Genomic DNA, 57,092 nt, shown 5'->3' with positions numbered 1-57,092 from the left:
CATCGAAGCGGCGATGCGCCTGCTGCACGGCGACGACAGCATCGCCAGCATCGGCCAACTGTGCGGCTTCGCCGACCAGAGCGCCTTCGCCCGCCAGTTCAAGGCCACCGTCGGCATGACCCCACGCGACTACCGATCGATGAAGGGCAAGCTGTGAGGGGCCGGGAGTGGGGATTCGGGATTAGGGATTCGTTTTTTGCTGAATGCGCGCGTTGAGATCGCGACGCTGCGGATGCAAAGCCCCTCTCCCTCCGGGGCGAAAGGGCACGGTTTGCGCGCCACTGGCGCGCGTGTCCTTGAGCGCCCGCGCCGCAAGCGCGGGCCGGGGCGCGGAGCGGGGGTTGGGGTGAGGGTCCGACGCAGCCATTGCGTCGAAACACCATGACAAATCCGCGCTTACCCTTGAGAGGGCGGCTTCACCGGGAGCGCTCGATCGCGGCTGAAGAAACGCGCCTACCTACGCACACGCGTTCACGACCCACAAATCCTATCCCGCCAACCATCCCAGCCAGCCCCCGCTGCACCGGCCGCTCAGGTCGCAAGTGGTAGCATTCTTCGTTTCCGGTCCACGCGTCATCCATGGTCAGCCTATTCCGCCGTAACAAGCCCCAGGACAACGCCGGCGAGAGCCGCACGCAGCGCTACAGCATCGAGGAACTGGCAGCCGCCTTCCCCAAGCCGGCGAGCGCCGAACCCGCTGCGCCTGCGCCGTCGACGCCGCCTGCCGCTGAGGCAGCGCCCGTTGCTCCCGCGCCCGCCACCACCCCGGAACCGACGCCCGCGCCGGTGGCCGAACGCAACGTGCAGGCGCCCGCCCCGGTCGCGGTCCCGCAGCCGCACCCGGCGCCGCTGCCGCCGGCAGCGCCCACGCCTCCGCCGCAGGCCTATGTGCCGGCGCCGGCCGCCGCACCGGCGCCGAGTGTGCCGCAGCCGACGCCGGCCCCCGTTCAGCCGCCCGCAGCGGTACCGCCGACGACTGTTGCCGCATCCGCCGCCGACGCCGACCTGGTGCGCAGCGACGCGCTGCCCGCCGCTCCGGCCGGCAAGCCCGGCTGGCGCGAGCGACTGCGCAACAGCAGCTTCGCGCGCAGCGTCGGCAGCCTGTTCTCGCGCAATCCCAAGCTCGACGACGACTTGCTCGACGAGATCGAGACCGCGCTGATCACCGCCGACGTCGGCATCCCCGCCACCACCGCGCTGATCGAGAGCCTGCGCAAGCGCATGAAGGCGCGCGAGTTCGCCGACGCCAGGGCGCTGCAGCAGGCGCTGCGCGCCGACCTGCTGGCGATCCTGCAGCCGGTGGCCAGGCCGCTGCAGATCGACCGCAATGCCAAGCCCTTCGTGGTGCTGACCGTCGGCGTCAACGGCGTCGGCAAGACCACCACCATCGGCAAGCTGGCCAAGCGCTTCAAGGACGAGGGCCACAGCCTGATGCTGGCCGCCGGCGACACCTTCCGCGCCGCCGCCGTGGCGCAGTTGCAGGCCTGGGGCGAGCGCAACGGCGTCACCGTGATCGCGCAGGGCCAGAACGCCGATGCCGCCTCGGTGGCCTTCGACGCGCTGCAGGCCGGCAAGGCGCGCGGCACCGAGGTGCTGATCGCCGACACCGCCGGCCGCCTGCACACGCAGACCGGGCTGATGAACGAGCTGGGCAAGATCCGCCGCGTGCTCGGCAAGCTCGACCCCAGCGCGCCGCACGAGGTGCTGATGGTCATCGACGGCACCACCGGCCAGAACGCGCTGTCGCAGTTGCGCCAGTTCCATGCCGCGGTCGGCGTCACCGGCCTGGTGGTGACCAAGCTCGACGGCACCGCCAAGGGTGGCGTGGTGTTCGCCCTGGCCCGCGAGTTCGGCATCCCGATCCGCTTCGCCGGCATCGGCGAGCGCCCCGAAGACCTGCGCGTATTCGACGCCGAGGCCTTCGTCGACGCCTTGCTGCCCGAGGCGCTCAGCGCCTGACCGCTGAAGCCCCTCTCCCCTCGGGAGAGGGATTGGGGTGAGGGTACGGCGCGAAGCGACTCGCGTAATCCAATCCACCAGGCTTCGCCCGTACCCTCATCCGCCCCTTCGGGGCACCTTCTCCCGGAGGGAGAAGGAACAGCACAGCCCCTCATCCGGTCCTTCGGGCCACCTTCTCCCGACGGGAGAAGGAACGAGTTCCTGCCAGCATGCGCCAGCCTCCCGACACCTTCCCCACCCGCCTGCTCGCCTGGTTCGACCGCCACGGGCGCCATGAGCTGCCCTGGCAGCATCCGCGCAGCCCGTACCGGGTGTGGCTGTCGGAAATCATGCTGCAGCAGACCCAGGTGGCGGTGGTCATCCCCTACTTCCTGCGCTTCCTGCAGCACTTCCCGACCCTGCCGGCGCTGGCCGCCGCCGACAACGACGCGGTGATGGCGCAATGGGCCGGGCTGGGCTACTACGCCCGCGCGCGCAATCTGCATGCCGCCGCCAAGCGCTGCGTGGAACTGCACGACGGCGACCTGCCGCGCGATTTCGAGGCCCTGCATGCGCTGCCCGGCATCGGCCGCAGCACCGCCGGCGCGATCCTCAGCCAGGCCTGGAACGACCGCTTCCCGATCCTCGACGGCAACGTCAAGCGCGTGCTGACCCGCTACCACGGCATCGCCGGCTACCCCGGCCTGCCGGCGGTGGAAAAGCCGCTGTGGGCGCTTGCGCAGTCGCATGTGGACGCCGTGCCCGACGGACGCATGGCCGACTACACCCAGGCGCAGATGGATTTCGGCGCCACCCTGTGCACCCGCGCCAATCCGGCATGCGTGCTGTGCCCGCTGCAGGACGACTGCGTGGCGCGCCGCGACGGCCTGGTCGAGGCGCTGCCCACGCCCAAGCCGGGCAAGACCCTGCCCGAGCGCGAGGCGCTGGCGCTGCTGCTGGAGAACGCCGCCGGCGAACTGCTGCTGCAGCGGCGCCCACCGACCGGCATCTGGGCCTCGCTGTGGACCCTGCCGCAGGCCGACACCGACAGCGACCTGCGCGCCTGGTACGCGCGCTGGATGCGTGGGCGCGACTACGAGGATGCCGAGGCGCTGCCGCCGATCGTGCACACCTTCAGCCATTACCGCCTGCATCTGCAGCCGCTGCGCCTGCGCAAGGTCGCCATGGGCGATGCGCTGGGCGACAATGGCGACCTGCGCTGGGTGGCGCGCGCCGACCTGTCGACGCTGGGCCTGCCCGCACCGATCCGCAAACTGCTCGACGGCCTCTAGCGCGCCAGCGCGCGACGTCGCGCGCATCGCCAGGAATTGCCATGTCCCGCACCGTCTTCTGCCAGTACCAGCAACGCGACGCCGAAGGTCTCGATTACGTGCCGTATCCCGGCGAGCTCGGCAAGCGCGTGTTCGCGCACATCGGCAAGGCCGGCTGGCAGGCCTGGCTGGCGCACCAGACCATGCTGATCAACGAGAACCGCCTGTCCCCGCGCGACCCCAAGCACCGCGCCTTCCTCGAAGCGGAACTGGAAAAGTTCCTGTTCCAGGGCGGCGCCGACAAGCCCGAAGGCTACGTCGCGCCCGATCAGACCTCCTGAGCACCGTCGCGTCGTCGCGTCACGCGCACGCGCCGACGCTCAGGCACCGCCAAGCGCCTGTAGGAGCGGCTCTTGTCCCCTTTTCGGGGATCAGCCGCGACAGAGCCTTGCCAGGAACGCCTGTCGCGGCTGAAGCCGCTCCTACGCGTGCGCCCTGCGGCTATCAGGCCTTGCCGCACTCCGCGTTGCCGCTGCAGCCCCAACGACAGGTTCCACTCCCGCAGCCCCAGTGAGCGACGGCGCGACATCACACTCGCCACACCGCCGCCCACCGCTCGCGAATCCCAAATCCCGATTCCCTAATCCCCGCCTCAGCTCGCAGGCGCCTGCTGCGCCCGTTCCTGCACCTTGGCCTCGCGCAGCTCCTTCTCCGAAGTGCGCAGCGCCTTGACGTCGAGCGGGCGGATGCTGTCGATGCGGCACGGCAGGCGGATCGCGGCGGGTCCGCCGCCGAGCACCAGCACGTCGTCGAATTTCGCCGAGACCTGGCTGCCGAAATGGGTGATGGCGATGCTGGGGGCGAAATCCAGGTCCTGGCAGGGGCCGGCGAATTCCAGCAGATAGGCCTGGTTCGGACGCGTCCACACCGCCAGCGCACTGTCGCCGAGCGCGGTCCAGCCGCTGAGCCGGTTGAAGTACTGGAAATCGCGCACCGGCGCGCCGGCATGGGCGCGGTACAGGGTCAGGCGCTCGTCGTCGCTGAGGCGGTTGGTGGCGCAGCCGGCCAGCATGACCGTGGCGAGGAGGGAGGACAGCAGCAGGCGTTTCATGGCAGTGCTCCTGATGGTGTGGAGCGCATCATGCGCCTGCCGCCGTGCACGCGAGCGTGGATAAGCGCGCGGCGTTCAGCGACAAGGCAGCCAACGAGTGCGGCGACGGCAGCGCTTACTGCGAGGCACCACGCGCCGACGCGCAGAAGCGCTGCCGGTACTCCAGCGCCTTGGGCATCAGCGCCTGCAGGTTCTGGATGCGGGTGCCCGGATTGGGATGGGTGGAGGCGAACTCCGGCGGCGCCTGGCCGCCGCTGCTGGCGCTCATCCGCTCCCACAGCGGCACCGCTTCGCGCGGGTCGAAACAGGCCGCCGCGGCCAGCATCAGGCCCACTTCGTCGGCCTGGGTCTCGTGGCTGCGCGCGTACGGCAATAGATAGCCGTAGCCCATCGCCGCCATCGCCATCTGCTGCTGTTGCGGATCCAGGCCGCCGGCGGCGCCGGCCATCTGCCCGATCTGGGTCAGCTTCTGCTGGGCCATGCGCTGCGCGCCATGCCGCAGCAGCGCATGCGCGATCTCGTGGCCCATCACCACCGCCATCGCATCGGCGTTCCTGGCCACCGGCAGCAGCCCGGTGTAGACCGCCATCTTGCCGCCGGGCAGGCAGAACGCATTGGCCTGTTCGGACTCGATCACGTTGACGTCCCAGTCGAAGCCGCGCGCGTAATGCTTGGCCTGCATGCCGTGCTCGGCGGCCAGCGCGTCCTCGACCACGTCGACCTTGGCGATCAGCCGCTGCGCGATCGCACGCACCTGCTGCGCCACCTGCGACTGCGGATCGACCGGACGTTCCTGCGCCAGGATCTCCTGATACGCCTGCAGACCCAGCGCCTTCTCGTCCTCCACGTTCAACGAGCGGTCGATCAGCACCTGCTCGCCGGTGTACGGATCCTCGCTGCGGTTGGAGAACCAGTAGAACCCGGCATACACGGCAAAGCCCAGCAGTACCAGCCAGCGCACCCCGCCCAGCGGTCCACGGCGGCCGCCGCCCGGTTCGCCGCCGCCCTGGCGGCCGAAGACCTCGTTCATCCCGTTTCCTCTCCCCGACTGGTGCGCCAATCTAGCGCCGGCACCGGCGCGACGGCGTCAAATGCCGCGCACCAGGCGGAAGCCGACACGTGCGCTGGTGCTGTCCGAATCCTGCATCAGCCGCCATGCCGCGCGCGTCTGCTCGGGCGCGTTGGCCCAGTTGCCACCGCGCACCACCCGCGAGCGGCAGCCCGGGTTGTACCAGGCCGCGCCATCGGCGGGCGCACGGCGATAGCTGGCATGCCAGCAGTCGGCGACCCATTCGCTGAGGTTGCCGGCCATGTCGTGCAGGCCCCAGGCGTTGGCGGAAAAACTGGCCACCGGGGCCGGCCCCCAGAATCCGTCGGTGTAGCCGACGAAGGCGTTGCGCCAGTGCCGCCCGCTGGGCGAAACGTCGCCGCCGCCGGTGAAGTTGCCGCTGCCGCGCGGCGGCGTGCCGGCATTGCCCCAGGGATAGCGGCCGCGGCCGCCGGCGCGCAGGGCGTACTCGAACTCGGCCTCGCTGGGCAGCCGGTAGTGGCGCCCGGTCTGCTGCGACAGCCAGGCCGCATAGGCTTCGGCGTCGCGCACGCTGACGTGCATCACCGGGCTGTTCGGCGCCGCCCGCGCGCCCTGGTAGTCGGACTGCCAGTCCACCCCGTTGCGGCGCACGAAGTTGCCGCTGCGTTCGTCGTAGACGGTGGAATGGCCGCGCCGGGTGGCGCGCGGACGCGCATTGGTGGCCTCCACGAAGCGGCGGAACTCGGCCACAGTGACCTCGGTGATCGACATGGCGAAACCGCGGTCGAAGCGCACGTAGTGCTGTGGCATCTCCGCCGGCGAGGCCCCGGGTTCGGTCTCGGCCGCGCCCATGCGGAAGCCGCCGTGCGGCACCACGATCATCTGCGGGCCGCGGCCGCCGTCGTGCATGCCGTCGGTGAACACCTGCCCGGGGCGGAAGCTGCCGTAGTGGGTGGCCAGGTCGATGCGTTCGCGCAGCATCGCCGCCACCGGATCGCCAGGGTCGGCGATGCGCAGCACGTCGCCCAGGCGCTCGCGCGCCGACTTCAACCCGGCCGGCGTGGCCAGATCGCGCAACCCGGCATCGCGCAAGGCGGCGATGCGCGCCACGCGCACCTGCTCCACGCGCACGCGCGCATCGCGCACCGTGGGCGCGTCCTCGCGCACCCGCGCCGCGCGCGCCAGCCAACTGCCGGCGGCGGCGAAATCGGAGGCCGCCGCGGCCGTCTCGGCGCGACGGATCAGCGCGCTCTCCACCGCCGCCACGCCCTGCCGCGCGCGCGCATCGTCCGCATCCAGCAGCAACGCCTCGCGGAAATTGGCCAGCGCCCCGTTGCCGTCCTCGCCCAGGCGGCCGCCGCGCAGGTCGTCCTCGCCGGCGCGGTTGTAGGCCAGCACCCGCGAGGCGGTCTCCACCCGCTGCTGCAGGCGCCGCACCGCCGGATCGTCGGCGTCCAGCCACAGCGCCACCATGGCGATGCGCGTGGCCTGCTCGAGCGTGCGCTCGGATCGCTCCGGATCGCCCAGCGTCTGCGCGCCGAGCTGCAACAACCGCCGCCGCGCCTTGCGCAGGCCGTCCTGGGCGACGCGATCGTTCGGCGCCAGGCTGCGGATCGCCAGGTACAGCGGAATCGCCGATTGCGCATCCTCGAACAGGCGATCCTCGGCGAGCGCGTGCGCCGCCTGGCGCCGCGCCTGCGGCAGGCCGCTGCGGGTCAAGGTCGGCAACGGCGGCTGCCAGCGCGCGACGGTCTCGGCCGCGTCCTCGCCGCCGATGGTCACGCTGGGCGCCTGCACCGGCCTGGTCGGTGTCGACCGCGCCGGCACCATGGCAGCGGCGGTCGCAGGTGCGTGATCGGCGACCGGCGCCGGCGGCTGCCGCGCACAGCCGACCAGCACTGCCGCATACATGCTCCAGACCATCACAACGCCGCTGCTGCGCACTTTTCCTCCGAACCATGGTCCTAGGGCGTGTCACCAATTCCCGAGTATGCCGCGTTGGGCCTGGCAGGCGCGCGGGCGGCGTTGCACGGTGCAGCGCCTGACTGGCCGTCAGGTCAAGCCGCGCGGCGCCGCCCGCGCGCCTGCCAGGCCCAACCCGAAGAGCCGTGATTGCGCGCGGCATGCTCGGGGATTGATGAGACGCCCTTGCGACGCCGCCCCACCCGGCACGCCGTGCGGCCGGCGGAGCGACGTTAGGCTATTCTCGCCTGCCTGAGCAAACCCTGCAGTCAACGGAAATCACGTGCCTTATTGGATCAAGCAACCCGCCGAGCTGAGCGAACGGCTGGCGCAGCGGCCGGCCCGCATCGGCCTGGATACCGAATTCGTCCGCGAACGCACCTACTGGCCGCAACTGGCGCTGGTGCAGATGGCGGTGGGCGACGAAATCCTGCTGATCGACCCGCTGATCCCCGGCATGGCGCAGGCGCTGGCGCCGTGGCTGAGCGATCCGGGCATCCTCAAGATCATGCACAGCGCCAGCGAAGACTTGGTCGCCTTCAAGTGCGCCTGCGGCACCCTGCCGCGGCCGCTGTTCGACACCCAGATCGCCGCCGGCCTGGCCGGGCTCGGCGCCGGCATGGGCTACCAGAAGCTGGTGCTGGAGATCACCGGCGTGCACCTGGCCAAGGGCGAGACCCGCTCGGACTGGCTGCGCCGCCCGCTGTCGCCGGCGCAGTTGGAATACGCCGCCGACGACGTGCGCCATTTGTTCGCACTGCACGACGATCTGCAGGCGCGGCTGCAGACCCTGGAGCGCGGCGACTGGCTGCACGAGGACGGCGAGCGCCTGCTCGGCACCGTCGAGCACGACGACGGCGAGCGCTGGCCGCACCTGGGCATGCGCTCGGCGCAGTTCATGGACCGCCCCGCGCAACTGCGCCTGCTGCGTCTGTTGCGCTGGCGCGACGCCCAGGCCCGGCACAGCGACAAACCGCGCAGTTGGATCCTGGACAACGAACTGGCCGCCACCCTGGCGCGGTTTCCGCCGGACGATGTGCAGGCCATGCTGGCGTTGTTCGACAAGCACCCCAAGGCGCCGCGCAAGCTTAGCGATGCGGTGTGGCAGGCGCTGACCACCCCACTGGCCGACGAAGCCGACGCGCCGCAGGCGCTGGCCGCCAGCGACGACAACAAGGCCGCGCTGAAGCGGCTGCAGGACGCGGTGGCCGCACGCAGCGCCGAACTCGGCCTGCCCGACGGTCTGCTGGCCTCGCGCAAGCACCTTGAAGCCCTGCTGGAAAGCGCGCAATGGCCGACGCCGCTGGCGGGCTGGCGCCGGCGCGAACTGGAGCAGCGGCTGCAGCCGCTGCTCGCCAGCGCGCGCTGAGCGGGCGCGGCCCGGCCGATCGCGCCGCCTCGTCCGCGCAGCACGATCGGGTCAACGATCGGGCATAAAAAAAGGCCAGGAATTCCTGGCCTTTTTTTCGTTCGCTCAATACTTGAAGAGCGGGAACTTCAGATCCGGATGGCGCGCCTTCCATTCGTTGTAGGCGGCGGTGCCTTCCCAGGCGGCGAACGCCTTCGGCGTGCGACCGCGGCCGGACCAGGTTTCGCCGGTGTGCGGCAACTGGTACTTCGGCTTGACCTCGCTGCGGCCGCCGGCGGACTTGCTGCTGGTCGGCTTGGGCGCCGCGCTGGTCACGCAGGCGGCGATCTCGTTGCGCTGCTTGGCGCTGAAGAACTCGGCGAACTGCTCCAGCAGCGACAGCACGTTGGCATGCGCCGCATTGGTTTCGCCCTCGCGCGCCTGCCGCTCCTGCTCTTCCAGCTTGCGCATTTCTTCCTGCAGCTTGGCCTTGGCTTCGGCGATCTGTTGCAAGTTGCGAACTTCCGTCATGTGTAAAGACCTGTCTTGAGTCAAAGGTGTGAAGCGGACGGTATATTTCGTCCAGAACGAAATCACTGCGGGGGATTTCGGCCGCCGAGTATATCGACTCCATGCGAGCGCTGTAGACAAAAGGCGAGCACGTTTCCCGGCCCGGCCGGTCCCCTGCCCCGGCGCCGCCGATGTTGCACTGCCCCCTTGGCACGCGGCCCCGTGCCCTTTACACTACGCGTCTGATGTGGGGCGGTAGCTCAGCTGGGAGAGCGTCGCGTTCGCAATGCGAAGGTCGAGGGTTCGATCCCCTTCCGCTCCACCATCTTGCCGTCTTCGACGGTGCAAACGAGGTCAGACAGCCACCAGGCTTTCTGGCCTTTTTTGTTGGCCGATCCTGCGCCTGGCCGCGCTCGATCGCGCGGGGTGCGCCATCCGCTGGCGCGCTGTGCAGTCCTTGGCCGTCGCCCTGACGGAACGGGTAGCGGATGCACTCCGTTCCCGCCGCCGCATCGCTCAGTCGTGGTCGTCCTGCGCGGCCTCGCCCTGGCCGGAGCGCGGGCCGCGCTCGTGCGCTTCGCGCAGCTTCTGGTCTTCCAGGCCGGGCCGCTGCTTGGCGGTATCGTCCTGCGCACGGTCCTGCCGGCCCTCGTGGATGCCCTGCTGCTTGCCCGACTGGGTGGTCTCGTCTTTTGCCATGGTCTGCACCTCGCTGGGGCGGATGCCCGTTTGTCGCCACCCTAGCGAGGCCGCCGTGATGCAAGGATCACGGCGTGTCGCGCGTCACGCCGCCAGCGCCGGCGCGCCGGCCTCGGCGATGTCGTCGCTGCGCAGCAGCCGCGCGCGGTCGAGCAGGATCACCAGCCGATCCTCCAGCTTGCCCATGCCCTGCAACAGATCCCGGCGGATATCGCTGCCGAAGCTCGGCGGTGCCTCGATCTGCTGTGGTGGCAGTTCCAGCACCTCGTTGACCGCATCCACCAACAGGCCGAAGGACTGCGTGCCGCCGCCCTCGTCGGTGGCGGCAGTGGCGATGACGATGCAGCTGCGCCGGGTGACCTCACTGGGCCCACGACCGAGCCGCGACTGCAGATCCACCACCGGCACCACCGCGCCGCGCAGGTTGATCACCCCGCGCACGCAGGCCGGCATGGTCGGCACCGGGGTGGGCGTGCGGTACTCGATGATCTCGTGAATGCCGGCGATATTGAGCCCGAACAGTTCGCGATCCAGTTGGAAGGTCAGGAACTGCCAGCCGCCGTGCGGCACGTCCCCGTCCGCGGTCTCGTAGCGATCGTTGTGCATGGTCTTCCCCTTCAGAAATTGACGAACTGGCCTTCGTCCGGCGCATCCGCCAGCGCGTAGGCCGGAACCGCGCGTGCACGCGGGCGCAGGGCCTTGCCGGCATTGCGCAGCGGGCGCGTGGCCGCCGGCCTGGGCGCCACCGGTGCGGCGCGGCGCGGCGCTGCCAGGTCCTGTTCGCGGTTGAGGCGGAAGAAGCCCATTGCCTGCTGCAGCGATTCGGCCTGGGTGCTCATCTGCTCGGCAGTCGCCGCCAACTGCTCGGAGGCCGCCGCGTTCTGCTGCGTGGCCTGGCTGAGCTGGGCCACCGCCAGGTTGATCTGGGTGACGCCGGAGGACTGCTCCTGCGAGGCCGAGGCGATCTCCTGCACCAGATCCGAGGTCTTCTTGATGCTCGGCACGATGGTACCGAGCAAGTTGCCGGCCCGATCGGCCAGGCCCACGCTGCTGGCGGCGACTTCGCCGATCTCCTGCGCCGCGACCTGGCTGCGCTCGGCCAGCTTGCGCACTTCCGCCGCCACCACCGCGAAGCCCTTGCCGTGCTCGCCGGCGCGTGCGGCTTCGATCGCCGCGTTCAGCGCCAGCAGGTTGGTCTGGTAGGCGATGTCGTCGATGATGCCGATCTTCTGTGCGATCTGCTTCATCGCATGGGTCGAGGCCAGCACCGCTTCGCCGCCCTCCACCGCCTCCTTGGCCGCCTGCGCCGACATGCCCTCGGTGACCTTGGCGTTGTCGGTGTTCTGCGCGATGGACGCGGTCATCTGTTCCAGCGAGGCGCTGGTCTCCTCGACGCCGGAGGCCTGCTCGGTGGCGGCCTGGCTCAGCGATTGCGCGGTGGCGCTGACTTCTTCCGAGGAGCCGGCCAGCGATTGCGCGCTGGCGTTGACCTCGCCCACCACCTCCGCCAGCCGCTCGACCATCGCCTGCAGCGCCACCATCGCGCTGGTGCTGTCGTTGGGCCGGGTCGGCACCTGCACGGTGAGATCGCCACGCGCGATCCGCGAGGCCACTTCCATCACCGTGCTCGGCTCGCCGCCGAGTTCGCTCATCAGCGAGCGCGCGATCAGGAAGCCGATCAGCGACGCGCACAGCGCCGCAACCAGGCTGCCGACGATCAGGGTGAGGTTGGTGCGCTGCTGCAGTTGCTCGGCCTCGGCGGCACGCACGGCGAGCAGTTCGCTCTCGGCGCGGCGCACTTCGGCCATGCGGTCGCGCATCGCGTCCATGTAGGCCTTGCCCTTGGAGGCACGCACCGATGCGGCCAGCGCCTCCATCGTCGCCTGGCCCTCGTTGACGTTCTTGCGCAGCGCGATCTGCGGATGCACCGCCTGGCTGAGCCATTGCGCCTGGGTCTGCTTCAGCGCGTTCAGGCGCTCCTGCTGCTTGGGATTGTCGGCGGTCAGCTCCTGTGCCGTGCGCAGGTGGCTGTCGAAGCTGGCGACGCCGTCGCGGTAGGGCTGCAGGAACGCATCCTCACCGGTCAGCGAGAAACCGCGCGTGCCGGTCTCGATGTTGATCAGGCTGCTGAGCGCGGCATCGACTTCGGCGATCACCTTGTAGGTGTGGGTGTTCCAGTAGTTGGCCTGCGACAACGCGGACACGTTGAAGTAGGCGACGCCGGCCAAGGCCAGCAGGATGCACAGGACCACGGCGAAGCCACCGTAGAGTTTGGTTGCGATCTTGAGATTCTTCAGCACGGCACTCTCCCGACATGGGGCAGTTGTGACAACGACAGCGACACGGAACTGGCGGCGCGAGCGGCGCCGCCAGGGAATGGATCAGGCGCGGCCCAGCAGCGCTTCGCTGCGGTCGCGATTGCCTGCGCCGGGACGGCGCGCGACGGCGGACGGCGCACGCGTCGCCCAGCGCGAGCCGGCGGCACGCAGCGACAGCGCCGCCTCGCCCTCATCCGGCATCTGCGTGGCGCGGCGCGTGGCGGCGGACAACTGGAAGAAGGCCATGCTGTCCTGCAACTGCACCGCCTGCGTGCTCATCGATTCGGCGGTGGCCGCCAGCTCTTCGGAGGCGGTCGCGTTCTGCTGGGTGATCTGGCTCAGCTGCACCACCGCCGCATTGATCTGGGTGACGCCGGACGACTGTTCCTGCGAGGCGGCGGCGATTTCCTGCACCAGGTCCGAGGTCTTCTTGATGCTGGGCACGATGGTTTCCAGCAGCTGACCGGCGCGTTCGGCCAGTTCCACGCTGGAGCCGGCGACCTCGCCGATCTCCTGCGCGGCCACCTGACTGCGCTCGGCCAGCTTGCGCACTTCCGCCGCCACGACAGCAAAGCCCTTGCCGTGCTCGCCGGCACGCGCGGCCTCGATCGCCGCGTTCAAGGCCAGCAGGTTGGTCTGGTAGGCGATGTCGTCGATGATGCCGATCTTGTGTGCGATCTGCTTCATCGCCGCCACCGTGGCCACCACCGCCTCGCCGCCTTCCAGGGTCTCGCGGGCCGCCTGCGCGGCCATGCTGTCGGTGATCTTGGCGTTGTCGGTGTTCTGCGCGATCGAGGCGGTCATCTGTTCCAGCGAGGCGCTGGTCTCTTCCACGCCAGCGGCCTGTTCGGTCGAGGCCTGGCTCAACGACTGCGCAGTGGCGCTGACTTCCTCCGACGCGCCGGCCAGGCTTTGCGCACTGGCATTGACCTCGCCGACCACCTGCTGCAGCTTGGCGACCATGCGCTGCATCGCCTGGAGCAACTGTGCGGTCTCGTCGCGGCCACGCACATCGATCGACATGCTCAGATCGCCCTCGGACAGCGCATTGGCCACGCTGACCGCCTTGCCGATCGGCCGGGTCACGCTGCGGCTGATGAACACGCCCAGGCCCACGCCGAGCAGCACGCCGCCGATCACGATGGCCAGCATGGTGCGGGTGCTGCTGGCGTAGATCGCGTCGGTGGCATCGTTGGCCAGCGCGGCATTGGCCTCCTTGGTTTCGCTCAGCTCCGACATCAGCGCATCCAGTTCGTCGGAACTGCTGCGCACGCCCTTCGACAGTTCCGCCAGCTGCGCATTGCCTTCCGGCAGCGGCTCGCGCATCACCGAGTCGACGAACTGGCCACGCCGCTCCAGATAGGTCTTCCACACCTGGTCGAAGCGGGCCAGCTTGGCCAGCGTGTCCGGGTCGTCGAACGAGGTCCTGGCCTTGTCCATGTGCTCGACCACCTTGGCGGTGTACTTGTCGAGGCTGGCGACATGCTTGGCGCGATCTTCCGCCGTGCTGGCCAACTGCAGGTTGGCGCGCGAACGGCCGGCGTTGATCAGATTGATGTTGGCCTCTTTCAGGTGCGACAGGCCGAGCAACTCGCGCTCGTACAGCGCCGTGGCGTAGTCGTTGATCCGGCCCGAGTTGCGGATGCCGACCCAGCCAATGCATGCGCCGATCGCCGCCACGATCAGGAATGCCGCCGTCAGCCTGACCCCGATTTTCATATTGCCCAACATGGTGTACCCCGATTCTGTGTGTGTCCGGTTGCGCCAGGCAGCGCCTCCGGCCGTCTTCCGCAGTGCCTCGCGGAGTGGACACATTCGCTCCGTTGCGAGCGAGAACGCTGCGCCGCAACGTCTGTGCGTGAGGGCTATCGGCGCTATTGACGGTGCCTTTAAATCGCGTGAAAACTGCGGAATTCCGCATATCGCAGGCATTGCGAGGGCACTGTATGAATGCGCAACAGGCGTTGCACCGCCGCACTTGGCGCGTGTGAAGACGCTTTATCGGCGCTTGTGGCGCGGATGCCGCAGTTGTTCTGCAAGGGCAGATGCTCGCGGTTTTGCATCGAAGACGAAGTGGGATGCCAACCCCTTTAATTTGTAGACAGAACGTGAAAGCAGCGCCGATATACCCGCTGCCGCGGTGTGTGCACATGGGTGTGGCACAGCGCCTTCATGCCATCGGCAGCGCCGCGACCACTCGCCATTCCGCCGCGGCGCCACCGCGCAACAGTCGCTGCGCACGCGCGAGCTCCTCGGCATTCATGTCCTGCAGCGGCTCGAAGCGCTCGCCGACCCAGCTCGCCATCGGCACGCCATCCCGATACAGCACGCGCGCGCCCGCCACCCGCGGCACCCGCGTGCCGGGCAGCACACTGCCGAGCAGATTGGCCGGATCGGCGGCGGCCACGCACACCCAACTGCCGTCGCCGGGTTGGCGGCGGAGGTGCCGCAGCAGGCCGATCGCGTCCGGCAGGGCGAACTGTTCGCCGGACAGGCCGTCGATGAAGCGCCCGCCGCGGATCTCGCCGCGCGCCTCCAGGCGCTGGTAGACCCGCAGCAACTCGCGCCACGGTGGCAACCACGCCGCCTCGCGCTCGAGCAGACGCCAGCAGACCACGCCGTAGCGGCGCAGCAGGGTCCGCGCGACGTGCTCGACCGCCTCGCTGCGCGCGGCCGGGTCGTCGGCCTCGGCGCCGGCCCGCAACAGCGTCCAGCGCCCGGCGTCCTGGATGCCGCCATACAGCGCCATGCGCGGCCGCCGCCGCGACAGCGCCGACGGTCGCTTCGATGGCGGCACCAGCAGTGCGCGCAGGCCGGCGTAGCTGTCGCAATGGACCCGGCCAGCGGCGACCAGCTCGGCCAGCGCCGTCTCCAGTTCAGTGGACAGCAGCCGGGTGGCCTCGGCGATCTCGTCGAAGAACGAGGCGCCGTGCGCGGCGAGATGGTCGGCGACCTTGCGCGCGCGCGAGCCGAGCGCGTCGGCTTCCGCAGGCGGCGACAGCCGCGACCACTGTCCGGCGTTGCGCCGCGGCAGCAGCAGGATCGGCGTACTGCGCAACGTCGGCGCGGCGCCACCGGCGCCGGGGCGCAGCCGCGTCCACAGCGTGCGTCCGGCGCTGCAGGCATCGTCCAGCCAGGCCGGGCGGTAGTCGCGCACACGTGCCGGCAACAGTTCCGCCTCCCACAACGGCGCCGCGGCCTCGACACCTTCCAGTTGCGCCAGTACCCCGGCCAGCGCCTCGGCGCCCTCCACCTGGCCCTGCGCATCCAGGTGCTGCCAGCGGAACAGGAAGCGGGCGTAGTCGCGCGGCGCCACCGGCTCGATCTCGCGACGCAGGCGGCCGAGGGTGTAGCGGTGGATACGCGCCAGCAGGTGCCGCTCGCACCATTCCTCGGCATCGGCGTCGGCGCTGAACCGCCCGCCGAGCACATAGCCGTCCTGCTGCAGCGCCAGCAACCCGGCCTGCACCTCGCGCAGCGGCAGGTGCAGCGGCGCTGCCAGCGCCTCGGCGGTGACCGGGCCCAGGCCGGCCAAACGCCAGCGCAGCAACTCGCGCAACGCGCTGTCGCGCTCCCAGTCGGCCACCACGTAGCCGTCGGGCACGGCGATCACCGGCTGCGCGCTGGCCTGCGGGTACAGCGGCGCCACCGCCGCCAACGCTTCGGCCGTCACCCACAGCGCTGCGGCGGCACCGTCGACGCCATGCAGGCAGGTGGCGCGCGCATCGGTGGCCAGTTCGCCCAACCACTGTCGCCACTGCGGCTGCGCAGCGGCCTCGTCCGTGCTCAGCACCCCGAGCGTGAGCAGCGCCTCGTGCATCTCGTCGCGGCTGCGCGGCTGCGGCCAGGCCTCCTCGCGCACCGCCGCGATCGCCTGCGGATCCAACTGGCCCAGATCGTCGGCGCTGTCCGGATCCTGGTAGCGGCGGCTGTGCACCGCCTGGGTCCGCCGCTCCTCCAGCGGGGCGTCGTCGAGAAAGGCATAGGGCCGCGCGTCCAGCGCCTCGGCCGCCAGCGGCGAGGGCGCGGTCAGTTCGCGCGCCAGCACGCGCACCTCCCCGGCCTCGATGCCGCGCAGCAGTTGCAGCCAACCTGCGCTGTCCATCGCCTCGTCCAGGCAATCGCGCAAGGTCTGCGCCACCAGCGGATGCTCGGGAATCTCGCGCTCGCCGACCAGGTTCTCCGCGCAGGCCACCTGGTCGGGGAACACCGTGGCCAGCAGATCCTCGGACTTCATCCGCTGCAGTTGCGGCGCGACCTTGCGCCCGCCGGTGAAGCGTGGCAATGCCAGCGCGTTGGTGGCGTTCCAGCGCCAGCGCACGCCGAACAGCGGCGCGTCCAACAGTGCCTGCACCAGCACGTCCAGCGCCGAGGCGGCGCGCAGGTAACGCGCCACCTCGTCCAGGGCGAAGCTGTGCCGGGTCGACAGCGACAGCACGATCGCATCCTCGGTCGCGGCCGCCTGCAGTTCGAAATTGAAGGTGCGGCAGAAGCGCTTGCGCAGGGCCAGGCCCCAGGCGCGGTTGATGCGGCTGCCGTAGACGCTGTGGATCACCAGCTGGGTACCGCCCGTGGCGTCGAAGAAGCGCTCCAGCACGATGCACTGCTGGGTCGGCAAGGCGCCCAGCGCCGCATGCGCGCGGCCGAGGTAGTCGACGATCTGCTGCGCGGCGGCGGCATCCAGCGCCAGTGGTCCGCACAGCCACTGCAGCGCCTGCGCCGCCGCGCCCTGCTCCAGAGCCTGCTGGACTTCGGCACGCAGCCGCGACACGCCCAGCGACAAGGCGTCGCTGCGCCCGGGCGCTTCGCCGATCCAGAACGGGATGTTGGGCGGCGCGCCGCGCGCGTCCTCCACCCGCACCCGCCCCGCTTCCACGCGCAGGATGCGGTAGCTGGCGTTGCCGAGCTGGAACACGTCGCCGCCCAGGCTCTCCACCGCGAAATCCTCGTTGACCGTGCCGATGGTCTGCGCCTGCGGCTCCAGCACCACGCTGTAGTCGCCGGTCTCGGGGATGGTCCCGCCGGAGGTGAGCGCCGCCATCCGCGCACCGCGGCGCTGGCGCACGCGGCGATGCACCGCATCGCGATGCAGGTAGCCGGCGCGCGGCCCCAGCCGCGTGCTGAACCCTTCGCTGAGCATGCGCAGCACCGCGTCGAACTGCGCGCGCGGCAATCCCGCATACGGCCAGGCGCCACGCACCAGCGCGTACAGCGCGTCCTCCTCCCACTCCTGACAGGCCACCTCGGCGACGAGCTGCTGGGCGAGCACGTCCAGCGGCGCATCGAGCATGCGCAGCGCGTCCAGTTCGCCGCGGCGAACGCAATCCAGCAAGGCCGCGCACTCGACCAGGTCGTCGCGCGACTGCGGAAACAGCCGCGCCTTCGGCGTGCCGCCCACCGCATGCCCGGAACGGCCGGCGCGCTGCAGGAACGCGGCGATCGAACGCGGCGAGCCGAGCTGGCACACCAGGTCGACGTCGCCGATGTCCAGGCCCAGTTCCAGCGACGCGGTGGCCACCAGCACCTGCAGTTCGCCGGCCTTGAGCCGGCGCTCGGCGAGCAGCCGGGTCTCGCGCGCCAGGCTGCCGTGATGCGCGGCCACCGCTTGCGTGCCGAGCAGCTCGCCGAGATGCCGCGCGGTGCGCTCGGCCATGCGCCGGGTGTTGACGAACACCAGGGTGGTGCGGTGCGCGCGCACCAGCTCGGCCAGGCGCGTATAGGCCTGCTGCCATTGGTCGGCGGACATGGTCACGCTGAGCGGCGTCGGCGGCACCTCCAGCGCCAGGTCGCGGGCACGTGCATAGCCGATGTCGACGATGGCGCAATCCGCCTCGCCATCGTGCACCGCCGCGCTGCCGACCAGGAAGCGCGCGACCGCATCGATCGGCTTCTGCGTCGCCGACAGGCCGATGCGCAGCGGCGGCACCTCGCACAGATGCTGCAGGCGCTGCAGGGACAGCGCCAGATGGCTGCCGCGCTTGTTCGCCGCCAGCGCATGGATCTCGTCGACGATCACCGTGCTCACATGGCGCAGCGTCTCGCGTCCGGACACCGACCCCAGCAGCACGTACAACGACTCGGGGGTGGTCACCAGCACGTGCGGCGGGCGCCGCCGCGCCTGCGCGCGCTCGCGCTGCGGCGTGTCGCCGGTGCGCACCGCGGTGCGGATCTGCACATCCGGCAGGCCCAGTGCCGCCAGTTCGGCGCGAATGCCCTGCAACGGCGCCTCGAGATTGAGCTGGATATCGTTTGAAAGCGCTTTCAGTGGCGAGACGTACAGCACCTGGGTGCGGTCCTGCAGGCCGCCTTCGCGCAGGCCTTCGCGCACCAGCGCGTCCAGCGCGGCGAGGAATGCAGTGAGGGTCTTGCCGGAGCCGGTCGGCGCAGCGACCAGCGTATGCCGTCCGGCCTGGATCGCCGGCCATGCCGCCGCCTGCGCCGGCGTGGGCGCAGCGAAACGCTGTTCGAACCAGCGGGCAACGGCAGGATGGAAGCGCATCTGCGCCAACGACATGCGATCTCCTGTGCCGCCGACATGCGGCGCGTCAGCGATGCGGCCTGTGCGCATTGTCCACGCGAATGTCCCGCGCCATCGCCTCGGCAATGAAAATGGTGACGTTATCCAGGCAATCAAGCGTACGAGCGCGCCAGCCCTGTTTTTCAGGGGTTTTTCCATTAAGCGTTCATCGAACGACATAATGTCTACCACCCGCTCCGCGCCGCGCGGTTATGTTGTCGACGGCATCACGTAACCCGGCCTAGGTTTTGCGAAACACACGCGAGCTTCGCTTCTGGGAACGAATGCGGCACGGCAACACCAGCGAACAACGGCTTCGCCCATTACGCGCGCGGGACGCTCCACGACCCGCGCACGCGATCGCGGCGGCATGTGTTCGCGTCGCCTCCGCTCCGTCTCCCTTCGATGTCGATCTGCCGTCGCCTCTGGCGCGCGGCAGCGATGGCGGCGGCATCCGCCATCGGGTCCTGCATTGCCGGACTGCGCATGCATTGCACCTCTCCACCCGCCATCGCCAAGGAGCATCACCAATGGCACAGAGCAGCCCGTACCTTTCCAACAACGACCTGAGCCAGCGCCGCGGCAGCGAAGCGCCACAATCGCTTGGCGTCGCGCCGAACGTGTTCGAAGGCAACGATCCGGCCGCGATCGCACGCGCGCTCAAGCAGTCGGCCGACCTGCACGCACGCCGCCGCACCGGTCCGTATCGTTCGGCCATGTCGATGCTGACCTTCTACATCAATCGCGCCGGCGATCAGTTGCCGGCGCAGCGCCGGCAGATCCTGGAGCAGGCCAAGGACGAGTTGCGCAGCCTGTACGGCAAACCGCGCAAGGGCGACTCCAACGACAGAGCGTAAGTGGTTGCGCAGCGTGATGGAGCGATCAGTTCCACGCGCTGCCTACGCCACGCGTGCGCCACCCGATTGCCGTCCTCCGACGCATTGCCACATGATGCGGACATGGCCAAGGCATCCGACGTTTCGGACCTCATCCAGCACGCCTCCGCCGCGACGCAGGACGACGCGGCGCTGCTGTCGCGCATCATCCTGGCCCAAGGCGAGATCGCCGCGGCCGGCGGCGATCCGCTGCAGGTGGTGGATGTGGTCACCCACCGCGCGCAGGAGCTGACACGCTCCAACGGCGCCGTCGTGGAGATGTGCGACGGCAACGACATGCTGTACTGGTCGGCCAGTGGTGTCGCCGAGCGTCACCTCGGCCTGCGCCTGCCCAGCAACGGCAGCCTGTCCGGCCTGTGTATGCGCAGCGGCCAGGTGTTGCGCTGCGACGATTCGGAAATCGATCCGCGGGTGGATCGCGAGGCCTGCCGCCGCATCGGCCTGCGCTCGATGCTGGTGGTGCCGCTGCGCTACGGCGACCGCAGCATCGGCGTGCTGAAGGTGCTGGCGCCGCAACCCAACGCCTACAGCGCGCAGGACGTGCGTACGCTGGAACTGCTGGCGACCCTGGTCGGGGCGACGCTGGCGCTGGCGATGGACCGCGCCGCGCTGCAGACCGACGTCGCGCGCCGCCAGGACGTGGAGAAACACGCGTTCCGCGAGAAGGCGGCGATCGCCACCCGCATTCGCGAAACCATCGCCGGTGCGCGCCTGCAGATCGTGACCCAGCCGGTGCTGGCGCTGGCATCGCAACGCATCGTCGGCGTGGAAGCGCTGTCGCGCTTTCCGGCCAATCCGGCGCTGCCGCCGCTGCGCTGGTTCGACGACGCGAGCCGGGTCGGGCTGGCACTGGAGCTGGAACTGGCCGCCGCGCGCAAGGCACTGGAACTGCTGGCGCAATTGCCGGCGCCGCTGTACCTGGCGATCAACGTGTCCGCGCCGACGCTGCTGCATCCGCAATTGCAGGCGCTGCTGCACGGCCACGACCTGTCACGGATCGTGCTGGAGATCACCGAACAACTGCAGGCGCCGGACTATCCGCGCCTGTCCGAACACATCGGCCAGTTGCAGCGGCAAGGCCTGCGCATCGCCCTGGACGATGCCGGCACTGGCTTCGCCAGCCTGCGCCACCTGCTGCACCTGGCGCCGGACATCATCAAGCTGGACCTGACCCTGACCCGCGGCATCGACGCCGAACCGCGCCGGCAGCGGCTGGCGATGGCGATCCTGTCCTTCGCCGCGGAAACCAATGCCGACGTGGTCGTCGAAGGCATCGAGACCGAGAGCGAACTGGCGACGCTGCAGGCGCTGGGCGCGCGCTACGGCCAGGGCTACCAGCTCGCCCATCCCGGGCCGCTGTCGGCGCACCTGGCGCGCTATCCGGCGATCGGCGACGGCATCGGCTGAGTGCGCCCACCGCAGGCGCGGCGCTTGTCCCTGGTTCGGGAACTCCCCCGACAAGGCATTGCCAATAGATCGTCATGCCGGCCCGGTCGCGGCTGAAGCCGCTCCTGTGAAAGCCTGCGCTACGGGCAGCGCGACACCACCTCGCCGACCCTGGGCCGCTGTCAGCGCATCTGCAGATGTGCTCCAGCGATCGCTGACAGCCTCGGCCAAGTCGCGGGCCAAGCGCGCTCCGTCATCCTGCGTGGGAGCGGCTTCAGCCGCAACGGGACGTTACCGTTGACGCCCCGTCGCGCCTGCGCAGACGCCAGGCAAGAAAAAAGCGGGCGAAAAGCCCGCTTTTTCCTGAGACGACGCTGGCAGCGTGCGGCTTATTCGGCCGACGCACCCTCGCCTTCTTCCACGGCCTTCATCGACAGGCGGATGCGGCCCTGCTTGTCGACTTCCAGCACCTTGACCTTGACCACGTCGCCTTCCTTCAGCTTGTCGCCGACCTTCTCCACGCGCTCGCTGGAGATCTGCGAGACGTGCACCAGGCCGTCCTTGCCCGGCAGGATGGTCACGAACGCGCCGAAGTCCATGATCTTGGCGACCTTGCCTTCGTAGATGCGGCCCGGCTCGACGTCCGAGGTGATCTGCTCGATGCGCGCCTTGGCGGCCTGCGCGGCGATCGCGTTGACCGAGGCGATGACGATGGTGCCGTCGTCCTGGATGTCGATCTGGGTGCCGGTTTCCTTGGTGATCGCCTGGATGGTCGAACCGCCCTTGCCGATCACTTCGCGGATCTTGTCCGGGTGGATCTTGATCGTCAGCAGGCGCGGCGCGTAGTCGCTCAGTTCCGAACGCGGGGTGGTCAGCGCGCTGGCCATCTCGCCGAGGATGTGCAGGCGGCCGGCCTTGGCCTGGGCCAGGGCCTGCTTCATGATCTCTTCGGTGATGCCTTCGATCTTGATGTCCATCTGCAGCGCGGACACGCCCTCGGCGGTACCGGCGACCTTGAAGTCCATGTCGCCCAGGTGATCTTCATCGCCCAGGATGTCCGACAGCACCACGAAGTCGTTGCCTTCCTTCACCAGGCCCATGGCGATACCGGCCACCGGCGCCTTCACCGGCACGCCGGCGTCCATCAGCGCCAGCGACGAACCGCAGACCGAGGCCATCGACGAGGAACCGTTGGATTCGGTGATTTCCGAGACCACGCGGATGGTGTACGGGAACTCTTCCATGGTCGGCATCACCGCCAGCACGCCGCGCTTGGCGAGGCGGCCGTGGCCGATCTCGCGACGCTTGGGCGCGCCGAAGCGGCCGCACTCGCCCACCGAGTACGGGGGGAAGTTGTAGTGGAACAGGAAGTTTTCCTTGTACTCGCCGGAGACCGCGTCGATCACCTGGCCGTCGCGGGCGGTGCCCAGCGTGGTGACCACGATCGCCTGGGTCTCGCCGCGGGTGAACAGCGCCGAGCCGTGGGTGCGCGGCAGCACGCCGGCCTGCACGCTGATCGGGCGCACGGTGTCCAGCGCACGGCCGTCGATGCGCACCTTGGTGCTCAGCACCGAACCGCGCATGGTCTGGTATTCCAACTCGCCGAACTCCTTGGACAGGTCGGCAGCGACCCAGCCTTCGGCGGCGGCGCGCGGCGCCAGCTGCGCCAGCACGTCCTTCTTGATCGCCGAGATCGCATCGCGGCGCTGCAGCTTGTCGCGCACCTGGAACGCGGCGGCCAGCTGCTCGCCGACGGCTTCCTTCAGCGCGGCGATCATGGCTTCGTTCTTGGCCGGGGCGACCCAGTCCGACGGCTTGGTGCCGGCTTCGACGGTCAGCTCGTTGATGACGTTGATGACCTTCTGCATCTCGCGATGACCGAAGGTGACCGCGCCCAGCATCACGTCTTCCGACAGCAGCGCGGCTTCGGATTCGACCATCAGCACCGCGTTGGCGGTACCGGCGACGACCAGCTCCAGTTGCGAGTCCTTCAGCTCCGACACGGTCGGGTTGAGGATGTATTCGCCGTTCTTGTAACCGACCTTGGCGGCGCCGATCGGGCCGTTGAACGGGGTGCCGGCCAGCGACAGCGCGGCCGAGGCGCCGATCAGCGCGGCGATGTCGCCGTCGATGTCCGGGTTCATCGACATCACCGTGGCGATGATCTGCACTTCGTTCTTGTAATCCTCCGGGAACAGCGGACGGATCGGACGGTCGATCAGACGCGAAATCAGCGTCTCCTTCTCGGTCGCACGACCCTCGCGCTTGAAGAAGCCGCCGGGGATGCGGCCGCCGGCGTAGAACTTCTCCTGATAGTCGACCGTCAGCGGGAAGAAGTCCTGACCTTCGCGCGCGCTCTTGGCGGCGACGGCGGTGACCAGCAGTACGGTGTCGTCCATCTTGACGATGACGGCACCGCCGGCCTGGCGTGCGATCTCGCCGGTTTCGAGGGTGACGGTGTGCTTGCCGTACTGGAAGGTTTTGGTGATTTTTGCCACGGGGTTTCCTTGGATGATGCTGTCTGCAAATGGACCGCTGACGGCCCATGCCGCTGGCGGGTGGCCGGGAGGATCCGGCCGGTGGCACGGAGCGATCCCCGGGCCACGGTACTACCCAAAACAAAACCGCGGCGCATCGCTGCGCCGCGGTGGGGTTCGTTGACTCAGCGACGCAGGCCGAGCTTCTCGATCAGCGCCTTGTAGCGCTCGCCATCCTTCTTCTTCAGATAGTCGAGCAGGCTGCGGCGGCGGTTGACCATCTGCAGCAGGCCGCGGCGGCTGTGGTGGTCCTTCTTGTGGGTCTTGAAGTGGCCGGTCAGCAGTTCGATGCGGGCGGTCAGCAGGGCGACCTGGACTTCCGGCGAACCGGTGTCGGCAGCGCCGCGCTTGTTTTCTTCGATGACTTTCTGGGTGTCGATGGACATGGGATGTTTTCTCTGAGATGCGGGGCCGGCAGGAACGTGCAGAGGACGCACCGCCTGGCTCGCCGATTGCGAAGGATTGCGCCGGAGCGCAGCGTGCCGGAAAGGCCGCGAAATTGTACCGGCCTCGGCCCGGAGGAACAAGGTGTTAAGACGGCGTCATGACTGAACGACAGTCAGGCAACACCCGACGCGACCGCGTCGCGGTCACGGATTGAACATGCGCTGCGGTGCCAGCAGCCCGCTGGCATCGACCTGGCCCAGGCCCAGCGGGATGCCGTCGGCGTCGAACACCGCGGCCAGGCCGGGCGCCCAGGCTGGATCGCGCAGGCGCTGGCCCATGCGGAAGCGCTGCGCCGCAGCAGACTCCAGGCGCAGCGGCGGGAAATCGGCCAGGCCGGCGGCCAGCGGCAGCAGCAGCGCCTCCAGTGCCGCCGGATCCTGCGCGGCCAGCTGCTGCAGGTGCTCCAGGGTGACCATCTGCGGCGTCCGGAACGGCTCCACCCACAGCCGCCGCAGCGCGGCGATATGGGCGCCGCAGCCCAGCGCCTCGCCCAGGTCGCGGGCCAGGCTGCGGATGTAGGTGCCGGACCCGCAGGCCACGTGCAGGCGCAGGCGGTCGCCGGCGTGGGCGAGCACGTCGATCGCGTGCACCTCGACCTCGCGCTCCGGCGCCTCGATCGCCTCGCCACGGCGCGCCTTGACGTACAGCGGCTCGCCGCCCTGCTTGAGTGCGGAGTAGATCGGTGCGCGCTGGCGGATGCGCCCGCGCAATGGTGCCAGCGCGGCCTCCAACGCCGCCGCATCCAGCGCCGGCACCGGCCGGGTCCGCAGCACCGCGCCCTCGGCATCGTCGCTGTCGGTGGTGACGCCGAGCACGACCTCCGCTTCGTAGGCCTTGGCCGACCCGAGCAGCAGCCCGGCCAGCTTGGTCGCCTCGCCGAAGCACAGCGGCAGCAGGCCGGTGGCGAGCGGATCCAGGCTGCCGGTGTGACCGCCCTTTTCGGCACGGAACAGCCGCCGCGCCGCCTGCAGCGCCGCGTTGGAACTCATGCCGATCGGCTTGTCGAGCAGCACGATGCCGTCGAGGCGACGGAAGACGATACGGGGCAGGCGCGGGCCGAAGACAGGCATGGGGGTGCGGGCGGGATTGGGGATTGGGGATTGGGGATTCGGGAGTGGCGAATCCGGCATCTGCCGGGCGCTTGCGAACGGCACGGGCGGAACGCGCAGGCGCGCAAGGAACAGCGGAACGCCGTACGGATGAAAGAGCGCCGCGATCGTAGCTGCGAAACGGACGCTCACGCGCGGCGCCCGCATTCAAACACTGGACACCGATGCCGCGGCATCGGCGGCGGACTCAGTCCTTGCGCGGCGCTTCGCCGTCGTCGACGGCACGACCGTCGTCGTCCTGCCCCTGCTGCAGCTCGGGCATGTCGCGCAGCAGATTGTCGATGCGCTCGCCGCGATCGACCGAATCGTCGTAGTGGAAATGCAGTTCGGGCACGTGGCGCAGCTTCATCGCCCGCGCCAGTTCACTGCGCAGCTGCGGCGCCAGCTCCTTCAGGCCTTTGACCGCCTCGGCCGAGCGCTCCTGCATCAGCGCGGTGACGAACACCTTGGCATGAGCCAGATCGCGGGTGACTTCGACGTCGGACACGCTGACCGACGGCAGGCCATGATCGCGCACGGCCGCATGCACGATCGTGCCGAGGTCGCGACGGATCTGCGCAGACACGCGATCGGTACGGTGGAAAGACTTTGTAGGCATGATGGGTCCGGAATCTATTATTCGGGACCCGGGACTCGGGACCCGGGACCCGGAAAAGCAAGGGCCGCTGCTCGTGGCTCTTGCTTTTCCGGGGTCCCGGGTCCCGGGTCCCGGGTCCCGGCTTTTAAAGCGTACGCTGCACTTCGATGCGCTCGAAGCACTCGATCTGGTCGCCGGCCTTGACGTCGTTGTAGGCCTTCACGCCGATACCGCACTCGGTGCCGTTGCGCACTTCGTCGACGTTCTCCTTGAAGCGACGCAGCGATTCCAGCTCGCCCTCGAACACCACGGTGTTGTCGCGCAGCACGCGGATCGGCTTGTTGCGCTTGACCACGCCCTCCACCACCATGCAGCCGGCGACGGCGCCGAACTTGGAGCTGCGGAACACGTCGCGCACCTGGGCGATACCGATGATCTCTTCGCGGATCTCCACGCCCAGCAGGCCGGACGCCACCTGCTTCACCTGGTCGATCACGTCGTAGATGATCGAGAAGTAACGCAGGTCGATGCCGTTGGTCTCGATGATGCGACGCGCCGAGGCGTCGGCACGCACGTTGAAGCCGATCACCGTGGCCTTGGACGCCAGCGCCGAATTCGCATCGGACTCGGTGATGCCGCCCACGCCGGAGTGGATCACGTTGATGCGGATCTGCTCGTTGGACAGCGCGGTCAGCGACTGCTTCAGCGCTTCCACCGAACCCTGCACGTCGGCCTTGATCACCAGGTTCAGCGACAGCTGGCCCTCACCCTTGCCGAGCTGCGACATGATGTCTTCCATGCGGCTGCCCGCCGAGGACACCAGGCGCGATTCGCGGCGCTTGGTCTCGCGCTGCTGCGCCACGTCCTTGGCCAGGCGCTCGTCGTCGACGACCACGAAGTCGTCGCCGGCATCCGGCACGCCGGACAGGCCGAGCACCTGCACCGGGATCGACGGACCCGCCGAATCGGGCTGCTTGCCGGTCTCGTCGAACAGCGCACGCACGCGGCCGTACTGGATGCCGCATACCAGGTAGTCGCCCTTCTTCAGCGCGCCCTGCTGCACCAGCACCGTCGCCACCGGGCCGCGGCCCTTGTCCAGCGAGGACTCGATCACCACGCCGCTGGCGCGGCCTTCGGCCACCGCCCGCAGTTCCAGCACTTCGGCCTGCAGCGAGATCGCGTCCAGCAGCACGTCGATGCCCTGGCCGGTCTTGGCCGAGAGTTCGACGAACTGGGTGTCGCCGCCGAATTCTTCGGCGACCACGTCCTGCGCGAGCAGTTCGTTCTTGACCCGCAGCGGATCGGCACCGGACTTGTCGATCTTGTTGACCGCCACGATCAGCGGCACGCCGGCCGCCTTCGCATGCTTGACCGCCTCGACCGTCTGCGGCATCACGCCGTCGTCGGCCGCGACCACCAGCACCACGATGTCGGTGAGCTTGGCGCCACGTGCGCGCATCGAGGTGAACGCGGCATGGCCCGGGGTGTCCAGGAAGCTGATGACGCCGCGATCGGTTTCGACGTGGTACGCGCCGATGTGCTGGGTGATGCCGCCGGCTTCGCCGGAGGCGACCTTGGTACGGCGGATGTAGTCCAGCAGCGAGGTTTTGCCGTGGTCGACGTGGCCCATGATGGTGACCACCGGCGGCCGCGGCAGCTTCTCGCCCTGCGCGTCCTCGGTGTGCGCCAGCAGCGCGTCCTCGGCGTCGGCGCTGCCCGCACGCACCGGCTTGTGGCCGAGCTCTTCGGTCACCAGCGCCGCGGTGTCGTGGTCGATGGACTGGGTGATGGTGGCCATCACGCCCATCTTGAACAGCGCCTTGACCACGTCGCCGCCCTTCAGCGCGAGCTTCTGCGCCAGGTCGGCCACGGTGATGGTGTCGCCGATCGCCACTTCGCGCACCACCGGTGCGGTGGGACGCTCGAAGCCGTGCGCGCCGCCGCCGCTGCGCGACGGTTCGGCCTGGCGACGGCCGCCGCTGTGGCTGCCGCCGCGCGGTTTGCCGCGCACGTTGGAACGGCGCGCGCGGTCGGCCGCGGACAGATGCAGCTGGCCGGCGAAGCGGCTGGTGCTGTCGTCGTCCTCGACCCCGGCGACCATCACGTGCGAGCCGCGGGTCTTGTGCTTGTTGTTGGCGTTGTTGCGGTCGTCGCTGCGCGGCGCCGCCGGCTTGGCCGGGTGCGCGGCGCCGGCCGGACGCGGCGCCATCGGCGGACGCGGCGCGCGCGGCGCGGCAGCGGCGTTGCGGTCGGCGACAGGCGCGGACGGGGCCGCCGCCGGCGGCGCCGATTCGGCGTCCAGCGCGGCCTGGGCCGCACGTTGCTCGGCCTCGGCGCGCTCGCGCGCGTCCTGCTCGGCCTTGCGCTTGCGCTCGATTTCCTCGGCGCGTGCACGGTCCTGCTCGGCGAGCTTCTGCTGCTCGGCCAGGTTGCGCTGCTTGGATTCCTCCAGCTTGCGCAGGATCTCGGCGCGCTCGTCGTCCACCCGTCCGCCCGCGGACGGCGCCGCACGCTCGGCGGCCAGGTCCTCGGCCGACTTCACGTAGGTGCGCTTCTGCCGGACCTCGACATTGACCGTGGTCTTGCTGCGCCCGGCGCTGACCGTCACTTCCTGCAGCTTGCGCCGGTTCAGGGTGATCTTCTTCGGCGCCGCCTGGGCCTCTTCCTCGACCGGCTTGTCGGTCTTGCCGTGGGTACGGCGCAGGAAGCCCAGCAGCTTCATCTTTTCGGTGCTGGTGACGACCTGGTCGGGACCGCTGAACTTCATCCCGGCGTCGGCCAGTTGAACCAGCAGTTTCTCGACCGGCGTGTTAACCAGTTCGGCCAGCTTGCGGATGGTGGTTTGCTGCGACATTCGGATCCTATGATCTGGTTGGCGCCCCCTCGCCGCGTGCGAAGGTAGCGCGGATTCTAAGCCCTGATCGGGTCAGGGCGGCATTCATCGCTGACTCATTCGCCGCGCTCCAGGCGGGCGATCTCCTCGGCGCGGGCGGCCAGGATCAGGGCCGCGGCGCGGTCCTTGTCCAGGTCCTCGATGCCGAACTCGAGGATTTCGTCGGCAGCCAGATCCGACAGGTCCTCACTTGTCCGCACGCCATGGCCGGCCAGCGCGTAGGCGGTGGCTTCGTCCATGCCCGGCAGCGACAGCAGGTCCGCCGCCGGCACGCCGTCGTCGTCGCTCTCCTCGGCGGCCAGTGCCTCGTTGAGCAGCGCGTCGCGGGCACGGGCGCGCAGTTCCTCGACGATGTCCTCGTCGAAACCTTCCACCGCCAGCAGCTCGCCGACCGGCACGTAGGCGATTTCTTCGACCGAGTTGAAGCCCTCGGCGACCAGGATCGCGGCGATCTCCTCGTCTACTTCCAGCTTGTCCATGAACAGCTGGCGGGCCACGGCCTGCTCGGCTTCGGACTTGGCCGCGACCTGCTCGGCGGTCATCACGTTGAGCTGCCAGCCGGTCAGGCGGCTGGCCAGGCGCACGTTCTGGCCGCCCTTGCCGATCGCCTGGGCCAGGCGATCTTCCGCCACCGCCAGGTCCATCGAATGCTTTTCTTCATCGACGATGATCGACTGCACCTCGGCCGGCGCCATCGCATTGATGACGAAGTTGGCCGGGTTGTCGTTCCACAGCACGATGTCCACGCGCTCGCCGTTGAGCTCGTTGGACACCGCCTGCACGCGCGAGCCGCGCATGCCGATGCAGGCGCCGATCGGGTCGGTGCGGGTGTCGTGCGCCAGCACCGCGATCTTGGCGCGGTCGCCCGGATCGCGTGCGCAGGCCTTGATCTCGACCAGGCCCTGGCCCACTTCCGGCACTTCCAGCTTGAACAGTTCGATCATGAATTCCGGCGCGGCGCGGCTGATGAACAGCTGCGGGCCACGCGGCTCCGAACGCACTTCGGCCAGGTAGCCGCGCACGCGGTCGCCGGCGCGCAGCACGTCGCGCGGAATGCCCTTGTCCTTGGGGATGAAGGCCTCGGCGTTGCCGCCCAGGTCCACATAGATGTTGCCGCGCTCGGCGCGCTTGACCACGCCGGTGACCAGTTCGCCGACGCGATCCTTCCACGCGTCCACCACCTGCTGGCGCTCGGCCTCGCGCACGCGCTGCACGATCACCTGCTTGGCGGCCTGCGCGGCGATGCGGCCGAAGTCCGGATTCTCGATCTGCTCTTCGATGTAGTCGCCGACATCCACGCCCTCGGCCTCGTCGACCGCGTCCATCAGGCGGATCTGCCGGTCGGGCGATTCCATCACCACGTCGTCGGCCACCACTTCCCAACGCCGGAAGGTTTCGTAGTTGCCGTCCTTGTGGTCGATGGTGACGCGCGTCAGCACGTCCTGGTCGGGGTAGCGCTTCTTCGCCGCCGACGCCAATGCGGCCTCGATCGCGTCGAAGATCACTTCGCGCGGCACGCCCTTCTCGTTGGCCACCGCGTCGACTACCAGCAACAGTTCCTTGCTCATTCTTTCGCTCCGCGCGCAGCCTCGTCGGCCGCCGGTTCGTTGGATGGTTTCTTATTGGATTTTGCGTTCTTGCCGGCCGGCTTCGGCCCCTTGCCCGGCTTGGTCGGCGCCAGGCCCAGCGCCGCCCAGTCGGGCATGATCCGCGCCTTGTCGATGTTGTCGAAGTCCACCGCCAGTTCGGCGCCGTCGACCTCGAAGGTGATACGGCCGGCAGCGGCGTCGGCCTGCACGATACGCCCCTGCAGGCGCCGACGGCCCTGCTGTGGCAACTTCAACACCACTTTGGCCGATTCGCCCAGGTGGCGGGAGAACTGTTCGGCGCTGAACAGCGGCCGGTCAACGCCCGGCGAGGACACTTCCAGCGTGTAGTTGCCGCTGATCGGGTCTTCCACGTCCAGTTGCGCCGAGACCTCGCGGCTGACCCGCTCGCAATCGTCGATGTTGACGATACGCTCGGGCTGCTCGGCCAGCGGCACGTCGATATACAGGCGCAGCGTGGCGCCACCGGGAGCCGGCAGATATTCCGCGCCCAGCAGTTCCAGGCCCAACGCGTCCACGGTCGGGCCCAGCAACGTCGCGATTTCGTTTGCCTTGTCGCTCACAGCCTGCCTTGCATCTGAAGGGTTGAAGTATCGGTTGCGTGCATTTCCCGGACCCCGAAAACGACAAAGGGCCCTCTGGGCCCCTTGTCCGGTAAAACTCCGGTCACGCTGGATTCCGGTTGCGACGACGGGAACATGCGTCATCGCGAAGCCCAAACTTTCCTGCGGCAGACAACCGATGCACTGGTTGCCGCTGCAGACAAAGATGGTAGCGGGGGCAGGATTTGAACCTGCGACCTTCGGGTTATGAGCCCGACGAGCTGCCAGACTGCTCCACCCCGCAGCAGAAGCGGAATTATGAAGAATCAGTGCGCCAATTGCAAGCCCTGATTTCATCTCGATGCGGTAGCGACGCTGCCGTTCGAAGGACGCCATGATAACCGCACACGATGGAAAACGAAACAACAATCGCATCGTCGAATGCAAAAACGCCAACGCCGCCTTGCGGCGGCGCTGGCGGAAACAGCGGGAAAACCGCCTTTTCGCGCGATCAGGCCAGGTGCGCGAAGGCGCGCTGGCACCACGCCATCAGCGGGCTCCAGGCCAGGCCGAAGGCCAGCAGGCCCAGCGCGTTGACGCCCAGCGCCACGCCCAGCACGCGGTCGTCGTTGGCCGGCAGCGGCGTGCCGACCGGCTCGTCGAAATACATCACCTTGATCACGCGCAGGTAGTAGAAGGCGCCGATCACCGCGCACAGCACCGACAGCACCGCCAGGCCGGTCCACCACAGGTTCTGATCGGGCACCGCGACCACCGCGCCCAGCACCGCCAACTTGGCCCAGAAGCCCAGGAACGGCGGCACGCCGGCCAGCGAGGCCATGATGCACAGGACCAGCAGCGCCATCCACGGGTTGCGCGCGTTCAGGCCCTTGAAGTCGTCGATGTTCTCGGCCTCGAAGCCCTTGCGCGACAGCGCGATGATCGCGCCGAACGAGGCGGTGGACATCACCGCGTAGCAGATCGCGTAGAACAGCGCCGCCGCATAGCCGCGCTCGCCGCCACCGGCCACGCCCAACAGCAGGAAGCCGATGTGCGAGACCGTGGAGTACGCCAGCATGCGCTTGAGGTTGCTCTGCGCCACCGCCATCAGGTTGCCGACCACCAGCGACAGCGCCGCTAGGCCGCCGATCACCCAGTGCCACTGCGCCGCCAGCGGGCCCACACCCACTTCCAGCAGACGATAGGCCATGCCGAACGCGGCCAGCTTGGACGCCGAGCTGATGAACAGCGCGATCGGCGCCGGGGCGCCCTGGTAGACGTCCGGCAGCCACATATGGAACGGCGCGGCGCCGAGCTTGAAGGCGACACCGGCGATCATGAACACCGTGCCGGTGAGCAGCAGCATGTGCTCGCGACCGCTGCCGACCGCCTCGTGGATGCCGCTCAGGCTCAGCGTGCCGGTGGCGCCGTAGATCAGCGACATGCCGTACAGCAGCAAGCCCGAGGCCAGCGAACCGAGCACGATGTACTTCATCGCCGCTTCGGTGGCCATGCCGTTGTCGCGGTTGGAGGCGACCAGCGCGTAGGAGCACAGCGCCAGCAGTTCCAGGCCCAGATAGACCATCAGCAGGCTGCCGGCCGAGACCAGGATCATCATGCCGACCGTGGCGAACAGCACCAGCACCGGGATCTCGCCCTGGTACAGCTTGCGCTCGCGCAGGTAGCTCCAGCCGTAGATCAGGGTCAGCGCGCTGAGGCCGACGATCACCGTCTTCATCACGTCGGCGGCGGCATCGCGCACGAACATGCCGTTGAACACCTCGCCCTGCCCGCCCACGCCGGCCAGCAACATCGCGAACACTGCGACCAGAATCGCCACCGAGACGATGTGGGTCCAGGCCTTGTTGCGCTCGCTGATGAACAGATCGAGCATCAGCAGGAAGAAGGCACCGGCGGTCAGCACCAGCTCGGGCAGCAGGGGCGGCAGGTCGACGGTGGTCAGAGGCAGCAGCGCAGGGGTGGTCATCATCAAATCTCTGGAATCAATACGCTCGACGGCCGCTTACAGCTTGCTGGTGGCGATCTGCGCCGCCAGCTTCGCGATCGAGGGCTCCATCAGGTCGGTCAATGGCTTCGGATACAGGCCCAGGGCCAGCACGCCGGCGGCGAACACGCCCAGCACCAGCGCCTCGCGACCGTTGATGTCCTTCAGCTCGGCCACGTGCGCATTGGCGACCTCGCCGAAGAACACGCGCTTGTAGAGCCACAGGGTGTAGGCGGCGGTGATCACCAGGGTGGTCGCCGCGCCGAAGGCCAGCAGCGGATGCGCCTGGAAGCTGGCCATGATGACCATGAACTCGCCGACGAAGCCGCTGGTACCCGGCAAGCCCGCGTTGGCCATGAAGAACAGCATCGCGAAGGTCGCGAACCACGGCATCACGTTGACCACGCCACCGTAGTCGGCGATGCGGCGGGTGTGCATGCGGTCGTACAGCACGCCGACGCAGGAGAACATCGCGCCGGACACGAAGCCGTGCGAGATCATCTGCACCATCGCGCCCTGCAGGCCCAGCCGGGCCGCATCGGTGCTGCCGAAGCCGACCAGGGCGAAGGCGACGAAGGTGCCGAGGGTGACGAAGCCCATGTGCGCGATCGACGAGTATGCGATCAGCTTCTTCATGTCGTCCTGGACCAGCGCGACCAGGCCGACGTAGATCACCGCGATCAGCGACAGCGCAATCACCAGCCACGCCCACTCGTTGCTGGCGTCGGGCAGGATCGGCAGGTTGAAGCGCAGGAAGCCGTAACCGCCGATCTTCAGCGCGATCGCCGCCAGGATCACCGAACCGGCGGTCGGCGCTTCCACGTGCGCGTCCGGCAGCCAGGTGTGCACCGGGAACATCGGCACCTTGACCGCGAAGGCGATCAGGAAGGCGAAGAACAGCCAGGTCTGCTCCTTGGACGTAAGCGAGAGCTGGTAGAGGTCGGCGAGCTGGAAGCTGCCGCCCTTCAGGTACAGGTAGATCAACCCGACCAGCATCAGCACCGAGCCGAGGAAGGTGTACAGGAAGAACTTGACCGCGGCGTAGATGCGGCGCGGGCCGCCCCAGATGCCGATGATCAGGAACATCGGGATCAGCATCGCCTCGAAGAACACGTAGAACAGCATCGCGTCGGTGGCGGAGAAGATGCCGACGGTGACGCCTTCCAGGATCAGGAACGCGGCCACGTACTGGTTGACGCGCTTGTCGATCGAGGTCCACGCGCCGATCAGCGCCAGCACCGTGACCAGCGTGGTCAGCACGATCAGCGCCACCGCGATGCCGTCGGCGCCGAGGTTGTAGCCGATGTCGTATGCCGGGATCCAGGCATGGGTCTCGACGAACTGCAGCGCGTCGCTGGCGTAGTCGAAACCGGTGAGCAGCGGCAGGCTGAGCGCAAAGGTCAGCAACGCCACCAGCAGCGACGCCCAGCGCGCCGCACGCGCATCACGCAGGGCGAGCACCAGGGCGCCGCCGATGATCGGCAGCCAGATCAGGATGGAGAGTAGAGGCCAGTTCGACACGTGTTCTTATTCCGTACAGGTCAACGCCAGAAATGCATCAGCACGCCCAGCAGGGCAATGAGACCGACGATCATCGCGAAGGCGTAGTGATAGAGGAAACCGGATTGCGTGCGACGCAGCAGGTTGGCCGCCAGGTCGATCACGCGCGCGGTGCCGTTGACCATGACGCCGTCCACGACATGCGTATCCACCGCGCGCGACACCTTGCCCAGGCGCACGCCGCCGCCGGCGAAACCGCCGATCCAGAGCTTGTCGAAACCGTACTTGTTCTCGAGGATCCACACCGGCAGCGAGAAGGTCTTGCGCGCCTTCGCCGCCAGCTCCGGCTTCCACAGGTACAGGATCCAGGCCAGGGCGAAACCGGCCAGGGTCAGGAAGAACGGCGGCTGGGTCAGGCCGTGCAGGGCAAACGCGACCGGGCCGTGGAACTCCTCGGCCAGCGCGCCGACGGTGTCGCGCGCCGGATCGTAGAAATCGACGATGCCGGTGAAGAAGCTGACCGCCTGGCCCTTGATCGCTGCCGCGGCATGGTGGCCCGCCCAGTCGGTGCCGAACAGCATCGGACCGATGGTGAAGAAGCCGATCGCGATCGACGGGATCGCCAGCAGGATCAGCGGCACCGTCACCACCCACGGCGACTCGTGCGGCTCGTGCGCGCCATGATGGCCATGGTGGTCGTCATGCGCATGCGCGTCGTGCGCATCGTGCGCGTGGGACTGCGCCTCGGCGTCGGTATGCGCGCTGTCGTGGTGGGCGTGCACGTCGTGCGCATGCGCATCGCGGAAGCGCTCCTGGCCGTGGAAGGTCAGGAACAGCAGGCGGAAGCTGTAGAAGCTGGTGATCAGCACGCCGCCCAGCACAGCCCAGTAGCCGTAGGTCGCGATCCAGCTATGCGAGGTGTGCGCATGGTGCGCGGCCGCCTCGATGATGGTGTCCTTGGAGTAGAAGCCGGCGAAGAACGGGGTGCCGACCAGCGCCAGGGTGCCGATCACGCTGGTCCAGTAGGTGATCGGCATGTACTTGCGCAGGCCGCCCATCTTGCGCATGTCCTGCTCGTGGTGCATGCCGATGATGACCGAGCCGGCCGCCAGGAACAGCAGCGCCTTGAAGAAGGCATGGGTCATCAGGTGGAACACCGCGGCCGAGTACGCCGACACGCCCAGTGCCACGGTCATGTAGCCCAGCTGCGACAGCGTCGAGTAGGCGACCACGCGCTTGATGTCGTTCTGCACGATGCCGATCAGGCCGGTGAAGAACGCGGTGGTGGCGCCTACGACCAGCACGAAGTTCAGCGCGGTCTGCGACAGTTCGAACAGCGGCGACATGCGCGCCACCATGAAGATGCCGGCGGTGACCATGGTCGCGGCGTGGATCAGCGCCGAGATCGGGGTCGGGCCTTCCATCGAGTCCGGCAGCCACACGTGCAGCGGCACCTGCGCCGACTTGCCCATGGCGCCGATAAACAGGCACACGCAGATGATGGTGGAGACGTTCCAGGCATGGCCCTGGAACAGTTGCACCTGGGCCAGGCCGCCGGCGGCCTCGTTGCCCAGCACCGCGGTGGCATTGGCGAACACGCTGGCGTAGTCCAGCGTGCCGAACCACAGCAGCACGCCGGCGATGCCGAGGATGAAGCCGAAGTCGCCGACGCGGTTGACCAGGAACGCCTTCATGTTGGCGAACACCGCGGTCGGGCGCTTGAACCAGAAGCCGATCAGCAGGTACGACACCAGGCCCACCGCTTCCCAGCCGAAGAACAGCTGCAGGAAGTTGTTGCTCATCACCAGGCTCAGCATCGAGAAGGTGAACAGCGAGATGTAGCTGAAGAAGCGCTGGTAGCCCGGATCGTCGGCCATGTAGCCGATGGTGTAGATGTGCACCAGCAGCGACACGAAGGTCACCACCACCATCATCATCGCGGTCAGGCGGTCGACCATGAAGCCGACGTGGGCCGAATAGTGGCCGACCTCGAAGAATGTGTAGAGGTTCTGGTTGAACGGCGAGGCGCCCTGCCCGACCAGCTGGTACAGGGTCCAGCACGACAGCGCGCAGCTGACCGCGACGCCGAGGATGGTGGCGAACTGCGCGCCCTTGCGGCCGACCTGACGGCCGAACAGGCCGGCGATGATGCTGCCGACCAGCGGGGCCAGCACCACCGCGATCAGCAGACTCTTGGAGAGCGTAATTTCCATCTGCAGGTCAGCCCTTCAGCGAATCGACTTCGGCCACGTTGATCGTGTGGCGGGTACGGAACAGCGTCACCAGGATCGCGAGGCCGATGGCGGCTTCGGCCGCGGCCACGGTCAGGATGAAGAACACGAACAACTGGCCGGCGGCGTCGCCGAGTTCGCGCGAGAAGGCGACGAAGTTGATGTTGACCGACAGCAGCATCAGCTCGATCGACATCAGCAGCACGATGACGTTCTTGCGATTGAGGAAGATGCCGGCCAGGGCGATGCAGAACAGCACCGCGCCGAGCGCCAGCAGATGGCCTAGGGAGATCATGGCTGGCCCTCCTGCGATGCCGGCGGAGTGTGGAGCGTGGGCTTCTCGGCGTCCATCTTGACGATGCGCAGGCGGTCGCCGGCCTTGACCCGCGATTGGTCGCCCGGGTTCTGGGTCTTGATGCCGGTGCGCTTGCGCAGGGTCAGCATCACCGCGGCCACGACCGCCACGGTCAGGATGATCGCGGCGAATTCGAACGGCAGCAGGAACTGGGTGAACAGGGTCTTGGCCAGCCAGGTGATGTTGGAAGTGTCGGCCGCCTGGGCCGCGGCGTTGTCGGCCGGGAACGGCGCCGCGCTGCGTGCCTTGACCCCGATCAGGGTGACCATCTGCACCAGCATCGCCACTGCCACCACCAGGCCGACCGGCAGGTAGCGTACCCAGCCCTCGCGCATGCGGGCGGTGTCGATGTCCAGCATCATCACCACGAACAGGAACAGCACCATCACCGCGCCGACGTAGACCAGCACCAGGGTCACGCCGAGGAACTCGGCGCCCACCAGCAGCCACACGCAGGCGATGGAGAAGAACGTCAGGATCAGGCACAGCACCGCGTACACGGGGTTGCGCACGCTGATCACCGCGCCGGCGGCGACCGCGGCGATGGTGGCGAAGATCCAGAAAGCGATATTGACCCAATCCATTTCGGAACCTCAGCGGAAGGGAGCGTCGGCAGCGCGGCGCTCGGCGATCTCGGCCTCGAGCCGGTCTCCGATCGCCAGCAACTGCGGCTTGGTGACGATGTTCTCGCCGCGCTTTTCGAAGTGGTACTCCAGCACCTGGGTCTCCACGATCGAATCCACCGGGCAGCTCTCCTCGCAGAAGCCGCAGTAGATGCACTTGAACAGGTCGATGTCGTAGCGGGTGGTGCGGCGGGTGCCGTCCTCGCGCTTGGTCGAGTCGATGGTGATCGCCAGCGCCGGGCACACCGCCTCGCACAGCTTGCAGGCGATGCAGCGCTCTTCGCCGTTGGGATAGCGGCGCAGCGCGTGCAGGCCACGGAAGCGCGGCGACTGCGGGAACTTCTCCATCGGGTACAGCACGGTGTACTTGGGACGGAACGTGTACTTCAAGGTCAGCCACAGGCCGCCGAGCAACTCGAGCAGCAGCAGGCTCTTGAAGTAATGGGTGATTTTATTCATCGCTTACACGCCCTTCTGGATCACGCCGTAGAACACCATCAATGCCGTCACCGCGATCCACACGATCGTCAGCGGGATGAACACCTTCCAGCCCAGGCGCATGATCTGGTCGTAGCGGTAGCGCGGGAAGCTGGCGCGGAACCAGATGTACGCGCTGGCGAAGAACAGCACCTTCATCAGCAGCCACGGCCAGCCGCCGGTCCAGATCCAGTTGACCCACGGCGAGACGTCCGCGGTGACCCAGCCCTGGATCGGGCTCAGCCAGCCACCCAGGAAGAAGATCGAGACCAGGAAGCTGACCAGGATCATGTTGGCGTATTCGGCCAGGAAGAACAGCGCGAACGCACCGCCCGAATACTCGACCATGTGGCCGGCGACGATTTCCGACTCGCCTTCGACCACGTCGAACGGCGCGCGGTTGGTCTCGGCCACGCCGGACACCCAGTACACGATGAACAGCGGGAACAGCGGGATCAGGAACCAGTCGAAGAACCCGGAGCTGCCGGCCTGCGCCTGCACGATCGTGCTCAGGTTCAGGCTGCCGGCGGCGATCATCACGCCGACCAGGGCGAAGCCCATCGCGATCTCGTAGCTGACCACCTGCGCGGCCGAGCGCATCGCGCCGAGGAAGGCGTACTTGGAGTTGGACGCCCAGCCGGCCAGGATGATGCCGTACACGCCCAGCGAGGTCATCGCCAGCAGGTACAGCAGGCCGGCGTTGGCGTTGGACAGCACCAGCTTGGCGTCGAACGGCACCACCGCCCAGGCGGCGAAGGCCGGCGCCAGGGTGATCAGCGGCGCGATCACGAACATCGCCTTGTGCGAGCTGCTCGGCTGGATGATTTCCTTGAACAGCAGCTTGAAGACGTCGGCGAAGGCCTGGAAGATGCCCATGCCCACGTACATCGGCCCGTGGCGCACGTGCATCCAGCCGATCAGCTTGCGTTCCCAGACCACGTAGAACGCCACCGAGATGATCACCGGCATGGCGATCAGCAGGATCTTCAGCACGATCCACAGGACCACGCCGAGGGCGCCCAGGCCGAGGAACCACTGGTGCAGCGGGTCGACCACGTTCAACAGCATCTCGTTCATGCGGCCACCACCGTCACCCGACCGGCGCCCAGCGGCGCGGTCGCGCCGTGGCCCGTTTCGATCCAGGCCGCGCCCGGCGCGACCCGCTTGTCCGTCGCCAGCGGCAACGTGGCGCTACCCGCCGCGGTGCCGACCTTGACCATCTGTCCGTCGCGCAGGCCCAGGCGTGCCGCCTCGTCCGGATGCAGCGCCACGCCCGGCGCGCGGTTCAGCGGATGCTGCTGCAGCGCCTGCGCGCGGCGCACCACCGCATCGGTGCGGTAGATCGCCGGACTGGCGGCGAGTTCCAGGCCCTCGTCCTGGCGTGCCGGCTGCGCCGAGCTCGCCGCGGCGACCTCGCGCGGCTGCAGGCCATCGCGCAGCCCGGCCAAGTCGATGAACGCGAAGCCCGGCAGGCCCAGCTCGCCGCCGAGCGCACGCAGCACCCGCCAGCCCTCGCGGGCCTCACCCGGCAGCTTGCCGCCGGCGCGGGTGCGCTGGTCGCTGCCGTTGAGGTTGGTCAGCGTCGCCTCGATTTCCGGCAGCGCGCCGATCGGCAGGATCACGTCGGCCACGTCGCGGGTGGAGGCGCAGGCGAAGTGGCTGAACGCCACCACCTTGGCACCGGCCAGCGCGCTGCGCGCGGCGGCGGCGTCGGCGAAGTCCAGCCCCGGCTCCAGGCCGTACAGCACGTAGGCGCTGCGCGGCTCGGCCAGCATCGCCGCGGCGTTGCGCCCGCGCGGCAGCACGCCGTAGCGCGACAGGCCGAGCGCGTTGGCACCCTGCGGGATGCGGCACAGCGCCGCGCCGGTGGCGGTGGCGAAGTCGCGCGCGGCCGCACGCAGCGCCGCGGCCTGCGGATGGTTCTCGACCAGCGCGCCGACGATCAGCACCGCGCGGCCAGCGCCCTGCACCGCGCCGCGCAGCGCGCTATCGGCCAGTGCCTCGGCGAACTTCGACGGCGCCACGATCTGGCGGCCGGCCTGGTCGAAGGCCACGTCGAAATCGACCGGATTGATCGAATAAAGCTTGGTCTGGCGCTGCATCCGTGCCTTGCGCAGGCGTGCATGCAGCAGCGGCAGCTCATGGCGCAGGTTGCTACCCAGGATCACCACCACGTCGGCCTGCTCGATCTCCGCCAGCGGCAGCGCGAACGGCTCGGCCAGCGCGGCATCGGAGAAGTCGCGGTTGTACACGCGGTGATCGAGGTTGCCGCTGTCCAGGCCCTCGGCCAGGCGCGCCAGCAGCGCGCCCTCCTCGTTGGAGGTGGACGGATGCGCGAGCACGCCCAGCGCGTCGCCGCGGTTGGCCTTGAGGATATCGCTCGCCGCGGAAAGCCCTTCGGCCCACGACACCTCGCGCCACTGCCCGTCGACCTTGCGCATCGGCCGCAGTGCGCGGTCCTCGGCGTACAGGCCCTGGTGCGAGTAGCGGTCGCGGTCGGACAGCCAGCACTCGTTGACCGCTTCGTTGTCGCGCGGCACGGTGCGCAGCACTTCGCCGCGGCGCACGTGCAGGAACAGGTTGGAACCCATCGCGTCGTGGTAGCCCAGCGACTCGCGCGCCACCAGTTCCCAGGGACGCGCGCGGAACTGAAACACCTTGTTGGTCAGCGCGCCCACCGGGCACACGTCGACCACGTTGCCGGACAGCTCGGTGGTCAGCGGCTTGCCGTCGTAGGTGCCGATCTGCAGGTTCTCGCCGCGGTACATGCCGCCCAGCTCGTAGGTGCCGGCGATGTCCGCGGTGAAGCGCACGCAGCGGGTGCACTGGATGCATCGGGTCATCTCGGTGGCGACCAGCGGCCCGATGTCCTCGTCCGGCACCACGCGCTTGCGCTCGTTGAAGCGGCTGACCGAGCGGCCGTAGCCCAGCGACACGTCCTGCAGTTCGCACTCGCCGCCCTGATCGCAGATCGGGCAGTCCAGCGGATGGTTGATCAGCAGGAATTCCATGACGCTGCGCTGGTACTTCAGCGCCTTGTCGCTGCGGGTCTGCACCTTCATGCCGTCCATGACCGGCGTGGCGCAGGCCGGCGATGGCTTGGGCGACTTCTCGACGTCGACCAGACACATGCGGCAGTTTGCCGCGATCGGCAGCTTCTCGTGGTAGCAGAAGCGCGGGATCGGGATGCCGGCCTTGTCGGCGGCCTGGATGATCATCGAGCCCTTCGGCACGACCAGCGACTGGCCGTCGATCTCGACGGTCACATGGCCTTCCGGCACGACCGCGGGGGTCGCGCCGGGATTGTTGGGTTGCGCGCTCATGCGGCGGCTGCCTCCACCTTCTTGCCGTCAACCATCGAATGACCGTTGACGATGTAGTACTCGAATTCGTCCCAGAACTGGCGCAGGAAGCCCTGGATCGGCCAGGCCGCCGCTTCGCCGAAGGCGCAGATGGTGTGGCCTTCGATCTGTCCGGCGACGGTGCGCAGCTGGTGCAGGTCTTCCATCGTGGCCTTGCCGGCGACGATGCGCTCCAGCACGCGGTGCATCCAGCCGGTGCCTTCGCGGCACGGGGTGCACTGGCCGCAGGACTCCTTGTGGAAGAACTGCGAGATGCGGCAGGCGAACTTCACGCAGCACACGCTGTCGTCGAGCACCACGATCGCGCCCGACCCCAGGCCAGTGCCCAGTGCGCGCAGGGTGTCGTAGTCCATCTGCAGGCCCGCGAGCTGCTCGGCCTTCAGCACCGGCATCGACACGCCGCCCGGGATCGCGCCCTTGAGGGTGCGGCCCGGCTTCAGCCCGCCGGCCATCTCCAGCAGTTCGTCGAAGGTGGTGCCCAGCGGCACTTCGAAGTTGCCGCCCTTCTGCACGCAGCCGGAGACCGAGAAGATCTTCGGGCCGCCGTTCTTGGTCTTGCTCAGCCCCAGGAACCATTCCGGGCCGTTGCGGATGATCGCCGGCACCGAGGCGTAGGTCTCGGTGTTGTTGATCGTCGACGGCTTGCCGTACAGGCCGAAGTTGGCCGGGAACGGCGGCTTGTAGCGCGGCTGGCCCTTCTTGCCTTCCAGCGACTCCATCAGCGCGGTCTCTTCGCCGCAGATGTAGGCGCCGGCGCCCAGCGCGCCGTAGATGTCGATGTCGATGCCGCTGCCGAGGATGTTCTTGCCCAGCCAGCCATTGGCATAGGCATCGGCCAGGGCCTGCTCGAAGTTCTCGAACGGCTCGTGGTGGAACTCGCCACGCAGGTAGTTGTAGCCCACGGTGGAGCCGGTGGCGTAGCAGGCGATGGCCATGCCCTCCACCACCGAATGCGGGTTGTAGCGCAGGATGTCGCGGTCCTTGCAGGTACCTGGCTCGGACTCGTCCGAATTGCACAGGATGTACTTCTGCGGCGCGCCCTTGGGCATGAACGACCACTTCAGGCCGGTCGGGAAGCCGGCGCCGCCACGGCCGCGCAGGTTCGACTGCTTGACCATCTCGATCACCTGCTCCGGCGGGATCTTCTCTTCGAGGATCTTGCGCAGCGCGGCGTAGCCACCGGTCTTCAGGTAGCTTTCGTAGGACCACGGGGTGTCGTAGTGCAGCGTGGTGTACACCACCTGGTGCGGCTGCGGCGCGGGGCCGACCGGACCGGTGGGAGCGTGGGGATGCTGTGCCATTGCCGTTACTCCAACCCGTCCAGCAATTCGTCGACCTTGTCCTTGGTCAGATGCTCATGGTAGTGGCCGTTGATGACCATCATCGGTGCGCCGGCGCAACCGGCCAGGCACTCTTCCTCGCGCTTGAGGTAGACGCGGCCATCGGCGGTGGACTGGCCCAGCTTGCAGCCGAGCTTCTTCTCGGCATGCGCGACCAGATCCTCGGCGCCGTTGAGCCAGCAACTGATGTTGGTGCAGAACGCGACGTTGTTGCGGCCGACCTTCTCGGTCTCGAACATCGAGTAGAAGCTGGCGACCTCGTAGGCCCACACCGGCGGCAGTTCCAGGTACTTGGCCACACCGGCGATCAACTCGTCGGTCAGCCAGCCCTGGTTCTGTTCCTGCGCCGCGTGCAGCCCCTGCAGCACCGCCGAGCGCTTGCGGTCCGGCGGGAACTTGGCCAGCCAGTGATCGATGTGCGCGCGCGTCTTGTCGCTCAGCACCACCATCGGATCGACGTCGCGCGCCGCCTCGAAATTACCTGTCGCCTTCATCGGTCGACCTCACCAAACACCAGATCATAGGTACCAATCATCGCCACCACGTCGGCCAGCATGTGGCCGCGCACGATCGCGTCCATCGACGACAGATGGGCGAAGCCCGGCGCACGCAGATGCACGCGGAACGGCTTGTTGGCGCCGTCGGACATCAGGTAGCAGCCGAACTCGCCCTTCGGCGCTTCGACCGCGCAGTAGGTCTCGCCGGCCGGCACGCAATAGCCTTCGCTGAACAGCTTGAAGTGGTGGATCAGCGCTTCCATGTCGTCCTTCATGTCGGCGCGCTTGGGCGGCGCCACCTTGAAGTTCTCGACCATGACCGGGCCCGGGTTGGCCTTCAGCCACTGCACGCACTGCTTGATGATGCGGTTGGATTCGCGCATCTCGGCCACGCGCACCAGATAGCGGTCGTAGCAATCGCCGTGGGTGCCGAGCGGGATGTCGAAATCGACGCTGTCGTACTTGGCGTAGGGCTGCTTCTTGCGCAGGTCCCAGGCGATGCCCGAGCCGCGCAGCATCACACCGGTCATGCCCCAGCCATAGGCCTGCTCCGGGGTGACCACGCCGATGCCGACGGTGCGCTGCTTCCAGATACGGTTGTCGGTGAGCAGGGTCTCGTACTCGTCGACGCGCGCCGGGAAGGTGTTGGTGAACTCCTCCAGGAAGTCCAGCATCGAGCCTTCGCGCGCGGCATTGAGCCGCTTCAGCGCATTGCCCTTGTGCCAGCGCGATTCCTGGTACTTGGGCATACGATCCGGCAGGTCGCGGTAGACGCCGCCCGGACGGTAGTAGGTCGCGTGCATGCGCGCGCCCGACACCGCCTCGTACACGTCCATCAGCTCTTCGCGTTCACGGAACGCGTACAGCATCACCGCCATCGCGCCCAGATCCAGGCCGTTGGAGCCGACCCACATCAGGTGGTTCAGGATGCGGGTGATCTCGTCGAACATGGTGCGGATGTACTGCGCACGCTCCGGCGCCTCGATCCCCATCAGGGTCTCGATCGCGCGCACGTAGGCGTGCTCGTTGCACATCATCGACACGTAGTCCAGGCGATCCATGTAGCCGATCGACTGGTTGAACGGCTTGGACTCGGCCAGCTTCTCGGTGCCACGGTGCAGCAGGCCGATGTGCGGATCGGCACGGACCACGGTCTCGCCGTCCATTTCCAGGATCAGGCGCAGCACGCCGTGCGCGGCCGGATGCTGCGGGCCGAAGTTCATCGTGTAGTTGCGGATCTCCTGCTTGGCTTCGGCAGGATTGCTGGCGAACCCGTCGTGCGCCTGGTGGTACTCGCTCACTTGGCGGACTCCTTCTGTGCTTCGCCCGCCGCGGTCTGGTAGCGCGCATCGTCGCGGATCACGCGCGGCACGCCCACGCGCGGCTCCACCGAGGTCACCGGCTCGTAGATCACGCGCTGCTTCTCTTCGTCGTAGCGCACTTCGACGTTGCCGATCAGCGGGAAATCCTTGCGGAACGGATGGCCGACGAAGCCGTAGTCGGTGAGGATGCGGCGCAGGTCCGGGTGGCCGGCGAAGACCACGCCGAACAGGTCGAACGCCTCGCGCTCGAACCAGTTCGCACCCGGCCAGATGTCGGTGACCGAGGCCACCACCGGCAGGTCTTCGTTCGGCGCGTAGCAACGCACGCGCAGGCGCTGGTTGTGGCGGTAGGAAATCAGCTGCGCCAGCACGGCGTAGCGCTGCTGCGGCACCGGCAGCGGCTGCGCGCCGCCGGCCGCCTCGCCGCTGGGGAACTCGCCCCAGGCGAAACGGCCCACGGCCTTGCCTTCGACGCCGCGGCTGAAGCCGTGCGAGGACACGTCCGAGGTATCCCACTCGTCGCTGCCGTAGCCCAGGTAGTCCACGCCGCACAGGTCGGACAGCTGTTCGAAACCGAACTCGTCGCGCAGCGCCAGGCAGGTGGCGTGCCAGGCGTCGGCCGGCACTTCCAGGGTGACTTCGCCGCGCGGAAGGGCCACGAAGACCTGGCTGCCGGGAAAACGGGCGCCGAGTCGGTCGCTAAAGGAAGATGCTTGCTCTGCCATGGGGGCTTGGCGTGCTCTCTGAGGAAAGAGGAATCAGCGCGCGATGGTCTGGGTTCGCCAGATCTTCTTCTGCAACTGCAGGATGCCGTAGACCAGGGCCTCGGCGGTCGGCGGGCAGCCCGGGACGTAGACGTCCACCGGCACGATGCGGTCGCAGCCGCGCACCACCGAATACGAGTAATGGTAGTAGCCGCCGCCGTTGGCGCAGCTGCCCATCGAGATGACCCACTTCGGGTCCGGCATCTGGTCATAGACCTTGCGCAGCGCCGGGGCCATCTTGTTGACCAGGGTGCCGGCGACGATCATCACGTCGGACTGGCGCGGCGACGGGCGGAACACCACACCGTAGCGATCCAGGTCCAGGCGCGCGGCGCCGGCGTGCATCATCTCGACCGCGCAGCACGCCAGGCCGAAGGTCATCGGCCACATCGAGCCGGTGCGCGCCCAGTTCAGCAGCGCGTCGACGCTGGTGGTGACGTAGCCCTTCTCCAGCAGCGGGTTCTCGCCTTCGGGACGCAGGATGTCGTCCACCCGCCCTTCCGGGATCGGGTTGGTCATCAGGCGATCCAGGGTCTGAATCACTCCCATTCCAGCGCTCCCTTCTTCCACACGTAGACAAAACCGAGGAACAACATGCCGACGAACAGGCCCATGGTGACCAGGGAGCGAGCGCCCAGGTCCATGAACACCTGCGTCCACGGCACGATGAAGATGATTTCCAGATCGAAGACGATGAACTGGATGGCGATCAGGTAGTAGCGCACGTCGAACTTCATGCGCGCGTCCTCGAAGGCCTCGAAGCCGCACTCGTACGGCGAGAGCTTCTTCAGGTCGGGACGCCGGGGACCGAGGAACCGTCCCACCAGCATCAGCGCGACGCCGATACCGGTGGCCACGATCAGAAACAGCAGGGTCGGCAAATATTCGGCCAGCACTCGCGATTCTCTCTTGCCTGTGCCCGCGCGCGTGCCGCGCAGGCATGGGATAGACGATTCTCCGGGCGAGGGCGTGATGCCGTCGCGCAGAAACCGTAGCCAAACAATGGTGCCCAAGAGGGGACTCGAACCCCTACGACCTAAGTCGCTACCACCTCAAGGTAGTGCGTCTACCAATTCCGCCACCTGGGCTTGCGTAAAACCTGCGCGGCAATCCCGCCGCGCAGCATATTGTAACCGTCTTCAGTCTTTCTGCGACGGGGCAGGCGACTTTTCTTGCGCTTTTTCCGGCGCCGGCTGGGCGGCCGGGGCCGCGGCGGGAGCCGCAGCGGCGACCGACGGCGCCTGCGGCACCTGCAGTTCGCCGGCCGGCGCGGCCGGGGCCGGGGTAGCGGACTGCGACATCACGCCCAGATTGGCGTCGGCCGGACGCGCGCTGTGGCCGGCGTACCAGGCCATGAACAGGCTGATGGCGAAGAACACCACCGCCAGCCACTTGGTCGACTTGGACAGGAAGTTGGACGCGCCGCGCGATCCGAACACGGTGCCGGACGCGCCGGCGCCGAACCCGGAACCCGCCGCCGCACCGGCGCCGCGCTGCATCAGGATCAGCGCGATCATCGCGATCGCCACCAGCACGTAGACCACATTGAGGATGACCATCAGCATTTCGAAATCCGTCCGGACAGTACGACTTGGGGGACGAACGGCCGCCATCGGCAGCCGTTCGCTCAACAGGCGGCCGCCGCTCGCACGATGGCCAGGAATTCCGCGGCGACCAGCGAGGCGCCGCCCACCAGCCCGCCATCCACATCCGGCTGTGCGAACAGCTCGGCGGCGTTGTCGGGCTTGACGCTGCCGCCATACAGGATCGGCAACGAATCCGCGATTCTAGCATCGCGCGCCGCCACTTCGCCACGGATGAACGCATGCACCGCCTGCGCCTGCGCCGGGCTGGCGGTGCGGCCGGTGCCGATCGCCCAGACCGGCTCGTAGGCCAGCACCGCCCGGGCGAAGCCCTCGGCGCCGACCAGGTCCAGCACCGGCGCCAGCTGCGCGGCAATGACCGTCTCGGTCCGCCCGGCCTCGCGCTGCTCCAGGGTCTCGCCCACGCACAGGATCGGGACCAGCCCCGCGTGCATGGCGGCGGCGAACTTGCGCGCGACCAGCTCGCTGCTCTCCTGGTGATACTGGCGCCGCTCCGAATGCCCGACCAGGCCGTAGTCGGCACCCACGTCGACCAGCATCGCCGCCGACACCTCGCCGGTATAGGCCCCCTTCTCGTTGCTGCTGACGTCCTGCGCGCCGAAGCGCAGCATCCGGTCCTCGAAGTTCTCGATCAGGTCGCCCAGGTACGGCAGCGGCGGCAGGATCACCACCTCCACACCGTGATCGGCCGCGTGCAGCCCGGCGACGATCTCCCGCACCAGCTCGGCGGCGAAGTGGCGGGTGCCATGCAATTTCCAGTTTCCGGCTACGATCTTGCGTCGCATCGGCGCATCTCCGGCGAAAAAGTGCCGAGAGGATAGCCGATGCGCCGCCAAGGCCAGGCATCGTCCCGCCGGCCCGCCCTCCCCCGCCGCCCGCTCCACGTCCAGAGACCGCCATGACCCAGCTTCCCGGCTACGCCCTGATCACCGGCGCCTCCAGCGGCATCGGCCGCGAGATCGCCCGCGAATACGCCCGCCGCGGCGTACCGCTGATCCTCAGCGCGCGCCGCGAGGCGCTGCTGCAGGCACTGGCCGCCGAACTGCGGGCGCAGGTGCCGGTGGAGGTGCTGGTCGCCGACCTGGCCGACCCGGCGGCGCCGGCCGCGCTGGTGGCCGAGATCGAACGGCGCGGGCTGGCGGTGCGGATCCTGGTCAACAACGCCGGCTACGGCGTGCCCGGCCGCTACATCGCCCAGGACTGGGCGGTGCACGCGGCGTTCCTGCAGGTGATGGTCGGCGCGGTGTGCGAGCTGACCTGGCGGCTGCTGCCGGCGCTGCGCGCCAGCGGCCACGGCCGCATCCTCAACGTCGCCTCGTTCGCCGCCCTGGTGCCCGGCGCCGACGGCCACACCCTGTACGCGGCGGCGAAGAGCTTCATGCTGCGCTTCAGCGAATCGCTGGCCCTGGAGAACGCCGACCGCGGGGTGGGCGTCTGCGCGCTGTGCCCCGGCTTCACCTGGTCCGAGTTCCACGACGTCACCGGCACCCGCGAACAGATGGACGCCCTGCCGCGCTGGCTCTGGCTGCAGACCGCGGCGGTGGCCCGCGCCGGCATCGACGGCGCCGAACGCGGCAAGGTGCGGGTGGTCCCGGGCGCAGTCTACCGCACCCTGCTCGGCCTGACCGCGCTGCTGCCCAATGGCCTGCTATTGCGGATGATGGGGCGCGGTTCACATCGCATTAGAAGCGTGGAATGACTACAACTTCATGCTAGGGCCGGAAGAGGGAGCCAAGGCGCGGACCAGTTCTGGCAGCGACAATGTGAAGTGGTGGCAGGTCCCAGGTGCCCTGGCGACGACCAGCACGACATCTCGCCCATCACCACCTCCCGTCGTATGAGCAAGCAGCGCCTGCGTGTAATCGAGAAAGTCCTCGCTTTCCAAACCCACTTGAGGCTGCTCCGCCAAAAGCTGCCCGATGAAAGCATCGGACCAGGCGGCCGGAGTCTTGGGCAATGGCAAATACGAGCAGACAACAGCACGGTAGCGCCAGAAGCCGATATCAGCGGCTTTGTCCTGCGCGTAAAAGTGACAGCGATCATGCGCTTTCGCATTGACGGCGTCCGACCTCAGCCACTGACAGACATCGGGAACTACCGCCTTTTCGCGTTCGGCTTGTATACCCGCGGCGGCGTCCTTGAATTCAATCAGCACCCAATGTGTGCCATCTGTAGCCATCAAGTCGGCAAGCATCCGCTGGTCGCTACCGTTGGTAGGTACAGTATCGGCACGTCGCGCCAGCTTGCCCGCGCGCTCGTCGAGCGCACGAATAAAAATGTTGATGAGTCCAGCTTCCTGCTGCGCCATAGCCCGCCTCCCTACTTCAATTTAATCTCCCGCAACCGCTCCTCCAGATACCCCTGCGCGGTGATCGGCTCGGGATAGCGGCTGGGGTTGTCGGCGCTGATGCAGGACGGCAGCACGTCGATCACGAAGTCCGGGTTCGGGTGCAGGAAGAACGGCACCGAGTAGCGTGGCTGGCGCGCCTGCTCGCCCGGCGGGTTGACCACGCGGTGGGTGGTCGAGGGATACACGTGGTTGGTCAGGCGCTGCAGCATGTCGCCGATGTTGACCACGATGGTGTCGGCGTCGGAGGTGAACGGCACCCACTCGCCCTGCTTGGACTTCACTTCCAGGCCGGCGGCGCTGGCCCCGACCAGCAGGGTGATCAGGTTGATGTCCTCGTGGGCACCGGCGCGCACGTTGGGGATGTCGTCGGCGGTGATCGGCGGGTAGTGGATCGGGCGCAGGATCGAGTTGCCCGAATCGGTCTTGTCGACGAAGTAGTGCTCGGGCAGGCCGATGTGCAGGGCCAGCGCCGACAGCACGCGCGCGCCGAGCGCATCCAGCGCCTGGTACAGGCCATAGCCGTGGGTGCGGAAGCCGGGCACTTCGCTCGGCCACAGGTTCGGCGGCATCACCGCGCGGTACGGGGAGTCGTCGGCGATCTCGCGGCCGATGTGCCAGAACTCCTTCAGGTCGAAATGCTTGGAATCCTTGGCGGTCTCCACGCCGAAGGCGGTATAGCCGCGCGCGCCGCCGCTGCCCGGCAGGTGGTACTTGCGCTTGGTCTCCTCGGGCAGGGCGAAGAACGCCTTGAACACGTCGTAGGCCGCGTCGATCTGCGCCTGGGCGATGCCGTGGTTGCGAATGCCGGCGAAGCCCCACTCGCGGTAGGCCGCACCCAGTTCGGCGACGAAGGCATCGCGGTCTGTTTCGAAGCGGGTGATGTCGAGGGTGGGAATGCGCGCAGTCATGGCAGGAACCGTCATCTCGTGAAGGGAACGAACGCCGCGCTCAGCGCAGCAGGCGATACAGCAGGTAGAAGGTGACCGCCTTGGCGACGATCACGAAGAGGGCAATGGCGATCGACTCACGCCGCGTCACGGACCGCCTCGGCCAGCGCGTCCAGGGTCTGTCGCATCAGCGTGGCATCGTCGGCCTCGACCGTGACCCGCACCACCGGCTCGGTGCCGGAGGCGCGCAGGAAGGCACGTCCGCGCCCCTGCACCGCCGCCTGCGCCGCGGCCAGCGCGGCCTTCACGGCATCGGCCTCGAGCGGGCGCACGCCCGGCTGCAGGCGCACGTTGACCGTCTGCTGCGGCACCTTCTGCAGCCCGGCCAGCGCCTGGCGCAGGGTCTGCCGCGAGCGCTTGAGCACTTCCAGCACCTGCAGCGCGCTGACGATGGCGTCGCCGGTGGTGGCGCGATCCAGGCACAGCATATGTCCGGACGCTTCGCCGCCGAGCACCCCGCCCTGTTCGACCAGCGCCTGGTGCACGTGGCGGTCGCCGACCTTGGCGCGCAGGAACGGCACCTGCAACCCGGCCAGCGCCCGTTCCAGGCCGTAGTTGGTCATCAGCGTACCAACCACCGGACCGTGCAGGCGACCACTGGCCTGCCAGCCGCAGGCCAGCACGTACAGCAGGCCGTCGCCGTCGACCGGGTTGCCCTGGTCGTCGGCCATCAGCACACGGTCGCCGTCGCCGTCGAAGGCGATGCCCAGATGTGCGCCATGGTCGCGCACGTTGGCAGCGAGGTTGTCGATGTGCATCGAGCCGACGCCGGCGTTGATGTTGAGCCCGTCCGGCGCCGCGCCGATCGCGATCACCTCCGCGCCCAGTTCGCGAAAGAGCAGCGGCGCGATGTGGTAGGTCGCGCCGTGCGCGCAGTCCAGTACCAGCTTGAGTCCACGCAGGTCGAAGCCGCGCGGCACGCTGGCCTTGCAGAACTCGATGTAGCGGCCGATCGCCTCGCGCGCGCGCATCGCCTTGCCCAGGCGCTCGGACTCGACCGTGGCGAACGGCGCGTCAAGGGCCGCTTCGATCGCCTGCTCGGTGGCGTCGTCGAGCTTCTCGCCGTGGGCGGAAAAGAACTTGATGCCGTTGTCGTAGTGCGGGTTGTGCGAGGCGCTGATGACGATGCCGGCATCGGCGCCGAGGGTGCGCGTGAGGAACGCCACCGCCGGGGTCGGCATCGGCCCGAGCAACTGCACGTTGGCGCCGGCCGCGACCAGCCCGGCCTCCAGCGCCGACTCGAACATGTAGCCGGAGATGCGCGTGTCCTTGCCGATCACCACGGTCGGCCGTGCGGTGCCGCCCGCGACCAGCACCCGGCCCAGCGCATTGCCCAGGCGCATCACGAAATCGGCGGAAATCGCGCCCTGCCCGACCCGGCCACGGATGCCGTCGGTGCCGAAGTATTTGCGGGCGCTCATGGAGTCGGGACCCGGGACCCGGGACCCGGGACCCGGAAAAAGCGCAAGGCACGGACGGCGGTAGAAGCAAACATGCTGTTGGCGCGATACATCCGTCGTGGAATACCACGGGACCCGGGTCCCGGGCCCCGGGTCCCGGCTTTCACGCCACCTCCGTCTTCGCCGGGGCCGGCTGCCGCATCATCAGCGCCAGCAGTTCGGACAGGCGGTCGCGCAGTTCGCGGCGGTCGCAGATCTGGTCGATGGCGCCGTGCTCGAGCAGGAACTCCGAACGCTGGAAGCCTTCCGGCAGGGTCTCGCGCACGGTCTGCTCGATCACGCGCGGGCCGGCGAAGCCGATCAGCGCATACGGCTCGGCGATGTTGATGTCGCCGAGCATGGCGAAGCTGGCCGACACGCCACCGGTGGTGGGGTGGGTCAGCACCGACACGTACGGCAGGCCGGCCTCGCGCAGGCGGCCGAGCGCGGCCGAGGTCTTGGCCATCTGCATCAGCGAGAACAGGCCTTCCTGCATGCGCGCGCCGCCGCTGGCGGAGAAGCACACGAACGGCGCGCCGATCTTCAGCGCGGTCTCGGCGGCCAGGGCGAAACGCTCGCCGACCACCGAGCCCATCGAGCCGCCCATGAAGGCGAAATCGAACGAGGCCACCACCAGCGGTTGGCCCTTGAGCAGGCCCTGCATCGCCACCAGCGCGTCGTATTCGCCGGTGCTCTTCTGCGAGGCCTTGATGCGCTCGCCGTACTTCTTCTGGTCCTTGAACTTGAGCGCGTCGGTCGGGCCCAGGCGCGCGCCGATCTCGGTCGGCGCGGTGTCGGCGTCGAACAGCGCGGCCAGGCGCGCGCGCGCGCGGATCGCCATGTGGTGACCGCACTTCGGGCACACCTCCAGGTTCTCCTCCAGTTCCGGCCGGTACAGCACGGCGCTGCAGTTGGGGCACTTCTCCCACAAGCCTTCGGGAACGCTGCGCTTCTTGCTGGGCGTGCTGTCGGTGCGGATGCCCGAAGGCATCAATTTGCTGAGCCAACTCATGCGATGTGACGATCCATTGGGCGGCCGCGAGAGCCGCAGAGGGGCGACAGTCTAACTCGGTCCCCCGGTGGCCTGCAGACGGTGGCGCATGGAGCGGCCAGGCCGGCCGGCATCGGCGCGGCCGCTGCCAGGGTGCCTGCTACCGCTCGCCCACCGCGGGGCGTGCGGCATCGCCGCGGCCATCTTGGGCCGACAACAATCGCGTCGGGCCAGCAGCCGCGCGCGCCATTCGAATCGCCTGCGTGCGCCGCATGCACATGTGTGCGCAGCGGATGCGGCATCGCCGCAAACGCGAACGCCCGCGCAAGGCGGGCGTTTGCATACAGACCAGGCGTGGCTCAGCCCGCGTCCAGCGCCTGCCGCAGCGGCGTCAGGAACGCCAGGGCGGCGTCGCGCGCGGCCTGCGGGCCGCCTGCCTCGGCCAGCGCCGCGACCAGCGCGCTGCCCACCACCACCCCGTCGGCGTCGACCGCCATGGCCTTGGCGCTGGCGGCGTCCTTGATGCCGAAGCCGGCCACCACCGGCACCGGGCAGCGCGCGCGCAGCTGGCGCAGGCGATCGCCGGCGGCGCGCGTATCCAGCCGGTCGGCGCCGGTCACGCCGGCGAAGCTGACGTAGTACAGGTAGCCGCGCGCCGCATCGCACAACAACGCGATGCGTGCATCGCTGGTGGTTGGCGATGCCAGCACGATCAGGTCCAGCCCCGCCTCGGCGAAGATCGTCAGGGTCTCTGTCGATTCCTCCGGCGGCAGGTCGACCAGCAGCACGCCGTCCACGCCAGCCGCCACCGCCTCCTCGGCGAAGCGCGCGGTGCCGTGGATCTCCACCGGGTTGAGGTAGCCCATCAGCACTACCGGCGTGCTGGCGTCGTCGCGACGGAAGGCACTGACCGTTTCCAGCACGTAGCGCAGGCCGGCACCGCGCGCCAGCGCACGCTCGGAGCTGCGCTGGATGGTCGGGCCGTCGGCCATCGGATCGGAGAACGGCACGCCCAGTTCGATCACGTCGGCTCCGGCCTCGACCAGCGCATGCATCGCCGGCACGGTCGCCTCCAGCGACGGATCGCCGGCGGTGAGAAAGGGGATCAGGGCCTTGCGGCGTTGGGCATCGAGTCGGGCAAAGGTGTCGGCGAGGCGGCTCATGTGGGACCTATGCGCCCCTCTCCCAGCGGGAGAGGGGTTGGGGTGAGGGTAAGAGGCGAAGCGGTGCGGAATGTGAGCAAGGGGCTGCGCCCGTACCCTCATCCGGCGCTTCGCGCCACCTTCTCCCGCAGGAGAAGGGCAAAGCGTTACAGCGTCAATCCTTCGCGCGCGGCGATGGTGTGCACGTCCTTGTCGCCGCGGCCGGACAGGTTGCACAGCACCAGCGCGTCCTTGGGCAGTTCGCGCGCCAGCTTGATCGACTGCGCCACGGCGTGGCTGGACTCCAGCGCAGCGAGGATGCCTTCGGTGTGTGCCAGCAGGTGGAACGCGGCCAGCGCCTCGTCGTCGGTGATGCCCTGGTAGGTGGCGCGGCCGCTGTCGGCCAGGAACGCGTGCTCCGGGCCCACGCCCGGGTAGTCCAGGCCGGCGGACACCGAATGGGTTTCGACGATCTGCCCGTCGTCGTCGCAGATCACGTAGGTGCGGTTGCCGTGCAGCACACCGGGACGCCCGGCGGCGATCGAGGCGGCATGGCGGCCGCTGCCGATGCCGTCGCCGGCGGCCTCGGCGCCGTAGATCTTCACCGAGGCGTCGTTGAGGAAGGCATGGAACAGGCCGATGGCATTGCTGCCGCCGCCGACGCAGGCGCTGATCGCGTCCGGCAGGCGACCGTAGTCGCGCAGCATCTGCTCGCGCGCCTCGCGGCCGACGATGGCGTTGAAGTCGCGCACCATCCGCGGGTACGGATCGGGGCCGGCGACAGTGCCGATGATGTAGAAGGTGTCCTGCACGTTGGTGACCCAGTCGCGCATCGCCTCGTTGAGCGCGTCCTTGAGCGTGGCCGAGCCGGAGTGCACCGGCACTACCGTGGCGCCGAGCAGCTTCATCCGGTAGACGTTGATCTTCTGCCGCTCGATGTCGGTGGCGCCCATGTACACCACGCACTCCAGGCCCAGCCGCGCGGCCACGGTGGCGCTGGCCACGCCGTGCTGGCCGGCGCCGGTCTCGGCGATGATGCGGGTCTTGCCCATGCGGCTGGCCAGCAGCGCCTGGCCGATGGTGTTGTTGATCTTGTGCGCGCCGGTGTGGTTCAGGTCCTCGCGCTTGAGCAGGATCTGCGCGCCACCGACTTCGCGGCTGAGCCGCTCGGCGTGGTAGATCGGGCTGGGCCGACCGACGTAGTGGGTCAGGTCCTTGTCGTAGGCGGCGATGAAGGCCGGATCCTGGCGGGCGGCGTCGTAGGCGGCGGCCAGCTCCTGCAGCGGGCCGATCAGGGTCTCGGCGACGAAACGGCCGCCGTAGCGGCCGAAGTGGCCGGCGGCGTCGGGATAGGCGTGGAAGTCGCTGACGGGAACAGAGGACATGGCGCAACCGGGGGCAACAGAACAGGCCTGCACTTTAGCGCACACGTTCCTACAGAAAAACCGATAAAGTCTGACGCAATCCGTCAGGAAAACTCACATGACCAGTGCGCGTCGCCTGCCCTCGCTCAACGCCCTGCGCGCCTTCGAGGCCGCCGCGCGGCTGCGCAGCGTCGGCGCCGCGGCGGCGGAACTGCATGTCACTCATGGCGCGATCAGCCGCCAGGTGCGGCTGCTGGAGCAGGAACTGGGGCTGCCGCTGCTGCAACGCGACGGCCGCGGCATCCGTCCGACCGTCGCCGGCACGCGCCTGTGCGAGGCCGCCGGCAACGCGTTCGCGCAGTTGCAGGACGCAGTGGCGGAACTGCGCCGCCCCGCGCGCCCGGCGGCACTGGTGCTGGGCTGCCCCGGCAGCATCCTGGCCCGCTGGATGATCCCGCGGCTGCAGGCGCTGCAGCGCGACCTGCCGGCGCTGACCCTGCACCTGTCCGCACACGAGGGCGACTTCGCCGCCGACCTGGACGGCCTGGACGCAGCGCTGCTGCTGGGCCAGGCGCCGTGGCCGGCGGACTGGCAGGTCCGCGTGCTGGCGCCGGAGCGGATCGGCCCGGTGCTCAGCCCTGCCCTGCCGCAGGCCTCGGCACTGACCGCGGCTGCGCCAGCGGCACTGCAGGGACTGCCGCTGCTGCATACCGTGTCGCGGCCGCAGGCCTGGCCGGCCTGGGCCGAGGCGCAGGGCCTGGCGCCGGCGCAGTTGCGCTACGGCACCGGCTTCGAACACCTGTACTACCTGCTGGAAGCGGCGCTGGCCGGGATCGGCGTGGCGATCGCCCCGCAGCCGCTGGTCGCCGACGACCTGGCCAATGGCCGCCTGCTGGCGCCCTGGGGCTTCGTCGAAACCGGCGGACAGTGGGCGCTGTGCACGCGCCGCGAGGTCCAGGATCCGCGGGTCGACGCGCTGGCGCAGTGGCTGACGCAGGAACTGCAGCGCTGACCGAGGCGACGCCGGCGACGGCGCCGCATCGCGCTCAGCAGTTGGTGTTCAACTCGTGGCAGTCGGCGCGGCGCACTTCCTCGACGAATTTGCGCATCTTGTGGCCGTCCTTGATCCCGGGCTGGCTTTCGATGCCGCTGGACACGTCCACGCCCCACGGCAAGGTGCCGATGATCGCGTCGAACACGTTGTCGCCATTGATCCCGCCGGCGAGCAGGAACGGCCGGTGCAGGCCGGTGGGCAGCCGCGACCAGTCGAAGGTCTTGCCAGAGCCGCCGCTTTCGCCGGGGGCGTGACTGTCGAACAGGAAGCCGGCGGCGTTGGGGAACTGCAGCTGCAGGGTGCGCGCGTTGATCTCGCCGCCGCCCATCGGCACCGCCTTCAGGTACGGCAGGTTGAAGCTGCGGCAGAAGCCGTCGTCCTCGTCGCCGTGGAACTGCAGCAGGGTCGGACGCACCGTGCGCAGCACCTCGCGCACCTCGTCCTTGGGGTTGTCGCGGAACAGCGCCACCACGTCCACCATCGGCGCGGCGGCCTGGCGCATGGCCCGCGCCTCGGCCGGCGCGACCCGCCGCGGACTGCCATGGGCGAACACGAACCCGATCGAATCCACGCCCAACTCGCCTGCCAGGCGGATATCGCCGGCGCGGGTCATGCCGCAGAACTTGATGCGGGTGCGATACAACGTGCGATTCATAGCGTGACCTCGTCCGGAAGCGTCCAGTGGGCGGGATAGAGGGGACCCACGAAAACCAGGCCCTGCGGTGGCGCCGTCGGACCGGCGACGCGGCGGTCGCGTCCGGCGAGCAGCTCGCCAATCCAGGACGCCGGCTTTTCGCCCGTCCCCACCATGACAAGGGAACCCACGATATTGCGCACCATGTGATGAAGGAATGCATTGGCCTGGACCTGGATCTCGACCAGCTCGCCGCTGCGGTGCACCGTGATCGACTGCAGCTCGCGGCGCGCGTGCAGCGCCTGGCACTGCACGCTGCGGAAGGCGCTGAAGTCCTGCTCGCCCAGCAGCGCCTGCGCCGCCGCATGCATGACCTCGGCCTGCAGCGGCCGC

The 57,092-nt window shown here is 68.6% G+C and carries 49 protein-coding genes and 3 tRNA genes (2 of these 52 only partly in view); 10 read left to right on the top strand and 42 right to left on the bottom strand.

Annotated features, from left to right (window positions below):
* The 4 genes from GGR71_RS06860 to GGR71_RS06845 form a co-directional block, all read left to right on the top strand.
* On the top strand, positions 1 to 157 hold the 3' portion of the coding sequence (locus tag GGR71_RS06860) for an AraC family transcriptional regulator (RefSeq protein WP_017911046.1). The gene continues 551 nt to the left of window position 1, outside the view; 157 of the gene's 708 nt are visible here — the last part of the coding sequence; its start codon lies beyond the left edge, outside the window; it ends in the stop codon at positions 155 to 157.
* A 422-nt stretch (positions 158 to 579) separates the two neighbouring features.
* Positions 580 to 1,959 (top strand): signal recognition particle-docking protein FtsY, encoded by a 1,380-nt coding sequence (gene ftsY, locus GGR71_RS06855; RefSeq protein WP_160963038.1) that lies wholly within the window; start codon positions 580 to 582, stop codon positions 1,957 to 1,959.
* Positions 1,960 to 2,168: 209 nt separating this feature from the next.
* The gene (gene mutY, locus GGR71_RS06850) at positions 2,169 to 3,230 is read left to right on the top strand and encodes an A/G-specific adenine glycosylase (RefSeq protein ID WP_160963036.1); all 1,062 of its coding nucleotides are present in this window, start codon (positions 2,169 to 2,171) and stop codon (positions 3,228 to 3,230) included.
* Between the two features lie 41 nt (positions 3,231 to 3,271).
* Positions 3,272 to 3,550, top strand: a complete 279-nt coding sequence (locus GGR71_RS06845; RefSeq protein ID WP_184451755.1) for an oxidative damage protection protein — start codon at positions 3,272 to 3,274, stop codon at positions 3,548 to 3,550.
* A 311-nt stretch (positions 3,551 to 3,861) separates the two neighbouring features.
* Here the strand turns inward: GGR71_RS06845 and GGR71_RS06840 are convergent, their stop codons facing one another.
* The 3 genes from GGR71_RS06840 to GGR71_RS06830 all read right to left on the bottom strand — a co-directional run bounded on the left by GGR71_RS06840 (position 3,862) and on the right by GGR71_RS06830 (position 7,261).
* The gene (locus tag GGR71_RS06840; RefSeq protein ID WP_160963032.1) at positions 3,862 to 4,320 is read right to left on the bottom strand and encodes a DUF6491 family protein; all 459 of its coding nucleotides are present in this window, start codon (positions 4,318 to 4,320) and stop codon (positions 3,862 to 3,864) included.
* 115 nt (positions 4,321 to 4,435) lie between these two features.
* On the bottom strand, positions 4,436 to 5,350 hold the full coding sequence (locus GGR71_RS06835; RefSeq protein WP_160963030.1) for a M48 family metallopeptidase: 915 nt from the start codon (positions 5,348 to 5,350) through the stop codon (positions 4,436 to 4,438).
* Between the two features lie 57 nt (positions 5,351 to 5,407).
* Positions 5,408 to 7,261: an SUMF1/EgtB/PvdO family nonheme iron enzyme gene (locus GGR71_RS06830; RefSeq protein WP_456362600.1), complete on the bottom strand. Its 1,854-nt coding sequence runs from the start codon at positions 7,259 to 7,261 to the stop codon at positions 5,408 to 5,410.
* Positions 7,262 to 7,595: 334 nt separating this feature from the next.
* Between GGR71_RS06830 and rnd the strand changes: the two genes are divergently transcribed.
* Complete coding sequence (gene rnd / locus GGR71_RS06825; RefSeq protein ID WP_160963028.1) at positions 7,596 to 8,681, top strand: ribonuclease D; 1,086 nt, start codon at positions 7,596 to 7,598, stop codon at positions 8,679 to 8,681.
* A gap of 105 nt (positions 8,682 to 8,786) precedes the next feature.
* Here rnd and GGR71_RS06820 read toward each other — a convergent pair whose 3' ends face one another.
* The gene (locus GGR71_RS06820; RefSeq protein WP_160963026.1) at positions 8,787 to 9,191 is read right to left on the bottom strand and encodes an H-NS histone family protein; all 405 of its coding nucleotides are present in this window, start codon (positions 9,189 to 9,191) and stop codon (positions 8,787 to 8,789) included.
* 228 nt (positions 9,192 to 9,419) lie between these two features.
* On the opposite strand from GGR71_RS06820, the gene GGR71_RS06815 reads away from it, so the two are divergent.
* A tRNA-Ala gene (locus tag GGR71_RS06815) sits at positions 9,420 to 9,495 on the top strand.
* A gap of 191 nt (positions 9,496 to 9,686) precedes the next feature.
* Here GGR71_RS06815 and GGR71_RS06810 read toward each other — a convergent pair.
* From GGR71_RS06810 to GGR71_RS06790, 5 genes are all read right to left on the bottom strand, one after another.
* Complete coding sequence (locus GGR71_RS06810) at positions 9,687 to 9,869, bottom strand: hypothetical protein (protein ID WP_048489468.1); 183 nt, start codon at positions 9,867 to 9,869, stop codon at positions 9,687 to 9,689.
* Between the two features lie 84 nt (positions 9,870 to 9,953).
* On the bottom strand, positions 9,954 to 10,475 hold the full coding sequence (locus GGR71_RS06805; RefSeq protein ID WP_160963024.1) for a chemotaxis protein CheW: 522 nt from the start codon (positions 10,473 to 10,475) through the stop codon (positions 9,954 to 9,956).
* Between the two features lie 11 nt (positions 10,476 to 10,486).
* Positions 10,487 to 12,169, bottom strand: a complete 1,683-nt coding sequence (locus GGR71_RS06800; RefSeq protein WP_160963022.1) for a CHASE3 domain-containing protein — start codon at positions 12,167 to 12,169, stop codon at positions 10,487 to 10,489.
* 81 nt (positions 12,170 to 12,250) lie between these two features.
* Complete coding sequence (locus tag GGR71_RS06795) at positions 12,251 to 13,918, bottom strand: methyl-accepting chemotaxis protein (RefSeq protein ID WP_160963020.1); 1,668 nt, start codon at positions 13,916 to 13,918, stop codon at positions 12,251 to 12,253.
* 439 nt (positions 13,919 to 14,357) lie between these two features.
* The gene (locus tag GGR71_RS06790) at positions 14,358 to 18,701 is read right to left on the bottom strand and encodes a DEAD/DEAH box helicase (protein WP_184451753.1); all 4,344 of its coding nucleotides are present in this window, start codon (positions 18,699 to 18,701) and stop codon (positions 14,358 to 14,360) included.
* Between the two features lie 533 nt (positions 18,702 to 19,234).
* Here GGR71_RS06790 and GGR71_RS06785 point away from each other — a divergent pair.
* Together GGR71_RS06785 and GGR71_RS06780 are read left to right on the top strand one after the other, a co-directional pair.
* Entirely contained in the window at positions 19,235 to 19,561 is a 327-nt protein-coding gene (locus GGR71_RS06785; protein WP_160963016.1) for a DUF3175 domain-containing protein, read from the top strand.
* 102 nt (positions 19,562 to 19,663) lie between these two features.
* Positions 19,664 to 21,007 (top strand): sensor domain-containing phosphodiesterase, encoded by a 1,344-nt coding sequence (locus GGR71_RS06780; protein WP_160963014.1) that lies wholly within the window; start codon positions 19,664 to 19,666, stop codon positions 21,005 to 21,007.
* Between the two features lie 368 nt (positions 21,008 to 21,375).
* Here GGR71_RS06780 and pnp read toward each other — a convergent pair whose 3' ends face one another.
* The 25 genes from pnp to tpiA form a co-directional block, all read right to left on the bottom strand.
* Entirely contained in the window at positions 21,376 to 23,484 is a 2,109-nt protein-coding gene (gene pnp, locus GGR71_RS06775; protein ID WP_160963012.1) for a polyribonucleotide nucleotidyltransferase, read from the bottom strand.
* Between the two features lie 164 nt (positions 23,485 to 23,648).
* Entirely contained in the window at positions 23,649 to 23,909 is a 261-nt protein-coding gene (gene rpsO, locus GGR71_RS06770) for a 30S ribosomal protein S15 (protein ID WP_003467392.1), read from the bottom strand.
* A gap of 204 nt (positions 23,910 to 24,113) precedes the next feature.
* Complete coding sequence (gene truB, locus GGR71_RS06765) at positions 24,114 to 25,040, bottom strand: tRNA pseudouridine(55) synthase TruB (protein ID WP_160963010.1); 927 nt, start codon at positions 25,038 to 25,040, stop codon at positions 24,114 to 24,116.
* A 226-nt stretch (positions 25,041 to 25,266) separates the two neighbouring features.
* Entirely contained in the window at positions 25,267 to 25,677 is a 411-nt protein-coding gene (gene rbfA, locus GGR71_RS06760) for a 30S ribosome-binding factor RbfA (protein WP_160963008.1), read from the bottom strand.
* Positions 25,678 to 25,801: 124 nt separating this feature from the next.
* Positions 25,802 to 28,510 carry a translation initiation factor IF-2 gene (gene infB / locus GGR71_RS06755; RefSeq protein ID WP_160963006.1) on the bottom strand — a complete coding sequence of 903 codons (2,709 nt, stop codon included), beginning with the start codon at positions 28,508 to 28,510 and terminating at the stop codon, positions 25,802 to 25,804.
* Positions 28,511 to 28,605: 95 nt separating this feature from the next.
* The gene (nusA, locus tag GGR71_RS06750; protein ID WP_160963004.1) at positions 28,606 to 30,117 is read right to left on the bottom strand and encodes a transcription termination factor NusA; all 1,512 of its coding nucleotides are present in this window, start codon (positions 30,115 to 30,117) and stop codon (positions 28,606 to 28,608) included.
* Positions 30,114 to 30,719: a ribosome maturation factor RimP gene (gene rimP / locus GGR71_RS06745; protein WP_048489479.1), complete on the bottom strand. Its 606-nt coding sequence runs from the start codon at positions 30,717 to 30,719 to the stop codon at positions 30,114 to 30,116. The genes nusA and rimP overlap by 4 nt, the downstream gene beginning before the upstream one ends.
* Positions 30,720 to 30,925: 206 nt before the next feature.
* Positions 30,926 to 31,002, bottom strand: a tRNA-Met gene (locus tag GGR71_RS06740).
* A gap of 207 nt (positions 31,003 to 31,209) precedes the next feature.
* A complete protein-coding gene (nuoN, locus tag GGR71_RS06735; RefSeq protein WP_184451751.1) occupies positions 31,210 to 32,685 on the bottom strand; it encodes an NADH-quinone oxidoreductase subunit NuoN in 1,476 nt (491 codons plus the stop codon).
* A gap of 36 nt (positions 32,686 to 32,721) precedes the next feature.
* Entirely contained in the window at positions 32,722 to 34,224 is a 1,503-nt protein-coding gene (locus GGR71_RS06730) for an NADH-quinone oxidoreductase subunit M (protein WP_160963000.1), read from the bottom strand.
* Between the two features lie 20 nt (positions 34,225 to 34,244).
* Positions 34,245 to 36,416, bottom strand: coding sequence for an NADH-quinone oxidoreductase subunit L (nuoL, locus tag GGR71_RS06725; RefSeq protein ID WP_160962998.1), 2,172 nt, complete (start codon positions 36,414 to 36,416; stop codon positions 34,245 to 34,247).
* 7 nt (positions 36,417 to 36,423) lie between these two features.
* Complete coding sequence (gene nuoK, locus GGR71_RS06720; protein WP_017908131.1) at positions 36,424 to 36,729, bottom strand: NADH-quinone oxidoreductase subunit NuoK; 306 nt, start codon at positions 36,727 to 36,729, stop codon at positions 36,424 to 36,426.
* A complete protein-coding gene (locus tag GGR71_RS06715; RefSeq protein WP_160962996.1) occupies positions 36,726 to 37,373 on the bottom strand; it encodes an NADH-quinone oxidoreductase subunit J in 648 nt (215 codons plus the stop codon). Before GGR71_RS06715 ends, nuoK begins: the two co-directional genes overlap by 4 nt.
* Positions 37,374 to 37,382: 9 nt before the next feature.
* On the bottom strand, positions 37,383 to 37,871 hold the full coding sequence (gene nuoI / locus GGR71_RS06710) for an NADH-quinone oxidoreductase subunit NuoI (RefSeq protein WP_012915532.1): 489 nt from the start codon (positions 37,869 to 37,871) through the stop codon (positions 37,383 to 37,385).
* A 3-nt stretch (positions 37,872 to 37,874) separates the two neighbouring features.
* On the bottom strand, positions 37,875 to 38,966 hold the full coding sequence (gene nuoH / locus GGR71_RS06705) for an NADH-quinone oxidoreductase subunit NuoH (protein ID WP_048489483.1): 1,092 nt from the start codon (positions 38,964 to 38,966) through the stop codon (positions 37,875 to 37,877).
* The gene (gene nuoG, locus GGR71_RS06700; RefSeq protein WP_160962994.1) at positions 38,963 to 41,212 is read right to left on the bottom strand and encodes an NADH-quinone oxidoreductase subunit NuoG; all 2,250 of its coding nucleotides are present in this window, start codon (positions 41,210 to 41,212) and stop codon (positions 38,963 to 38,965) included. The genes nuoH and nuoG overlap by 4 nt, the downstream gene beginning before the upstream one ends.
* Positions 41,209 to 42,552 carry an NADH-quinone oxidoreductase subunit NuoF gene (nuoF, locus tag GGR71_RS06695; protein WP_160962992.1) on the bottom strand — a complete coding sequence of 448 codons (1,344 nt, stop codon included), beginning with the start codon at positions 42,550 to 42,552 and terminating at the stop codon, positions 41,209 to 41,211. The genes nuoG and nuoF overlap by 4 nt, the downstream gene beginning before the upstream one ends.
* A gap of 5 nt (positions 42,553 to 42,557) precedes the next feature.
* Entirely contained in the window at positions 42,558 to 43,085 is a 528-nt protein-coding gene (gene nuoE / locus GGR71_RS06690; protein WP_048489486.1) for an NADH-quinone oxidoreductase subunit NuoE, read from the bottom strand.
* Entirely contained in the window at positions 43,082 to 44,389 is a 1,308-nt protein-coding gene (locus tag GGR71_RS06685) for an NADH-quinone oxidoreductase subunit D (RefSeq protein ID WP_160962990.1), read from the bottom strand. Before GGR71_RS06685 ends, nuoE begins: the two co-directional genes overlap by 4 nt.
* Positions 44,386 to 45,135, bottom strand: coding sequence for an NADH-quinone oxidoreductase subunit C (locus GGR71_RS06680; RefSeq protein ID WP_026143244.1), 750 nt, complete (start codon positions 45,133 to 45,135; stop codon positions 44,386 to 44,388). The genes GGR71_RS06685 and GGR71_RS06680 overlap by 4 nt, the downstream gene beginning before the upstream one ends.
* A gap of 33 nt (positions 45,136 to 45,168) precedes the next feature.
* Positions 45,169 to 45,723, bottom strand: a complete 555-nt coding sequence (locus GGR71_RS06675; protein ID WP_010343006.1) for a NuoB/complex I 20 kDa subunit family protein — start codon at positions 45,721 to 45,723, stop codon at positions 45,169 to 45,171.
* Positions 45,714 to 46,070, bottom strand: coding sequence for an NADH-quinone oxidoreductase subunit A (locus GGR71_RS06670; protein WP_010343005.1), 357 nt, complete (start codon positions 46,068 to 46,070; stop codon positions 45,714 to 45,716). Before GGR71_RS06670 ends, GGR71_RS06675 begins: the two co-directional genes overlap by 10 nt.
* A 107-nt stretch (positions 46,071 to 46,177) precedes the next feature.
* Positions 46,178 to 46,262: transfer RNA gene (locus GGR71_RS06665), tRNA-Leu, on the bottom strand.
* Between the two features lie 51 nt (positions 46,263 to 46,313).
* The gene (gene secG / locus GGR71_RS06660) at positions 46,314 to 46,739 is read right to left on the bottom strand and encodes a preprotein translocase subunit SecG (RefSeq protein ID WP_160962988.1); all 426 of its coding nucleotides are present in this window, start codon (positions 46,737 to 46,739) and stop codon (positions 46,314 to 46,316) included.
* A gap of 62 nt (positions 46,740 to 46,801) precedes the next feature.
* The gene (tpiA, locus tag GGR71_RS06655; protein WP_184451749.1) at positions 46,802 to 47,563 is read right to left on the bottom strand and encodes a triose-phosphate isomerase; all 762 of its coding nucleotides are present in this window, start codon (positions 47,561 to 47,563) and stop codon (positions 46,802 to 46,804) included.
* 113 nt (positions 47,564 to 47,676) lie between these two features.
* Between tpiA and GGR71_RS06650 the strand changes: the two genes are divergently transcribed.
* A complete protein-coding gene (locus GGR71_RS06650) occupies positions 47,677 to 48,477 on the top strand; it encodes an SDR family NAD(P)-dependent oxidoreductase (protein ID WP_160960932.1) in 801 nt (266 codons plus the stop codon).
* Here GGR71_RS06650 and GGR71_RS06645 read toward each other — a convergent pair whose 3' ends face one another.
* The 6 genes from GGR71_RS06645 to trpB form a co-directional block, all read right to left on the bottom strand.
* Positions 48,478 to 49,086: a hypothetical protein gene (locus GGR71_RS06645; RefSeq protein ID WP_160960935.1), complete on the bottom strand. Its 609-nt coding sequence runs from the start codon at positions 49,084 to 49,086 to the stop codon at positions 48,478 to 48,480.
* Between the two features lie 11 nt (positions 49,087 to 49,097).
* Positions 49,098 to 50,036 carry an isopenicillin N synthase family dioxygenase gene (locus GGR71_RS06640; protein ID WP_160960938.1) on the bottom strand — a complete coding sequence of 313 codons (939 nt, stop codon included), beginning with the start codon at positions 50,034 to 50,036 and terminating at the stop codon, positions 49,098 to 49,100.
* Positions 50,037 to 50,152: 116 nt separating this feature from the next.
* On the bottom strand, positions 50,153 to 51,496 hold the full coding sequence (gene glmM / locus GGR71_RS06635; RefSeq protein WP_160960940.1) for a phosphoglucosamine mutase: 1,344 nt from the start codon (positions 51,494 to 51,496) through the stop codon (positions 50,153 to 50,155).
* A 142-nt stretch (positions 51,497 to 51,638) separates the two neighbouring features.
* The gene (gene accD, locus GGR71_RS06630) at positions 51,639 to 52,526 is read right to left on the bottom strand and encodes an acetyl-CoA carboxylase, carboxyltransferase subunit beta (RefSeq protein WP_160960943.1); all 888 of its coding nucleotides are present in this window, start codon (positions 52,524 to 52,526) and stop codon (positions 51,639 to 51,641) included.
* A gap of 338 nt (positions 52,527 to 52,864) precedes the next feature.
* Complete coding sequence (gene trpA, locus GGR71_RS06625) at positions 52,865 to 53,668, bottom strand: tryptophan synthase subunit alpha (RefSeq protein WP_160960946.1); 804 nt, start codon at positions 53,666 to 53,668, stop codon at positions 52,865 to 52,867.
* Between the two features lie 146 nt (positions 53,669 to 53,814).
* Positions 53,815 to 55,032: a tryptophan synthase subunit beta gene (gene trpB / locus GGR71_RS06620; RefSeq protein WP_160960949.1), complete on the bottom strand. Its 1,218-nt coding sequence runs from the start codon at positions 55,030 to 55,032 to the stop codon at positions 53,815 to 53,817.
* 97 nt (positions 55,033 to 55,129) lie between these two features.
* Here trpB and GGR71_RS06615 point away from each other — a divergent pair, with 97 nt between their 5' ends.
* Entirely contained in the window at positions 55,130 to 56,023 is an 894-nt protein-coding gene (locus GGR71_RS06615) for a LysR family transcriptional regulator (protein WP_184451747.1), read from the top strand.
* Positions 56,024 to 56,057: 34 nt separating this feature from the next.
* Here the strand turns inward: GGR71_RS06615 and GGR71_RS06610 are convergent, their stop codons facing one another.
* Together GGR71_RS06610 and truA are read right to left on the bottom strand one after the other, a co-directional pair.
* Complete coding sequence (locus GGR71_RS06610; protein ID WP_019801754.1) at positions 56,058 to 56,720, bottom strand: phosphoribosylanthranilate isomerase; 663 nt, start codon at positions 56,718 to 56,720, stop codon at positions 56,058 to 56,060.
* Positions 56,717 to 57,092 carry the final stretch of a tRNA pseudouridine(38-40) synthase TruA gene (gene truA / locus GGR71_RS06605; RefSeq protein WP_160960955.1) on the bottom strand. 398 nt of this gene lie beyond the right edge of the window, so only the last 376 of its 774 coding nucleotides appear in the window; the start codon falls outside the window, past its right edge — the gene reads right to left on this strand; the stop codon is at positions 56,717 to 56,719. Before truA ends, GGR71_RS06610 begins: the two co-directional genes overlap by 4 nt.

The organism is Xanthomonas sp. F1 (assembly GCF_014199855.1).
This window is presented reverse-complemented; position numbering and strand designations above follow the sequence as displayed.

Bases quoted from the DNA above. Each gene is read 5' to 3' on its own strand.
- GGR71_RS06810 (WP_048489468.1), bottom strand. From the start codon at position 9,869: ATGGCAAAAGACGAGACCACCCAGTCGGGCAAGCAGCAGGGCATCCAC.
- GGR71_RS06615 (WP_184451747.1), top strand. From the start codon at position 55,130: ATGACCAGTGCGCGTCGCCTGCCCTCGCTCAACGCCCTGCGCGCCTTC.
- nuoK (WP_017908131.1), bottom strand. From the start codon at position 36,729: ATGATCTCCCTAGGCCATCTGCTGGCGCTCGGCGCGGTGCTGTTCTGC.
- glmM (WP_160960940.1), bottom strand. From the start codon at position 51,496: ATGAGCGCCCGCAAATACTTCGGCACCGACGGCATCCGTGGCCGGGTC.
- GGR71_RS06610 (WP_019801754.1), bottom strand. From the start codon at position 56,720: ATGAATCGCACGTTGTATCGCACCCGCATCAAGTTCTGCGGCATGACC.
- infB (WP_160963006.1), bottom strand. From the start codon at position 28,510: ATGTCGCAGCAAACCACCATCCGCAAGCTGGCCGAACTGGTTAACACG.
- rbfA (WP_160963008.1), bottom strand. From the start codon at position 25,677: ATGCCTACAAAGTCTTTCCACCGTACCGATCGCGTGTCTGCGCAGATC.
- accD (WP_160960943.1), bottom strand. From the start codon at position 52,526: ATGAGTTGGCTCAGCAAATTGATGCCTTCGGGCATCCGCACCGACAGC.
- nuoL (WP_160962998.1), bottom strand. From the start codon at position 36,416: ATGGAAATTACGCTCTCCAAGAGTCTGCTGATCGCGGTGGTGCTGGCC.
- GGR71_RS06650 (WP_160960932.1), top strand. From the start codon at position 47,677: ATGACCCAGCTTCCCGGCTACGCCCTGATCACCGGCGCCTCCAGCGGC.
- truB (WP_160963010.1), bottom strand. From the start codon at position 25,040: ATGCCTGTCTTCGGCCCGCGCCTGCCCCGTATCGTCTTCCGTCGCCTC.
- ftsY (WP_160963038.1), top strand. From the start codon at position 580: ATGGTCAGCCTATTCCGCCGTAACAAGCCCCAGGACAACGCCGGCGAG.
- GGR71_RS06795 (WP_160963020.1), bottom strand. From the start codon at position 13,918: ATGTTGGGCAATATGAAAATCGGGGTCAGGCTGACGGCGGCATTCCTG.
- tpiA (WP_184451749.1), bottom strand. From the start codon at position 47,563: ATGCGACGCAAGATCGTAGCCGGAAACTGGAAATTGCATGGCACCCGC.
- secG (WP_160962988.1), bottom strand. From the start codon at position 46,739: ATGCTGATGGTCATCCTCAATGTGGTCTACGTGCTGGTGGCGATCGCG.
- nuoG (WP_160962994.1), bottom strand. From the start codon at position 41,212: ATGAGCGCGCAACCCAACAATCCCGGCGCGACCCCCGCGGTCGTGCCG.
- GGR71_RS06805 (WP_160963024.1), bottom strand. From the start codon at position 10,475: ATGCACAACGATCGCTACGAGACCGCGGACGGGGACGTGCCGCACGGC.
- nuoE (WP_048489486.1), bottom strand. From the start codon at position 43,085: ATGAAGGCGACAGGTAATTTCGAGGCGGCGCGCGACGTCGATCCGATG.
- GGR71_RS06645 (WP_160960935.1), bottom strand. From the start codon at position 49,086: ATGGCGCAGCAGGAAGCTGGACTCATCAACATTTTTATTCGTGCGCTC.
- nuoF (WP_160962992.1), bottom strand. From the start codon at position 42,552: ATGGCACAGCATCCCCACGCTCCCACCGGTCCGGTCGGCCCCGCGCCG.
- trpA (WP_160960946.1), bottom strand. From the start codon at position 53,668: ATGAGCCGCCTCGCCGACACCTTTGCCCGACTCGATGCCCAACGCCGC.
- GGR71_RS06840 (WP_160963032.1), bottom strand. From the start codon at position 4,320: ATGAAACGCCTGCTGCTGTCCTCCCTCCTCGCCACGGTCATGCTGGCC.
- GGR71_RS06845 (WP_184451755.1), top strand. From the start codon at position 3,272: ATGTCCCGCACCGTCTTCTGCCAGTACCAGCAACGCGACGCCGAAGGT.
- GGR71_RS06785 (WP_160963016.1), top strand. From the start codon at position 19,235: ATGGCACAGAGCAGCCCGTACCTTTCCAACAACGACCTGAGCCAGCGC.
- trpB (WP_160960949.1), bottom strand. From the start codon at position 55,032: ATGTCCTCTGTTCCCGTCAGCGACTTCCACGCCTATCCCGACGCCGCC.
- mutY (WP_160963036.1), top strand. From the start codon at position 2,169: ATGCGCCAGCCTCCCGACACCTTCCCCACCCGCCTGCTCGCCTGGTTC.
- nuoI (WP_012915532.1), bottom strand. From the start codon at position 37,871: ATGAATAAAATCACCCATTACTTCAAGAGCCTGCTGCTGCTCGAGTTG.
- GGR71_RS06780 (WP_160963014.1), top strand. From the start codon at position 19,664: ATGGCCAAGGCATCCGACGTTTCGGACCTCATCCAGCACGCCTCCGCC.
- GGR71_RS06680 (WP_026143244.1), bottom strand. From the start codon at position 45,135: ATGGCAGAGCAAGCATCTTCCTTTAGCGACCGACTCGGCGCCCGTTTT.
- nuoH (WP_048489483.1), bottom strand. From the start codon at position 38,966: ATGAACGAGATGCTGTTGAACGTGGTCGACCCGCTGCACCAGTGGTTC.
- GGR71_RS06675 (WP_010343006.1), bottom strand. From the start codon at position 45,723: ATGGGAGTGATTCAGACCCTGGATCGCCTGATGACCAACCCGATCCCG.
- GGR71_RS06830 (WP_456362600.1), bottom strand. From the start codon at position 7,261: ATGTATGCGGCAGTGCTGGTCGGCTGTGCGCGGCAGCCGCCGGCGCCG.
- GGR71_RS06820 (WP_160963026.1), bottom strand. From the start codon at position 9,191: ATGACGGAAGTTCGCAACTTGCAACAGATCGCCGAAGCCAAGGCCAAG.
- rpsO (WP_003467392.1), bottom strand. From the start codon at position 23,909: ATGTCCATCGACACCCAGAAAGTCATCGAAGAAAACAAGCGCGGCGCT.
- GGR71_RS06790 (WP_184451753.1), bottom strand. From the start codon at position 18,701: ATGTCGTTGGCGCAGATGCGCTTCCATCCTGCCGTTGCCCGCTGGTTC.
- GGR71_RS06715 (WP_160962996.1), bottom strand. From the start codon at position 37,373: ATGGATTGGGTCAATATCGCTTTCTGGATCTTCGCCACCATCGCCGCG.
- nuoN (WP_184451751.1), bottom strand. From the start codon at position 32,685: ATGACCACCCCTGCGCTGCTGCCTCTGACCACCGTCGACCTGCCGCCC.
- nusA (WP_160963004.1), bottom strand. From the start codon at position 30,117: ATGAGCAAGGAACTGTTGCTGGTAGTCGACGCGGTGGCCAACGAGAAG.
- GGR71_RS06640 (WP_160960938.1), bottom strand. From the start codon at position 50,036: ATGACTGCGCGCATTCCCACCCTCGACATCACCCGCTTCGAAACAGAC.
- GGR71_RS06835 (WP_160963030.1), bottom strand. From the start codon at position 5,350: ATGAACGAGGTCTTCGGCCGCCAGGGCGGCGGCGAACCGGGCGGCGGC.